We start from the raw sequence: 57,671 nt of genomic DNA on the forward strand, positions 1-57,671 counted from the left end.
CCGGTGGCCGCGCTGACCGCCCAGGTGCCGCCGGTGACCGCCAACCCACTGGACGACCAGACGTCGCCGGGCGTGACGGGTTTCGGCCCCGCCCCCGGCTCGGCCGACGACGAGCCGGTGGCCGGCGCCGGCAGCGACCCGCTCGGTCTTGCCGCACCCCGCCAGCAGACCAGGTGGACGGCCCGGGCGGCGGGCGGCCAGGACACCTCGGCACCGGAACAGCTGTGGACCGGAGTTGTGCTGATCGTCGCCCTGGTCGGGGGCGTCGCCCTGGTGGTGCGCCGGCTCCGGCAACGGGCCCGCTGATCGCTGCCCACCGTCAGGCCTGACCGACCGCCAGGTCGGGTAGAACCGACCCATGAGTACGCATCGGCCGCCCACCCTCGCCCCCGCCGGCCAGCCGTCCTGGCGGCGGCGCCGACTTGATCCGGACCATTCGCTGGGTCTGCGGCTGACGCTGGCCGCGACGGCGGCGTTCCTGGTGTTGGTGCCCTTCGCGCTGCTCACACTGCTGGTGCTCGGCGCCTGGGCGCCGCTGCACCGGTTGGACACGGCGGTCACCCGCGCGTTGCACGGCTACGCGCTCGACCACCCGGCCTGGGTCACGCTGATGCGGATCTGGACCGAGGTGTTCGCCCCGATGCCGCTGCGCGCCGTCGCACTGGTCCTGGTGATCTGGCTGCTGCGCCGGGGTGCCCGTCGGTTGGCCCTCTGGGCGACCACCACAATGGTGGTCGGTGGGCTGATCGGTCCGCTCCTCAAACTGCTCGTCGGCCGGGACCGGCCGGAGCTGCTGGACCCGGTGGCGCGGGCCGCCGGTTACTCGTTTCCCTCCGGGCACGCGTCGAACGCCACCCTGGCCGCCGGGGTGCTTCTGCTGGTGTTCCTGCCGTTCGCCGGGCGGGGGGCGGCGCGGGTCGCGCTCTGGGCCGCCGCGCTGCTGATCACCGTGCTGACCGGGCTGAGCAGGGTGGCGCTCGGCGTGCACTTCGCCAGCGACGTGCTGGGCGGTTGGCTGCTCGCTGTGGCGGTGCTGGCGGCGACCACCGCCGCGTTCACCAGTTGGCGGGCGCACACCGGCCTCCGGCCGGTCCGACCGACCCGTGACGGCGTCGCTCCCGAGGTGGAGCGTCACCCGGGATCGGCCTGAGGCGTGCCGACGAGGTCGGCAGGGTAATGGGCGGCACATGTCCGAGACCGCGCTCCAGATCGTCCGCCGGGTGCTGCTGCCGGTGTCCCTCCTGCTCGGCGTCATGGTCCTGCTCGGGGTGCTGGTCACCCGCGTGTTCGCCCGAACATGGCCGTTCACAGTGGAAGACGCGGTGAACCGGGAGTTGGCCGCCGACCGCACCGGCGGATGGAACGACGTCTCTCTGGTGTTCAGCACGCTGGCCAGCACCCAGATGATCGTCGTGGTCACGGTGTTGGTGGCGCTGGCGCTGCGGCTCTGGTTGAAGCGCTGGCGGGAGCCGCTGTTCCTGTGCGCGGCGGTGATCGCCCAGGCGCTGGTGTTCCTGCTGACCACGCTGGCGATCGACCGGCAGCGGCCGGCGGTGGAGCACATGGACGTCTCACCGCCCACGTCGAGCTTCCCGTCCGGGCACACCTCCGCGGCGGTGGCGCTCTACGTCGGCATTGCCGTGCTGATGGCGTTGCGGGCGCGCAGCACCGGGGCGAAGGTCGCCTGGTGGAGCCTGCTGCTGACGGTGCCGCTGGGGGTGGCGCTGACCCGGATGTACCGGGGGATGCACCACCCGAGCGACGTGGTGGCGTCCTTCCTCAACGGCGGCACCTGCGTCGTGATCATGGCTCGGGCCGTCCTCGACCGGGGGCTGCGGTGGGGGCGGGCGAAGCTGCCGACCGTGGGGCGGCCGGCGCTGTCGACCCGGAGCTGACTCCGCGCGGCTCTCAGGTGCACTCGCCGGTGGCGACCTGCCGGTTGCGTTCGGCGCCGGCCAACGCCACCGGGCGGGCCTCCGCGGCGGTCACCGCGAAGCCGGTGTTCGGGTCGTCGGCCGCCGCCGCGAAGATCACGCCGAGCACCAGGCCGTTGGCGGAGAGCAGCGGGCCGCCGGAGTTGCCGCTGCGGACCAGCGCTCGGATGGTGTAGATCTCCCGGGTCACGTCGCCGGACGAGTAGATGTCCGGGCCTTTGATCCGGTCGACGTCGCGGACCCGCGCCGACTGCGCGTTGTAGGGGCCGTCGAGCGGGAAGCCCAGCACGATGGCGTCGGAGCCGCTGCCCGCGTTGCCGGCGGCGAACCGCAGGGACGGGCCGGGCAGCCCGGGCACGAGCAGCACGGCCAGGTCCCGGTCCGGGTCGTAGACCACCACCTTGCCGTCGTACCGCTCGCCGCCCAGCTCCACAGCGACCGAGCGGGTGCCGGCGACGACGTGCGCGTTGGTCATCACCCGGTCGTCGGCGTACACGAAACCGGAGCCCTCGATGCGGCGCGAGCAACTGGGCGCCGAGCCGAGCACCTTGACGACCGACCGCTGACCGTTGACGACGACCTGCGAGCCGGCCAGGGCCGGGTCCGGTGGGTCGACCTGCCGGGCCCGGGTGGGCGTGAGGTCACCGAAGACGTCCGGGAACCCGTCGGTGTCGACCGTGTCCTCCAGCGCGGTCGACAACTGGTGGGCCTGCTCCGGCACGACCCGGTTGACCACCGAGATCAACGCGCTGTTGCGCACCGCGGCCGCGAGCCAGGGCACCGAGGACGAGCCGAGCGGCACCGCGACCAGCCAGGCGAGCAGCAGCACCGCGAGCAGTGAGACGAACGCCCCACCCACGTCGTCGACCCGTTTGCCCACGTCGCTGGTGATGGTCTTACGGAGGTGCGAGCCGAGCCAACCGGCCAGCGCCTGCCCGACCACGGCCAACCCGAAGATCGCGACGAGCGAGATCAGCACGCGGGTGCCGGCATCCACGAACTGTCTGGCGAACAGCGGCCCGAGCTGGAGGCCCAGCAGCAGACCCAGGAAGAAGCCGGACAGCGACGTGATGCCGATGACGAAACCCTGGCGGTATCCGCTGATCGCGAACACGAGCATGAGCAGCAGGAGGACGAGATCCACGACGGACACAGGTCAAGCGTACGGGCAGTGCGCCTCCCGGATGACCATCGCTTGCCGAAGGTGACCGTGCGATCAGCGCAGGGCTGTCTCGTCCGCGTTGTCGGTGCCCGCCGAGGGCGCCGGCGTCGCCCCGCTCGGCGGGAGCTCGACCACCCGGCCGTGCGGCCACGGACGCGCCCAGCCCCCCATCTCCAGGAGGGTGGCCAGCACCCCGGCGGTGAAGCCCCAGACGAGCATCCCGCGCGCCGAGAACGCCGGCCCGATCCAGCCGCTCGGGTGGCGGACCCGCATTCGGTTGGCCGGGTCGACCAGCTCGCTGACCGGCAACCGGGCGACGTGCGCCACCTCGGCCGGCTCCCGGGGGTGCACCGGGTGCGGGTCGTGCCACCAGGCCAGCACCGGGGTGACCACGAAGTCGCTGACCGGGATCCACAGTTTCGGCAGCTCGGCCAGCACGGTCACGCTGGTCGGGTCGAGACCGACCTCCTCGTTCGCCTCGCGCAGCGCGGTGGCGCGGACGTCGGCGTCCTCCGGGTCGGCAGCGCCGCCGGGAAAGGCGGGCTGGCCGGCGTGGTTGCGCAGGGTGGCGGCGCGTTGCAGCACCAGCACGTCGGGGCCGGCACCGGGTTGCTCACCGAGCAGCACCAGCACGGCGCTCTCCCGACCGCCCTCGGCCGGCGTGGTCAGCCGGGTGAAGTCCTCGGCGCGGGCGGTGCCGAGCCGGGTCAGCAGGGGCTCGATCCACTCGGGTGGTCGACGGGTCACGCCGGCACCGCCAAGCCGAGGTGCTGGCGGACCAGCTTGGCGAGCTGGGCATCGTCGAGCGCGCCGGTGGCGTCGATGTGCCGGATCTGGCCCTGCGCGTCGACGAAGAGGGTGAGCGGGAAGGCGTTGCGCTTCAACTCCCGTTGCAGCGCGTCGCCCTGGTCGACCAGGATCGGGAAGCGTACGCCGAAGTCCTCGCCGATGGACTGGGCGCCGCCCCGGCTGTCGCGGGTGTTCACCCCGACCACCTGGAGTTGACCGGCGGTCCGTTCGCTCAGCCGTTGGAAGGCGGGCAGTTCCTTGCGGCACGGCCCGCACCAGGACGCCCAGACGTTGATCACGGCCGGCCCGGCCACGTCCCGCAGGGCGACGGGGGCGCCGCCGGTGAAGCAGGACAGCGTCAGCTCCGGCAGCGCCTTTCCACCGGCGGCGGCCGTCGTGCCGGTCGTGGTGGGGGCCGTCGTCGCGGTCGACGTCGGCGCGGTGCCGAGCTTCGAACAGTCCCGGAACGGCGACGGCCGCTCAGCGGCGGCCGTCGGCCGGGGGGCCGGGTCGTCGTCGGCCTTTCCTGCGGTGCAGCCGGCGACGACCAGCAGCAGCGGCAGGGCGAGCAGGGCGAGCCGCCGGTTCACGGCACCTCCGCGGCGATCGCCTGTGCGGGCACCAGCTCCGGGTCGACCCCGGCCGCCACCGCCAGGTCACGCGCCCGAGGGCCCTTGAGAAGCTTCGCGGCGGCTGCCGGATCGGTGGGCCCGGTGCCGTACGAGGGGCAGAGCTTCGCGAGTGTGCACGCCCCGCAGGCGGGCTTGCGGGCGTGGCAGACCCGTCGCCCGTGGAAGATGATCCGGTGCGACAGCATCGTCCAGTCGCGCTTCGGGTAGAGGGCGCCGACCGCATGCTCGATCTTGACCGGGTCGGTCTCGGTGGTCAGCCGCCACCGGTGGACCAGCCGTTGGAAGTGTGTGTCGACGGTGATGCCCGGTACGTCGAACGCGTTGCCGAGGATCACGTTGGCGGTCTTGCGGCCGATGCCGGGCAGGGACACCAGGTCGACGAGCCGGCCCGGGACCTGGCCGTCGTACCGGTCGAGGAGCGCCTGGCCGAGCTTGAGCAGCGAGTCGGTCTTGTTGCGGTAGAACCCGGTGGGCCGGATCAGCTCCTCCATCTCGGCCCGGTCGGCCCCGGCGTACGCGGCGGCGCTCGGGTAGCGGGCGAAGAGCTTGGGGGTGACCTCGTTGACCTTCTTGTCCGTGCACTGCGCGGAGAGGATGGTGGCGACGGCCAACTCCAGAGCGTTGGAGTGGTCCAGCTCACAATGCGCGTCGGGGTGCGTTTCGGTCAGCACTCGACCGATCTTGCGGGCACGGCGGGTGCGCCCGAGGTCGGTCTCGCTGGCGCCGGGAGGACTGTCGGTCACGACGGTCAGCCTACGTCGCGCCCCGGACGTTCCTGGCGGGTCAACCGCCGGCCGGCGGCGAGATCTTGCCCTGCCCGTCGAGCCGGGCGCCGCCCTTGGGGAAGTCGGTGCGGCTCAGCTCGGTGACCAGGCCCAGACCCCGGTCGTTCGGGTCCATCGTCGGCTTGCCGGCGTCGTTCATGTACGTCGAGGTGAACGAGCCGCCGGCCCAGGTGCCGTCCGGCTTGAGCGACACCTTCAGCACCCCGCCCCAGCCGAGGCGGCCGTCGTTGTTCAGCGAGTTGCCGCCGCCGGCGAAGTTGCCCAGGCTGTACGCGATCAGCCGCCCCTGGTAGAACTCCATGCCGCGCAGCACGTGCGGCCCGTGCCCGACGATCAGGTCGGCGCCGGCGTCGATCATGGCGTGGGAAAACTTGACCGGGTCGCCCCGGTTCTCGCCCAGGAACATCTCGGTGCCCGGCTTCACCCGGGTCTTCTCCGCGCCCTCGCCACCCATGTGCACCTGCACCACGACCAGGTCGGCCATGGTGGCGGCCTTGGCGACCACCGTCTTCGCCTTGGCGATGTCGACCAGACTGTTGGACCAGACGTACGACGAGAAGCCGGCCACGGCGACCTTGACGCCCTTGACGTCCACCACGGTGATCTGGTCCGGGGCACCGGTGTGCTTGAGGTCGTACTTCTCCAGCGCCTTCTGGGTGTTCTCGTAGCCCTTCGGCCCGTAGTCGTAGCCGTGGTTGTTGGCCTGGTTGAGCACGTCGAAACCCGCGTCACGCAGGTGTGCGGCGTATTCCGGTGGGGCCCGGAACTGGAAGCAACGGGTGGAGTTGGCCCCGCACTTGCCGGTGCCGGTGTCCACCGTCAACGGCTCCTCCAGGTTGCCCATCACCAGGTCGGCCTTGAGCGCCTCGGTGACCGAGGTGAAGAAGCCCTTGCCGCCGGCTGAGGGCAGCCGGCTCGGCGCGTTGCCCATGATGATGTCGCCGGTGGCGGAGAGCGAGATCGCTCCACCCGCGCCGGAGGTCGCGCCCCCGCTGGCATCCGGGCCGGCCGTGGCCACCGGAGCGCCCGTGCCACCACCACCGGCGCCGGGCTGCCACACGGGGGCCTCGCCGCCCGCATCGGAGCAGCCGGCGACGAGCAGGGCGGCCAGCAGCGCGGCGAGGCCGAGGGCGACGCGGCGACGCGGGCGGGACGCAAGGGGGGCCGGAGCATACATCGCCCGCGACCCTACCTGTCGGCAAACGCGCCGACGACAGCCGATCGGTCGAATCTTCAGCTGGTCAGCTGGTCCGACCAGGGCACGACCGCCCGGGAACCCCCGGCGAGCACCGCCGCGTGCACCGCGCGAGCCAGCGGGGCGCCCCAACTGGAGCGCGGTCCCCCGTACGCGGCCTCGGGCCCGTCGACCGGGCAGAGGACGGTGACCGCGTCGGTCGGGGTGCCGGTCCCCGGCAGTCCCAGCTCGCTGATCGCCTGGGTCTTCGCCTCGGTCGCGGTGGCCACCGCGTTGACCAGTGCCGAGTCGGCGAGCCGCGCCGGCACGTACACCACGATGTTGACCGTGCCGACCCGCTGCACGAGCCCGGCCGGAGCTGGCGCGGCCGCGAGCACCGGCGTGCCGAGCCCGACCGTCGCCCAGGCGCGCACGCCGGTGTCGGTGCGCGCCACCACCTCGCCCACGTCCACCCCGGTCAGCAGACCCACCCCGGGCCCGTCGAGGGCCAGGTCGGCGGCGAGGGCCGTCAGGTGCGCGGCGGGGTCATCCCGGTCGTACGACATCGGTACGGTCGCGTTCAGCACCCAGTGCCGGACGCCGATGCCACCGCCCAGTGGGCCGCTGCTGACAGCTCGTAGGGGCACTTCCGCGCGCCAGACGAGCAGCGGAATGTGAAGCCCATCCTCGGCGCGGCTGGTCAGGGTCGGCTCGCTCAGCACGTCGGGCAGGTTACGCCCACCGATCAAGATTCCAGGGGCGACCTCTGATTCGTGCTCACGTGCGCCTAGACTTGGCGGCGCGCGAGGGGATCAGCGGACGGCGGACCCGGCCGACGGACGGCACGCGTAAGCGGAGGTGCGCGATGGACGAGGTACTGGCCCGCAGCGGGATCTTCCAGGGTGTTGACCCGGAAGCTGCCGAGGCGCTTGCCAAGGAGATGGAGACGATCGAGGTCCGCAAGGGCGAGATCGTCTTCAATGAGGGCGAGCCCGGTGACAGCCTCTATATCCTGCTGTCCGGGAAGATCAAGGTTGGTCGCCGCGCAGCGGACGGCCGACAGAACCTGATCGCGGTGATGGGGCCGTCGGACATGGTCGGTGAGCTGTCGCTCTTCGACCCTGGCCCGCGTACGGCGACCGCCACCGCGGTGACCGACACCAGGCTGGTGCGACTGCGCAAGCAGGCGCTGCGGCCGTGGCTGAACAACCGCCCGGAGATCGCCGAGCAGTTGCTGCGGGTGCTCGCCCGGCGGCTGCGTCGGACCAACGACTCGCTCGCCGACCTGATCTTCACGGACGTGCCGGGCCGGGTCGCCAAGAACCTGCTCCAGATGGCTGGACGGTTCGGCACCCGCGACGGCGGTGTCCTGCGGGTGACCCACGACCTCACCCAGGAGGAGATCGCCCAGCTCGTCGGCGCCTCGCGGGAGACGGTCAACAAGGCGCTCGCCGACTTCGCCTCGCGCGGCTGGCTGCGTCTGGACGGCAAGAGCATCATCATCCTGGACCCGGAGCGCCTGGCCCGTCGCGCCCGCGTCTGAGCGGTACGTCCCGTCCCCGCCTTCCGTCACCGACGGACGGCGGGGACGTTTCGTCTGCCCGGCGTCACCGCCGCCGACCTGATCGTGCTGACCGGCGACATCGCGGCCGGCCCGCAACCGGTCGAGGTGCTGGACGTGCTCGCCGGCCTCGGTGACCGGGTCTGCTGGGTGGGCGGCAACTGCGAACGGGAGCTGGTCGAGGCGCGGGCCGGCAAGCCGGCGTCGGTCGAGGTGTCGAACTGGGCCGCCGGGCACCTGCGCTCCCAGCACAGCGACGCCGACGCGCTGGCCGTCTTCGGCCCACGCGACGGCCGCTGACCCGGCCGGCCTCGACCAGGGGAGATGCCCTCAGTCCACGGTCCGGAATCAGCCACGGGTCGGGCGTAGGGAATGGTCCTCGCTGCCTGTAGAGCTGCCCCGGATCTGGGGCGACGCGACTCAGCCGAGACGGCCAATGCGCTCCGCGAACTCATGGAGAGTCGACACGGCAGTGGGCACGGCTCGATGCGGCGCCTGGCCGACAAGGTTCAGCAGGACACCAACGAATCAGATCCATACAAGACAATCAGTCGGCAGCTCGACGGCCGACCCGGATGGCGTGCACCACTCCGCCCCCTCCCGACCTTCGGCAGCCGACACCCCGAAACCACGGCAGGCCGGTCACGATGGCCGACGGGGCCCGGGGTACGGCTGGATGGGCGAGGGGACCTCTTCACCTGAGGGCAGGGTCGCCTCCCCCGGTGACGTCGGCACCTGCCCCATCCATGGGGCAGCTCTACAGGAGCTGTGCCACAAGGTCCCGTCCCACTCCACCCGCGCCGAGCGACACAGAAAAAGTCAGTCTTGACTGTTTGTTTCTCAGGCCGCAGGCTGTTCGCGTGTCCCCCGCATCAACCCGCGTCCCTCAGCAGGAACGCAGCCGCGCCACTCAGGCCCGGCTGCTGGAGGCGACCGTCGACTGCCTGATCGAGCACGGCTGGTCCGGCACCACGACCACCGTCGTCGCCGCGCGCGCCGGTGTCTCGCGCGGGGCCCAGCTGCACCACTACCCGACGAAGGCCGCGCTGGTAACGGCCGCCGTGGCCCATCTCGCCGAGCGACGGGCCGCCGAGTTGCGCAGCGAAGCCGAAGCCCTGCCGGCCGGGCCGCAGCGGCTGGACCGGGTCATCGACCTGCTTGGCGTGGCGTTCACCGGGCCGCTGTTCGTGGCCGCTCTCGAGCTCTGGGTCGCCGCCCGCACCGATCGGGAACTCCGGGACGCCCTGGTGCCGTTGGAGGCGATGGTCGGCCGGGAGATGCACCGGCTCACCGTTGCCCTGCTGGGCGTCGACGAGCGTCGACCCGGCGTCCGCGAGGCGGTGCAGGCCACCCTCGACCTGCTGCGCGGGCTCGGGGTGGCCAACCTGCTCAGCGATGACTCGGCCCGTCGTACCGCCCTGTTGACCACCTGGAAACGCCAGCTCGCCACCCTGCTCACGCCCTGACCGCCGGCCGCACCGGCCACCACCGACCGGAGGCACCATGGTCGACCTCACCGACCTGCTCGCGGATCTGGCCGCCGAGTCCACCCAGCTCGATGCCCTGGTGGCTCCGCTGCCGGCCACCGACTGGGCCCGGCCAACCCCTGCGCAGGGCTGGAGCATCGGGCACCAGATCGCCCACCTCGCCTGGACCGATCGTGTGGCGTTGCTCGCCGCCACCGATCCCGAGGCGTTCTACGCGACGGTGACCACCGCCCCGGACGCGACCCGGCTGGTCGACGCGGGCGCCGAGGAGTTCCTCGCGCCGCCGGTGGAGCTGCTCGAACGCTGGCGGGCCGGCCGGACGGCTCTGGCCGACGCGCTGGCCGCCGTTCCGGTCGGCGAGAAGCTGCCCTGGTACGGCACCCGGATGTCTGCCACCTCGATGGCGACGGCCCGGATCATGGAGACCTGGGCACACGGTGAGGACGTGGCCGACGCGCTCGGCGTCGTCCGTCCCGCCACTGACCGGCTCCGGCACGTCGCGCATCTCGGTGTGCGTACCCTCGGGCACGGCTTCGCCGCCCACGGCCGGGCGACACCGACGTCGCCGGTCCGGGTCGAGCTGCTCGGGCCCGGCGGCGACACGTGGAGCTGGGGTCCGGCGGACGCCGCCGACCGACTGAGCGGCCCGGCACGGGACTTCTGCCTGCTGGTCACCCAGCGCCGCCACCGCGCGGACCTCGCCCTGGTCGCCACCGGCCCGGTCGCCGACGAATGGCTCGACGTGGCGCAGGCGTTCGCCGGCCCGCCGGGTGTCGGCCGCGAGCCGGCCAGCGCGGACGGAGCACGCGCGTGATCCGGATCGGCAACGCCTCCGGCTTCTACGGTGACCGGTTCACCGCCTGGCGGGAGATGCTCGACGGCGGCGAGCTGGACGTGTTGACCGGCGACTACCTGGCCGAGTTGACCATGCTGATTCTCGCCCGGGACCGGTTGCGCGACCCCGACCTGGGCTACGCGAAGACGTTCCTCCGTCAACTGGAGACCTGTCTCGGCACCGCCCTCGACCGTGGGGTGCGGATCGTGACCAACGCCGGCGGGTTGAACCCGGCCGGCCTGGCCGCAGCCATCGACACCCTGGCCACCCGGTTGGGCCTGCCCGCCAAGGTGGGGTACGTCGAGGGCGACACGATCCAACGCCCGGACGCGCTGAGCGCGAACGCCTACCTCGGCGCGTTCGGCATCGCCGCCTGCCTGGACGGCGGCGCGGACGTGGTGGTCACCGGCCGGGTCACCGACGCGTCGCTGGTGGTCGGCCCGGCCATCGCCCGGTACGGATGGGGCCGCGACGACCTCGACCAGCTGGCCGGGGCGACAGTCGCTGGGCATCTCATCGAGTGCGGCGCGCAGGTCACCGGTGGCAACTTCAGCTTCTTCACCGAGCTGCCCGACGGCGGGCACCGGCCCGGCTTCCCGATCGCCGAGGTGTCCGCCGACGGCTCGACGGTGCTCACCAAGCATCCGGGCACCGGTGGCGCGGTCACCGTGGAGACGGTCACCGCACAACTGCTCTACGAGGTCGGTGGGCCGGCGTACCTGGGACCGGACGTGGTCGCCCGACTGGACACGGTGACGTTGCGCCCCGACGGGCCGGACCGGGTCCGGGTCTCCGGCGTCCGGGGCACCCCGCCGCCGCCCACCCTGAAGGTGGGCGTCAACAACCTCGGCGGCTTCCGCAACTCGATGACGTTCGTCCTCTGCGGACTGGACATCGAGGCGAAGGCGGCGCTGGTCCGCGGGCAGGTCGAGGAGTCGGTCGGCAAGGACGGCCTGGAGTTCGTGCTGGCCCGGACCGACCACCCGGACGCCGCCGACACCGAGGCGGCCAGTGCCCTGCTGCACGTCCACCTGCGCGACGGCGACAAGGCGCGGGCCGGCCGGGCCTTCTCAGCCGCCGCCGTGGAGTTGGCCCTGGCCTCGTACCCGGGCTGCACGTTGACCACCCTGCCGGGCGACGCGACACCGTACGGCGTCTTCACCGCCGACGTGGCGCCGCAGGACGCGGTGCCACACATGGCGGTGCTGCCCGGCGGCGCGCGGGTCCCGATCGCCCCGCCGATCCGCACCGCGCCCATCTCGGCGGCCGAGACGGCTCCGGAGGGCGACGCGACCCACGACGGTCCCACCCGGCGCGGCCCGCTCGGTGAGCTGGCCGGTGCGCGTTCCGGGGACAAGGGCGGGGACGCCAACCTCGGCGTCTGGGCGCGCAACGACGAGGCGTACGCGTGGCTGCGCGGCTGGTTGACAGTCGCGCGGCTGGCCCAGCTGCTGCCGGAGACCGCGCCGCTGTCGGTGCGGCGCTACGACCTGCCGAACCTGCGCGCGGTCAACTTCGTGATCGAGGGCCTGCTCGGTGCGGGGGTGGCCGCGTCCACCCGGTTCGACCCGCAGGCGAAGGCGCTCGGTGAGCTGCTGCGCGCCCGGATCGTCGACCTGCCCGCCGACGCGCCGACGGGGGCGGCGCGATGAGCATCGTGGACACTCCGGAACGGCGGCAGCTGCGGGAGCTGACCCGGGCCTTCGTGACCCGCGAGGTGCTGCCGCACCTTGACGACTGGGAACGGGCCGGCGAGGTGCCGAGAGCCCTGCACGCCACCGCCGCGAAGCTGGGCCTGCTCGGCGTCGGCTTCCCCGAATCGGTCGGCGGCAGCGGCGGTGACCTGCTCGACTCGATCATCGTGACCGAGGAGGTGATCCGCTCCGGCGGCTCGTCCGGCCTGATCGCGGCCCTGTTCACGCACGGCATCGCCCTGCCGCACATGGTGGCGGCCGCCGGTGTGAGCATCGGCGGCTCGCTGGGCGGCCGGCTCGGTGGCACCTCGGCGCCCGGCGACGACGACCTGGTCCAGCGGTACGTCCGGCCGACCCTGGCCGGCACGATGATCGGGGCGTTGGCGATCACCGAGCCGGACGGCGGTTCGGACGTGGCCGGCATTCGCACCACCGCCCGCCGCGACGGCGCCCACTACGTGGTGAACGGGTCGAAGACCTACATCACCAGCGGCCACCGGGCGGACTTCGTGACCACGGCGGTCTGCACCGACTTCCCCGGCAGCGGCGAGCTGACCCTGCTGGTCATCGACAAGGGGCTGCCCGGGTTCACGGTCGGGCGCCGGCTGGAGAAGCTGGGCTGGCACTGCTCGGACACCGCCGAGCTGTCGTTCGTCGACGTGCGGGTGCCGGTGGCCAACCGGATCGGCGCGGAGGACACCGGCTTCCTGGCGATCATGCAGAACTTCGCCGCGGAACGGCTCTCGCTGGCCACCCAGGCGTACGCCACCGCGCAGCGCTGCGTCGAGTTGGCGGTGCGCTGGTGCCGGGACCGGGAGACCTTCGGGCGTCCGCTGGCCAGCCGGCAGGTGGTCCGGCACCGGCTGGCCGAGATGCACACCCGCGCCGAGGCCGCCCGGGCGTACGTGCACGAGGTCGCCGTTCGGGTGGCGGCCGGTGAGCCGGTGGTGACCGAGGTGGCGATGGCCAAGAACGTGGCGGTGGCCGCCTGCGACGAGGTCGTCGACCAGGCGTTGCAGTTGCACGGCGGGTTCGGCTACATGCGCGACGCCGAGGTGGAGCGGCACTACCGCGACGCCCGGATCCTCGGCATCGGCGGCGGCGCCACCGAGATCATGAACGAGATCATCGTGAAGGGGATGGGCCTGTGACCACACTGGACACCACGGTCGATCCGTCCGCGCCCGGCTTCGTGGCGAACCGGGCGGCGCTGCTGGAACGGCTCGCCGAGCTGGACGCGGCGCTGGACCAGGCCCGCGCGGGCGGCGGCGAGAAGTACGTGGCCCGGCACCACAAGCGGGGCAAGCTGCTGGCCCGGGAGCGGATCGAGCTGCTGGTGGACGCCGACAGCCCGTTCCTGGAGCTGTCGCCGGTCGCCGCGTACGGCACGGACTTCCCGGTAGGTGCCAGCGTGGTCACCGGCATCGGCGTGGTCGAGGGCGTGGAGTGCCTGATCGTCGCGAACGACCCGACGGTACGCGGCGGCGCGGTCAACCCGTGGTCGCTGGCGAAGACCCGGCGGGCCGGTGAGATCGCGCTGGCCAACCGTCTGCCGATGGTCAACCTGGTCGAGTCGGCCGGGGCGGACCTGCCCACCCAGGCGGAGATCTTCATCCCGGGTGGTCGGGTGTTCCGTGACCTGACCCGGCTCTCGGCCGCGGGCATCCCCACGGTCAGCGTGGTCTTCGGCAACGCCACGGCCGGTGGCGCGTACGTGCCGGGGATGTCCGACCATGTGATCATGATCCGGGACCGGTCACAGGTCTACCTGGCCGGGCCGCCGCTGGTGAAGATGGCGACCGGCGAGGTCACCGACGACGAGTCGCTGGGCGGTGCGGCGATGCACGCCGGCACGTCCGGGCTCGCCGACCACCTGGCCGAGGACGAGCGGGACGGCATCCGGCTGGCCCGGCAGTGCGTACGACGGCTGAACTGGCGCAAGCACGGCCCGTCGCCGCGTACGGCGATGCCGCAGCCGCCGAAGTACGACCCGGACGAGCTGCTCGGCATCGCCAGCGCCGACCTGAAGGTGCCGTTCGATCCCCGTGAGGTGCTGGCCCGGATCCTCGACGGCAGCGACTTCGACGAGTTCAAGCCCGCGTACGGGGGCGCGTTGGTCACCGGTTGGGGCGAGCTGCACGGCTACCCGGTGGGCGTGCTGGCCAACGCCCGCGGTGTGCTGTTCAGCGAGGAGGCGCAGAAGGCGGCTCAGTTCATCCAGCTCGCGAACGCCTCGAACACCCCGCTGATCTTCCTCCAGAACACCACCGGCTACATGGTCGGCACCGAGTACGAGCAGCGCGGCATCATCAAGCACGGCGCGTTGATGATCAACGCGGTGTCCAACTCGACGGTGCCGCACCTGACGGTGAACCTGGGCGCCTCCTACGGGGCCGGCAACTATGGCATGTGCGGCCGGGCGTACGACCCGAGGTTCCTGTTCACCTGGCCGAACGCCAAGTCGGCGGTGATGGGCCCTGCGCAGCTCGCCGGGGTGCTGTCCATCGTGGCCCGGCAGGCGGCGGCCGCACGGGGGCGCGACTACGACGAGGACTCCGACGCGGCGATGCGGATGATGGTCGAGCAGCAGATCGAGTCCCAGTCGGGCGCGCTGTTCCTCTCCGGCCGGCTCTACGACGACGGCGTGATCGATCCCCGGGACACACGGACCGTCCTCGGGCTCTGCCTCTCGGCGATCCACAACGGCCCGGTCAAGGGTGCCGACGGCTACGGCATCTTCCGGATGTGAGAGGCGAAGTGATGATGATTCGGAAACTGCTCGTTGCCAATCGCGGTGAGATCGCGCGTCGGGTCTTCGCGACCTGTCGCGCCCTCGGCGTGGAGACGGTCGCCGTGCACTCGGACGCGGACGCCGCCGAGCCGTTCGTCGGCGAGGCCGACCAGGCGGTCCGGCTGCCCGGGGCCACGCCGACCGAGACGTACCTTCAGGTCGAGAAGATCCTGGACGCGGCCCGGCGCAGCGGCGCGGACGCCGTCCATCCGGGTTACGGCTTCCTCGCCGAGAACGCCGAGTTCGCGGCGGCGGTGACCGACGCGGGCCTGACCTGGGTGGGTCCGCCGGCCAAGGTGATCGCGGCGATGGGCGACAAGCTGGCGGCCAAGGCGATGCTCGCCGAGGCGGGCGTGCCGATGCTGCCGAGCTGGACCGACACCGATGGGATCTCGGACTTCCCGGTGCTGGTGAAGGCGTCCGCCGGCGGTGGTGGGCGGGGGATGCGGATCGTCCGGGACGCCGCGGGGTTGGCCGAGGCCGTCGCGTCCGCGCGCCGCGAGGCGGCTGCGGCGTTCGGCGACGGCACGGTCTTCATCGAGCGGTACGTCGAACGCGGCCGGCACGTCGAGGTGCAGATCTTCGGTGACGCCCACGGCCGGGTGGTGGCCCTCGGTGACCGGGAGTGCTCGATCCAGCGCCGGCATCAGAAGATCGTCGAGGAGGCGCCGGCGGTCGTTCCGGAGCAGGTGCGCACGGCGTTGCACGAGGCTGCGGTGGCCGCCGGTCGCGCTGTCGACTACCTGGGCGCGGGCACTGTGGAGTTCCTGCTCGCCCCGGGCGGCGAGTTCTTCTTCCTGGAGATGAACACCCGCCTCCAGGTGGAGCACCCGGTCACCGAGCTGTGCACCGGCCTCGATCTGGTGGGGTTGCAACTGCTCGTGGCCGAGGGTGAGCCGCTGCCGGCGACCCTGCCGGTCAGCACCGGGCACGCGATCGAGGTGCGCCTCTGCGCCGAGGACGCCGGGGCGGGTTGGCGGCCGGCAACCGGCACTCTGCACCGGTTCACGGTCCCCGCGGTGGCAGCCGAGTTCGGCGGGCTGACCCGGCCGGGGCTTCGGCTCGACTCGGGCGTGGTGGCCGGCTCGGTGGTCGGGGTGCACTACGACTCGATGCTGGCGAAGCTGATCGCCTGGGGGCGTAACCGTGCCGAGGCGACCAGGGTGTTGTCCACCGCGCTGGCCCGGGCCGAGTTGCACGGGGTGACCACCAACCGGGACCTGCTGGTGCGGGTGCTGCGCAGCCCCGCGTTCGCCGCCGTGGAGATCGACACCGGTTTCCTGGACCGGCACGCGGAGGTTTTCGCCGCGCTGCTGCCCACCGAGCGGCTCCCGCTGGCCGCGCTCGCCGCGGCCCTGGCTGCGGCTGCCCAGCGTCGGGCGACCGCACCGGTGCTCGCCGGGCTCCCGTCCGGCTGGCGAAACGTGCCCGCAGTTCCCCAGACCACCCGTTTCGCCGTATCGGGCGGCGACGAGATCGAGGTCCGCTACCGCCTGGACCGGGCCGGCCGGCTCGCCGAGTGGTCCAGCACCTCGGCGGCCTCCGACTCCGCAGATGGACCCGAAGCTCCCGAACCGGCCGCCGAGCCCGTCGTGGCACTGGTCGAGGCGGCCCCGGAGCGGGTGGTGCTCGACATCGACGGGGTGCGGTGCGCGTACCGCGTACACCGGGTGGGGTCGGCGGTCTTCGTGGACGGCCCGGACGGGGCGGCGAGCCTGGCCGAGCTGCCGCGTCTCCCCCTGCCCACGGCGGAGGTGGCCGCCGGGTCGCTGCTCGCGCCGCTGCCCGGCGCGGTGACCCGGGTGCATGTTCAGGTCGGTCAGCGGGTCACGGCCGGCGAACCACTGCTCACGCTGGAAGCGATGAAGCTGGAACATCCCGTGCTCGCCCCGACCGACGGTGTGGTCGCCGAGCTGCCGGTGCCGGCCGGCGGTCAGGTCCAGACGGGCGCCGTGCTGGCCGTCATCGACAGCTCCCCCGCCACCGGCGACCTGGAGCCGTCGAATCCCGAGGAGGACCCCCGATGACCTTCGACCTCACCCCCGAGCAGGACCAGTTGCGCGACGCCGTGCGGGCGTTGGGCCGTCGCTACGGCCACGGCTACTTCGTCGAGAAGGCGAAGTCCGGCGAACACACCACCGAGCTCTGGGCCGACGCCGGACGGCTCGGTTACCTGGGCGTCAACATCCCCACCGAGTACGGTGGTGGGGGCGGTGGCATCACCGAGCTGGCGATCGTCTGCGAGGAGTTGGCGGCAGTCGGTTGTCCGTTGCTGCTGCTGGTGGTCTCCCCCGCGATCGCGGCCACCGTGCTGAGCCGGCACGGCACCGAGGAACAGCGCAAACGGCACCTGCCCGGCCTCGCCGACGGCTCCCAGAAGATTGTCTTCGCGATCACCGAGCCGGAGGCCGGTTCCAACTTCCACCGCCTCGGCACTGTGGCCCGCCGCGACGGTGAAGGCTGGGTGCTCAATGGCCGCAAGTGCTACATCTCCGGCGTCGACGAGGCGGATCACGTCCTGGTGGTGGCCCGGACCGAGGACTCCTCCACCGGCAAGCTCAAGCCGGCGCTGTTCCTCGTGCCGACCGACGCGGCCGGGCTGACCCGGTCCAAGTTGGACATGGAGATCCTGTCTCCGGAGAACCAGTTCCTGCTCTACCTGGACGACGTCCGGGTCCCCGCCGACGCACTGCTCGGTGAGTCACTGGACGCCGGGCTGCCGGCGCTCTTCGCCGGGCTCAACCCAGAGCGGATCACAGTGGCCGCGATGGGGGCCGGCACCGGCCGGTACGCCATCGAACGGGCCAGCGAATACACCGCCACCCGCAAGGTCTGGGGTGGTCGGAGCATCGGCTCCCACCAGGGGGTGTCGCACCCGTTGGCGCACGCGGCGGTGCAGGTGGAGCTTGCCCGCCTGATGATCCAAAAGGCTGCCACCCTGTACGACGCCGGCCGTGACCTGGAGGCCGGGGTGGCTGGCAACATGGCCAAGTACGCGGCCGGGGAGGCCGCCGCGCTCGCCGTGGACACCGCCGTCCAGGTGCTCGGCGGGGCCGGCATGACCACCGAGTACGGGGTGGCGACCCTGCTCGGCGCGGTGCGGGCCGGCCGGATCGCACCGGTCAGTCGGGAGATGATCCTCAACTTCGTGGCGCAACACGTCCTGGGACAGGACAAGTCGTACTGACCCGGGCCTCCGCGTCCGCGCGGGCGTGCCGGGCCATGGCCGGGCCCGCCCGCGTTCCCGCACGTGCCCCCGCTGCATGATCGACTCGGTTTTCTTGATTCCGGGGTGTCCGAGAGCCAGTGACACCCCGATTTCCAGGAAGCCGAGTCGATCAGCGTGACGGTGGTCAGCCCGGGGTACGACAGGTGGCATCGATGCGGTGGACCGGGCGGACCCGCCGACCCATGCCCTCCAACAGTGAATCCTCGACGTGGAAGTCGTGAATGCGCAGTTGGTGGCGGGGCAGCTCCTCCTCGCTCGGGCAGAGCACCTGCGCGCGGACCAGATCGACCGGCACGTACCGGACGCCGCCCTGCTCCTGAAGGATCACCATGTTGACGTCGTCAGTGGTGACCACGTGCCCGCGTACGTCCTCGGTCGGCCCGTTCTCCTCGCCGACGGTGGTGACGGTCAGCGGCAACACCGGCGTGCTGATCACCGGCACCGCGGCCCAGACCAGCGTGGCCAGCACCGCCACCTCGGTCGCCGACGCCAGCGGCCGGATCACCACACCAGGCAGCGGTCCGGCGATGAACAGGGCCAGCAGCGGCGGCACCACGATGAGCGCCAGCACCAGCCCTTCGTCGCCCTGCCGCACCGCTTCCCGCAGGGTGGGCAGCATCAGCCAGCCGTACCCGGCCAGCAGCGCGACGATGATCAGCAGCCGTGGCAGCACCCGTTCGTGCAGGCGCTGGGGACGGAGTTGGAACGCGGCCACGAATGCCGGCAGCAGCAGCGGGAGATAGAGCAGCGGCCAGGTGATCAGGGCGAGCAGGAAGCTGGCCAGCACCACCCAGGCGGGGGTGATGTCGGCCCAGCGGGCGAAGAGCGGACGACGCCGGGCGCCCGGCGGCAGCCGGTCGGCGCTGACGGCCAGCACCGCGCCGAGCGCGAAGACGGCGACCAGGCCGGTCGAGAGCAGCCGAGCGGCCGTGGTCAGGAAGCCGGCGAGCAGGTTGACCGGCCCGACGTTCGCCACCAGCAGCAGTGTGGTCTGGAGTTCGCCGCCGGCCTCCACCCCGAGGCGGAGCACCGAGAAGATCGCCGGTACGCCCACCACGGCGGTCCAGAACGACTGGCTGGCGCGAGCGCGTCGCTCCGCCGGGTCCCAGCGGACCCGCCCGGGCTCGACCTCGGCGATGATCGGCTCGGCGGGTTCGGCGACGGGCACACCGGCTGGCCAGTCGACACCGTCCACCCCGGCGGGCGGCGCCGACTCCGTACCGTCGATTGTCGGTGCGGCTGCGAAGCCCGGCACGGAGCTGCGGGGCGGCGGGACCGGGCCGTCGCCGCCGGCGGCGGTGGTCGCCGCGCTCACTTCGTGGGCGCCTTGTCGTCGAAGTCGACCAGCTTCGGCACCTCCAGCGGCTGCGGCTGGCGCTTCTCGGCCTTGAGCCACGGACCCAGCGTCCGGTTGTACGAGGTCTGCCACGGGCTCGCCTGCTCGTCGCGCCCCTGCTGGTAGCTCTTCTGCAGGAAGAACGCGACCAGGTCGCGCAGTGCCGGGTCACCGATCGGCACGCCGACGCCCAGCAGCTCGCTGGTGCCGAACGGCATGTCGACGATCTCGAACTCCTTCGGGTGGCGCGCCAGGAAGCCGGCGAGGATCGTCTCGTCGGAGCTGACCGCGTCGTAGCGGCCCGCCCGGATGCCGGCGACGCAGTCACCGACGGTCTTCACGACCAGGGCCTTGACCTGGTGACCTCCCAGCTCGGCCTCGGAGGTGGAGCCGCCACTGGTGCAGATCTTGTAGTCCGGGTTACGGAGGTCCTCGATGGTGCTGATCTTGCCTCTCAGCCGCGTCGGCACCATCACCTCCTGGGTGGTGACGAAGTACGGCCCGGCGAAGCTCACCACCTTCTTACGCTCCTCGGTGATGGAGAAGCTGGACACCACGAGGTCGACAGTGCCGCCCTGCAACGCGGGGATCCGCTCCTCGGTGGCCACCGGAACGAACTCCAGCCGCTGATCCCCCTCGTAGCCGAGGGAGGCCGCGATGTACTTGGCGATCTCGACGTCGAACCCGACGTGCTGGCCGTTGCGCAGCTCACCCATCAGCGGCTCGTTCGTGGCGACGCCGATGCGCAACTTCGACTGACCGTAGATGTGCGTCTCGCGCATCTTCTCCTGCACCGAGGGCAGGTCCGGTTCCTTCCGGCTGTCGCACCCAGCGGCGGCGGCAAGGGTGAGCGTGAGGGCCACCGCCAGCGTCGACGCGACCGAGCGGAGCCGGGACTGCGAACTGCCTGCGTTCATGGGCGACCTCGCTGCCGGATGAGCTTGCGGGACACCGAGAGTAGCGGCTCTTGTCCATTGAGTGTGGACGTCGTCGGCCTTGTCGGCGGGTCCTGGCGGATCGACGGCGATCTGCGCGGCGGTCGGTTCTGCGGTTGACAGCCGGCCCCGTGGCGACATGCTGGACAGGTGAGTCGATTGCCCAGACCCGATGCGCGGACGGTGGCGGTGCTCGCGGCGCTGGGAGCCCTCGCGCCGCTGGTCATGCTGGTCATCTGGCGCCGACAAGATCTTGTCGGCGTGGTCCTCGCGCTACTCTGCGTCCTGTTGACCATGGTGGCCGGGGTCGCCGTCTCCGCCGCGCGTCAGGCCGACGACCCGGAGCCGGCGGACCGGTCGGCGACCGTCGGGCCGCCCGAGCTGATGCCGTACGGGATCGACGCGGACACCCTCGACGCCCTGGACAGCCGGGCCACCCTGCGTGCGGTACGTGACCGGCGGCGCGGGTCGAACGGACTCAGCGGCGGCCGGTGAGGGTGGGCGCGGCGAGCCCGTCCACGCCCCGCCCGGCCAGGCACCGGTACGCCCGGTCGATGCTGCCGTCGACCGGCGGTAGCACCTCCAGATGCCAGCCGCTCGGCTCGGCGATCCCGGTGGTCAAACGGAACGTCGTGGCGCTGCACACCTGCCGCACCGGGGCAGCGGCGACCACCTCGTCGTAGTCGGCACCGACCAGCGCCACCGGCAAAATCCCCTCGGCGTACGTCTCCCAGGTGTGCCGGCCGGCGCAGGGAAGCCGGACTGCCTCGGCGCGGCTGCCGCGGATCCGCACCGGGCCGAAGCACTCCAGCTCGGGCAGGCAGCGGGCGCCCTCGGGCAGGGCGGTCGGCGAGCCGGCGCCGGTCACGCAGCCGGGCAGCGGGCCGGTGGCCGGGGCGGCGACCTGGGTGACCGACGGGCTCGGGGTGGGTGATGGCGCCCGGTCGGCGACCCAGGCCCCGGCGGTGGCGGAGGCGGCGAGCGCCAGCACTCCCGCGCCGCCGAGGAACCAGCGCCGCCAGCGCCGGCCACCGGTCACCACCTGCTGAGTGTCCTCAATGGGCGGGCGGGGCACCGGCTGACTGGCCGCGTACGGGCCGGAGAGGGTCACGCCGCCGCTGACCGGGGCACCGCTGACCGGTGCCGACGGTGAGCCGAGGGGCAGGTTGGCGAGCAGGTCGTGCAGTTCGAGGGCGGAGGGACGAGCGGCCGGGTCGTTGGCCATGCCGAGGCGCAGGACGTCGATCAGCTCGTCCGGCACGCCGGGCAGGGCGGGAAGCGGCTGGTTGAACAACTCCAGCACGGTGACCAGGCTGGGGTTGCGCTCGGACTGCCAGCGGGGCGGCCGGCCGTGCATCACCGCGTAGAGGGTGGCGCAGAGCGCGTACACGTCGACGGCCGGCGACGGCGGGCTGTGGCTGAACATCTCCGGTGGCGCGTACGCCGGGGTGAGCACCTCCAGGGTGACCGAGGCGTCCCGGTGCTCGGCGAGCACGGCCAGCCCGAAGTCGGCGAGCACAGCCGAGTTGAAGTGCGAGTGGAGGATGTTGGCGGGCTTGACGTCGCGGTGCAGCACTCCGGCCCCGTGCGAGTGGGCCAGCGCGTCGGCGATCTTGATGCCGAGGTCACGGGCCTCCACCGGGCCCAGCGGCGACGTACGCATCCGTTCGGCGTACGAGCCGTCGCAGAGTTCCATGATCAGGTAGGGGTGCTGGTCGACGGTGACCCCGACGTCGAAGAGGTCCACCACGTGCGGGTGTGACGACATCCGGCCGGCAGCCCGCGCCTCGCGCAGGAAACGGGCCTGATCCCGCTCGCTGTCCAGCGTCCGGTTTTCCACCTTGACGGCGACCTCGCGACCCACCGAGATCTGGGTGGCCTGGTAGACGGTCGCGTAGCCGCCCCGGGCAAAGACCCGCAAATCCGTCAGACCGGGCACGATCGGAACTCGCAAGCCGCCGGTCGGGGTGTCGGTCACCGCTCGAAAATACCCAACCCGACCGATGGCTCAGCGCACCGCGTCCGCCGGAGCGGCACCGGCCGGACCGGTACCCTCCTCAGCGTCCGCAGTCGCCCCGGCACCGTCGGACGTCACCACGTCGCCAGCCGGCGCGCCCCGGCGGGCGTCCAGGCGCAGGCCGACGGCGGTGGCCACCGCCCCCAGGCCCTCCCAGGCCGCCACGCCGAAGAACCGGCCCGGAGCGATGTCGGCCAGCACCGCGATGGTGAACACGGTGAACGTGACCAGCCGGAAGACGACGGTGAACCGGTAGAACACCCGCCACTCGGTGACCGTGGCCAGCAGGTAGTAGACGCCCATGTTGAACGCCGCCATCGAGGACGCCAGCAGGAACGTGCCGGTGTGGTCACCGACGGCACGCGTCTCCGGCACCTCGAACCCGAGCATGCGCAACTGCGCCTCCGGCCAGAGCAGCCCGACCGTGCCCATCACCAGCGCCAACACGCCGAAGACCGCGATGGTCCAGCCCGCGATGGAACGCGGCAGCTTCATGAAGGGCCTCCCCAGGCACGGCGACGATCACACTGTGGACCGGCACACGGTGGTGACACGCTAGCCGCTCACCCCGACCGCCACATCCCCGGAACCGGCAGAAACCGTGCCGGGTGGGGTCAGGTGAGGGCGGGGGTCAGGCGGGCGCGGAGGGCGTCGGCGGCGGCGCGTTCGCTGCGCTGCTCGGTCGCGTACGCCAGGCGGACCGCCTCGTCCGCGCTGGCCAGGGCCTCCATCGGCTGGCCGCAGGCAGCCAGCGCCTCGGCCAGCACGCTGGCCGCGATCACCTGACTGCGCACGTCCTCGGCCGGCGCGGTGACCGCCCGGCGGGCCCAGTCCAACGCCTGCTCCCGCTGACCGTGAGCGAGCAGCGCCGCCGCGTACTGGGCCATCGTCTGGCGACGGGAGAAGAGCAGCGAGGGCGCGTTCGCGGCGGCCGTGGCCACCGGGGCGAGCAACCCGACCGCAGTCGCCGAGTCACCGGCGGCCAGACGTGCCGTCGCCAGCAGCACCCGGGGCGCCACCTGCGCCGGGGCCTGCGGGTTGTGCGGCTCCACAGCGGTCAGCACCGAGCGGGCCACCCGCTCGGCCGTCTCGCAGTCGCCCATGTCCAACGCGACGAAGCCGCGCAGCGTGCCGGCCATCCCGGTGAGCAACGGGTGCGAGGTGCGCTCCGCGTACGCCAGGGCGTCGGTGAGCAGGTCGGCCGCGTGCTCCGGCTCGCCCAGCCCACGCGCCACCACCGCGCGCACCACAAGCGCGAACCCGCGCCCCCAGTCGTCGGAGGCGGCGGCGAACTCCCGGTACGCCCGTCGGGCCTCCCGGTCCGCCTCGGCCAGGTCACCCAGCTCGGCGGTGGCGAAGGCAGCCACCGCACGAAGCGTGCCCACCGCCCACGCCTCGCCGACCCGCTCCCCGAAGGGCAGGAACACCTGCGCCATCCGACACGCCTCGCGCAGTCGGCCGGCGAGCAGTCGAGCGAACGCCGTGGTGCCGCGCAGCCAGGCCCGCCCGTACGGGTCCTTCAGCTCGGCGAAGAGCCGGGCAGCCCGGCCGAGCACCGCGTCGGTGCCGGCGAAGTCACCCCGGGTGGTGGTCACCCAGGCCAGGTTCTGCAACGACCAGGCCTGCCCGCGTCGGTCCTTCGCGCCGAGGCTGACCTGGTACGCGGCAGCCAACCGGCTGCTCGCCTGACTCAGCCGGCCAGCCACGAAGTCGGCCATGCCGAGCCGGCGCATCGCCGTGGCGCGTTGGATGGGCAACTGGCCCGCCGTGGCCACCTGCAACGCCTCCTGCCAGGCGGTCACCGCCCGACCCTGATCACCGAGGGTTTCCTGGGCCTGCCCCGCGAGCAGCAGCGCGCTGACCCGGGTGACCTCGTCCCCCGCGTTCGCGGCGATCTTCTCGGCGTACGCCAGCGCGTCGGCCACCCGGCCGACCTGGAGCAGCGCCCGTGCGTGCACCACCCGATCGGCCGCCGGCATGCCGTCGCGAGCCAACTCGGTGGCCCGCTCGGCGTACTCCACGGCCAGCACCGGCTCACCGGCGGACAGCGACCGGCGGGCGGCCCGGCCGAGCGCGGCGACGCCGAGCGGGACCACCGCCCGGGCCGGCGCGTCGGGGCGCAGCTTCACCGCGTCGGCGAGCGTGGCGGCCCGTTCGACGTGCATCGCCACGAAGTCGTCCCGGGCCTCGTCGGTGAACCCGCCCGGCGCCCCGGCGGCGGCCTCGTTCGCGGGCGCCGCCCAGCGGGCCAGCGCGGCGTGCCGCTCGGCCAGCTCCGCCTTGCTCACCCCTGCGTACGCGGCCTCCCGCATCAGCGGGGTCGCGAACGAGTAGCCGGTGCGGGAACGGTGCAGCATCCGACGTTGCAGCAGCTCCTCGACGGCCCTGTCGAGTTCCACGGCGACCACGGCCGACGGCCGGCCGTCGCGGCCGGCGCGCTGCTCACGCATCGCCTCCAGGGCCCCGGTCGGCACCGTGTCACCGATGACCGCGGCGTCACGCAGCACCGAACGGGCGTCCGGTGGCAGCGCGTCGATCCGGGCGGCGAGGACGGCGGCGAGGTCGCGGGAGAGCAGCCGGCTGCCCAGCGACCCGGGCACCAACCGCCAACCCGTCGACGGGCTCTGGTCGCGTTCGCCGGAGCCGGGACGATCAACCGAGGCACGCGAACCGGGCGCCGCCTCCGGGGCACCGACACCGCGCGCTGCCTCCGAGGCACGGGCACCGCGCGCTGCCTCCGAGGCGCGGATACCGCGCGCTGTTTCCGTGGTGAGCGCTCCGCGCTCGATGAGCAGGGTGACGAGCTCGGCCAGGTAGAAGGGGTTGCCCTGAGCGGTGGCGAGCAGCCGGTCCGTGTCGGCCTGCGGCAGCTTGCCGCCGCTGAGGTAACTGGTGAGCAGCCGCGCCGCGTCGGCACCGCGCAGTGGAGGCAGGGAGTGCACCTCGGCGTCCGCGACCCGGGTCAGCGCGCCGGCCGTACGCACCAGCTCCGGCCGACCGAGCAGCAGCACCAGCACCGGGCCGGTGAGCCGGGACAGGGTCAGCCCGAGGGCACTGATCGTCTCGGGGGTGGCGTCGTGCAGGTCGTCCACCACGATCACCAGTGGCGCTTCCGAGGCGAGCCCGCTGAGCAGGTTGGCGACCGCGTTCGGCACCGTCTCGGCATCCGCGGCCGGGACGCTCGACCCGCCCCACTCGCCCGAGTCGGTGCCGCCGTGGGCCGGGAGTTCGCCGTAGCCGAGCAGGGCGAGCAGTTGCTCGACGGCGATCGGGGTGGTCTCGCCGCCGGAGCGGGCGAGCCGCTGCCCGAGCCGTCGCAACCTCTCGTCCACCGCCGGTCGGGTCAGTGCGGTGGAGGCGTCACTGGGCAGGCCGACGGCGGCACGCACCAGGTCGGCCAGCGGCGCGAGCCGACGTCGCTCACCGAAGGCGGCACACCGCACCGACAGCACCCGGGCGCCCGTGTGCGCCGCGTACCGGCCAGCGCCCACGTCGTACCCGGCGGCGAGGCGCTCGACCTCCGCGGCGAACCGGGACTTGCCGATGCCCGCCTCGGCGGTCATCAGCAGCACCCGCGGGTCACCCTGGTCGATCACCTCGGCGAGCCGGCCGGCGACCCGGCCGATCTCCGTCTCCCGGCCGACGTACGGCGCTTCGTCGCCCAGCCCCGAGCGGGTGCCCGGTGCGTCCAGCAGGCCCAGCAGCTCGTACGCCTCGACCGGCTCACGCTTGCCCTTGAGCCGCAGCGGGCGCAGCGCCCGCCAGGACGACACGTGTCGGGTGGCGGCGGCGGTGCGGCCGCCGGCGTAGACCGCGCCGACCGCTGCGGCGTCGGCCAGCCGGGCGGCCGTGTTCACCGTGTCGCCGATGACCGTGTATTCGATGGCGGCCTGGATGCCGGCGATGACGTCGCCGGTGTTCAACCCGACGCGCAGCCCGAGCGGCGCGCCGCCGCCCCGCTCGTCGTCGAGCACCCGGCGGACGGCCCGCTGCATGGACAGGGCGGCCCGGACGGCGCGTTCGGCGTCGTCCTCGTGCGCCACCGGGGCGCCGAAGACGGCCATGATCCCGTCGCCGGTCAGCTTGTCGACGTGCCCGCCGAAGGTCTTCACCGCACCGGCGAGCGCGGCGAGCACCCGGTCGGTGACCGCACCGACCCGTTCCGGGTCGAGGTCCTCCGACCAGGAGGTGAACTCGGAGAGGTCGCCGAAGAGCACGGTGACCACCCGGCGCTCGGCTGCCGGCAACGTGGCGGCGGCCGGCAGCGCGGCACCGCAGTTGTGGCAGAACCGCGCGCCGGGAACGGCGACGGTTCCACACACGGGGCAGGTCACATGTGCTCCAACCCACTGACCCCCGGCGCAGATTCCCCGATGCCGACACCCAGATACTCAAGCTGCGCACGGACCGACCACTCGGCCGCCCACCAGAGCGAGCGGTCCACGTCCGCGTAGACCGCCGCCACCACGTCGGCGGGCGTGCGGGCGCCGGCCGCGACCGCCGCGCGGACCTGGTCGAGCCGGGCGCGACGGTGCGCGAGGTAGAAGTCGGCGGCGGCGGCGCAGTCGGCCAGCGCCGGGCCGTGCCCGGGCAACGCCGGGATCCCCCGGTACGCGGACAGCAGCTCCAGGCTGGTCAGGTAGTCACCGAGGTGCCCGTCCGGATGGGCGACCACGGTGGTGCCCCGGCCGAGAATGGTGTCGCCGGTGAACACCACCCGCTCGCCACCGTGCCCGACCAGGAAGCAGACCGAGTCGGCGGTGTGCCCTGGAGTGCCCAGCAGGCTGATCTCCAGGCCGAAACCGCCGAGGCGTTCGCCCGGTTCGGTCAGTGGCTCGCCGCCGATGGTGTGCGCCGGGTCGACGGCGAGGACGTGCACGCCGCCGAGCAGTTCGCTCAACCGGGCGGAGCCCTCGGTGTGGTCGGGGTGGCCGTGGGTGATCAGGACCAGCCCGATCGGGCCCTGCTCGGCGATCCGGGTCAGGTGTCCCTCGTCCGCCGGCCCCGGGTCGACCACGACGGCGTGCTCGGCCGACGGGGCGCGCAGAACCCAGGTGTTGGTGCCGTCGAGGGTCATCGGCCCCGGGTTCGGTGCACGCAGCAGTGTCACCCAGGTCGGCAGCTCGTCGGCCAGCGCCGCAGGTGGTGCCGTCACGTGCCCGCTCATGGCTGCGATGGTACGACCCCGCCCGCAACACCCCACGATCTTGCCCACCGAACCCGGAGGAAGGGCCCCGTCGACGCCTGGTGGCGAGGAAGGGGCCCCTCCTGAGCGCGGATCGCGGGGGTGCTGGTGACGCGTCAGGCGACCTCGACGATGAGCTCGATCTCCACCGGGGCGTCGAGGGGCAGTTCGGCCACTCCAACCGCGCTGCGGGCGTGGCGGCCAGCCTCGCCGAAGACGGTCCCGAAGAGGTCGGAGGCACCGTTGATCACCGCCGGCTGACCGGTGAAGCCGGGCGCGGAGGCCACGAAACCCGTCACCTTGACGACCTTGACGACGTTCTCCAGGCCGACGAGCGAGTCGACAGCGGCCAGCGCGTTGAGCGCGCACCGCTGGGCCAGATCCTTCGCCTGCTCGGCGGAGATCCCGGCGCCGACCTTGCCGGTCGCGAGCAGTTTGCCCTCGGCGATCGGCAGTTGGCCGGAGACGTACACGTGCTGCCCGGACTGCACGGCCGGCACGTAACTGGCCACCGGTGGCACGACCTCGGGCAGTTCGAACCCCAGCTCGGCGAGTTTCGCGTGCGGACCGTTGCTCACGCCTTGGGCCGCTTCAGGTAGGCGACCAGCTGGTCCGGATTGGGCCCGGGGATCACGGCGACGAGCTCCCACCCGTCCTCGCCCCAGTTGTCGAGGATCTGCTTGGTCGCGTGGACCAGCAGCGGGACCGTGGAGTATTCCCACTTCTGCATCGCTGAAGGGCTCCCTCTCGGTGCGGAATTGTTCGAGGGACAGCCTACGGTCCGCTGGCGGGGCGAGGTGCGGGACGCTGCTCCGGAGCGGCCGGCAGCTCCCCGCAGAGTCCTTCGTGCTCGTATCCCTGGGGGCAGCGGGAGCGGTCGGGCAGCAGCAGGTCACAGAACACCCGGTGCCGGTTGTTCTGGTCGTCGGCGTTGGACACGGTGGTCTCGCCGGCGTCCAGCTCGGGCAGGAAGCCCAGGGACACCGCGACCCGGCCGGCCAGTACGGTCGCCGCGGCCAGACTCGGCACCCGGATCGGCAGGTGGATGACGAAGCCCGGCTCGTCGTCGTCGCGGGCCCGCTCGGCGGGGCGGCCCGGCGCCCGAGCCGCCTCCGTCTGCTCCGGCATCCGGCGGTACGACCGTTCGTTGACCGGCTGGCTGCCGACGGGCCCGCCGGTCTCGACCACGGACCCGGGCCGGCGCGGCCGGTCGTTGGTCGGGAACTGGGTGCGAGGGATGTTGTCCGCGTCGCGCATGCACTGCCTCCGGTCGTACCTCTCGGATCATGCTTCCGGTCCGAACCCATTCGTCCGTTCCGGCCCCCGCACCGGGACGAAGGTAGGTCGGTGGCCGCAGTCCCGCCAATAGGACGCGCACAACGGCCACCAACAGTCACATATGCGACAGATCGACAGTCGGAGGATGGACTGCCAAACCGAGCGCGGCTCATCACCTACCGAACCGACGGCCCGCGCGGCATGGCAGGGGCGACGCCGATCCGCTCATCGACCGCTACCCTTCCGGTCGGACGGTCGCGCTGCGCCCGGACGCCCGCTCGATCACGCTCGGCGCCAGGGGTGGCGGCGGGCGCCGCACCCCCGGGGGAAAGACCATGACCCAACCGCCCAGCGGCGACCAGGCCGGCCCACCCGCTCACCCGCCGGCCCACCCGGATCCCGCCGGTCAGCCCGGCTCTCCGAGCATTCCTGCCCAGCCAGCCCCCGCCGCACCGGCCGGGCGGCTCGCCCTCCCCGCGTCCCCGGCCCAGCCGGCGCTCCCCGCTGGGCCGGCCGCTCCCTCCCAACCGGCCTTCCCCAGCCAGTCGAGTGGTGCTGAGGGTGCCGGGCAGCCGGAGGGGCCGGGTGGCTCCACGTCGACCGCGGCACCGACCCAGCCGGGCAGCCCGGAGATCCCGCCACCGCCGTCGGGGTACCCGCCCTACCAGGGCACGGCCGCGCCGAAGAAGAAGCGCGGCCTGCTGATCGCGGCGATCGCACTGGTCGTGATCATGGTGCTCTGCGTGGGCGGCGGCGTTGTGGCGTTCCTGACCCTGCGCAATGCCGAGACCGGCGAGGGCGCGAAGGAGCCTGCGATCGCCGTCGACGAGTTCCTCACCGCGGTCTACAAGGATCGCGACGCCTCCAAGGCTGCCGATCGGGTCTGTGCCGCCTCCCGTGACGACGAGAAGATCGCCGCGAAGGTCGCCGAGGTGCAGAAGTACGCCTCAGCGCACCAGAATCCGCGTTTCCGGTGGACCACCCCGAAGGTGGACAACCAGACCGGGGACCGGGCCACCGTCTCCACCCGGATCACCATGACCACCTCCGACGAGAAGGTGGCCGACCAGGACCTGCGCTTCACTGTGGTGCAGAAGACGGGTTGGTGGGTCTGCGAGGTCGCGTGACCGTCGGGCCTGGATAGGCTCGACGGGTGTGTGCAGCTGAGCGGCCGATCGAGCCGGCCGGTACCGGATGGTCCGCCCGCCTTCATGTGGTGACCGGCAAGGGGGGCACCGGCAAGACCAGCGTCGCGGCGGCCCTGGCCCTCGCGCTCGCCGCCGGCGGCCGGCGCACCCTGCTGGTCGAGGTCGAGGGGCGGCAGGGCATCGCCCAGCTGTTCGGCATCGACCCGCTGCCCTACGAGGAGCGGCACCTCGCCGACGCGCCGGACGGCGGCGAGGTACGCGCTCTCGCGGTGGACGCCGAGGAGGCGCTGCTCGAGTACCTCGACATGTTCTACAAGCTGGGCGCGGCGGGCCGGGCGCTGCGCAAGCTCGGTGCCATCGACTTCGCCACCACCATCGCGCCGGGGCTGCGGGACGTGCTGCTCACCGGCAAGGTGAAGGAGGCCACCACCCGCACCTCCGGGCAGCGGCGGGTGTACGACGCGGTGGTGCTGGACGCCCCGCCGACCGGGCGGATCGGTCGCTTCCTCAACGTCACGGCCGAGACCGCCCGGCTGGCCAAGGTGGGCCCGATCAAGACCCAGAGCGAGGGGGTCGCCGCGCTGCTGCGCTCCCCGATGACCGCTGTGCACGTGGTCACGTTGCTGGAGGAGATGCCGGTGCAGGAGACGGTGGACGCGATCGCCGACGTGACCTCGCTCGGCTTCGGCATCGGGAAGGTGATCGTCAACGGCGCCCGGCCCCCGCTGCCCGCCGGCCGGGCGATCACCGCTGCGGAGCTGCGGCGTGGGCTGGTCGCCGCCGGCCTGCCGGCCGATCGGGACACCGTGGCCGGTTTGCACGACGAGGCCCGGGACCAGGTCATCCGTCGCGAACTGGAAGATTCGCTCCGCGCCGAGCTGGTGGAGTTGGGGCTGCCGATGGTCGAGCTGCCGTTGCTGCCCGACGGGGTGGACCGTGCGGGCCTCACGACACTGGCCCGGGCCCTCGTCAGCGCCGATTGACTCACACCTGAGCTCAGCACCGGCGCATGGACCGACGCGGCCCGATACGCTCGATTGGTGCCTTCCGAAGACGCGGCGCCGCAGCTGGACGTCGACCAGATCCTCGCCGACCCCGGCGTGCGGATCGTCGTGTGTTGCGGTGCCGGCGGAGTGGGAAAGACGACCACCGCTGCGGCGCTGGCCCTGCGGGCCGCCGAGCACCACGGCCGACGCACTGTGGTGCTCACCATCGACCCGGCCCGCCGGCTGGCCCAGTCGCTGGGCCTGACCGAGCTGGACAACACCCCTCGCCAGGTCAAGGGCATCGACGTCGAGAGCAGCGGCGGCGAGTTGCACGCCATGATGCTGGACATGAAGCGCACCTTCGACGACGTGGTGCTGCAGCACACCGATCCGGCGAAGGCCGCGGAGATCTTCGCGAACCCGTTCTACCAGGCGATGAGCTCGACCTTCGCCGGCACGCAGGAATACATGGCGATGGAGAAGCTGGGCCAGCTGCACGCCCGGGGCGAATGGGACCTGATCGTGGTGGACACGCCGCCGTCCCGCTCGGCACTGGATTTCCTGGACGCGCCGGCCCGACTCTCCCGCTTCCTCGACGGCCGGATGCTGCGACTGCTGCTGGCTCCGGCCCGCAGCGGCGGACGGAGCATGTTCAGCCTGGTCACGGCCTCGTTCGGGATGTTCTCGAAGGTGGTGCAGAAGGTGCTCGGCGCACAGCTGCTCACCGACCTGTCCGGCTTCGTGGCCGCACTGGACTCGATGTTCGGTGGTTTCCGGCAGCGCGCCGAGCAGACGTACCGCATCCTCCAGGCCGGGGAGACGGCCTTCCTGCTGGTCGCGGCGCCTGAGCCGGACGCGGTCCGGGAGGCCGCCTACTTCGCGGGCCGTCTGCGGGACGAGCGGATGCCGCTCGCCGGCCTGGTGCTCAACCGGGTGCACCGACCGGCGGTGCCGGAGCTGGATGCCGAGCAGAGCCGGCTCGCCGCCGAGCGGCTGACCGAGCTGGGTGGGCACGAGGCCACCGCCGACGTGCTGCGGGCGCACGCGGCGCTGGCTCGTCAGGCGGTACGCGAGCAGCAGGTCGCCGCGCGGTTCACCGAGGCGTTTCCGGCGGTGCCGGCGGTGTCGGTGACGGCACAGCCCGCCGACGTGCACGACGTCGACGGGCTGCGAACGATCGGCGCGGCGATCAGCCGGCCGTGACCGGCGTCAGGTGGCCGCGCTGACGAGGATCTTGTCCTTGCCGGCCTTGTCCTTGCTGTTCTTCTTCATCGCTGCCTCGAACATCTTGCGCCAGCTCGTCACCTGCGGGTGACGACGCAACAGCGCCCGCCGTTCGCGTTCGGTCATGCCACCCCACACACCGAACTCGATCCGGTTGTCCAGCGCGTCGGCCAGGCACTCGTACCGAACTGGGCAGCTCCGGCAGATCCGCTTCGCCACGTTCTGTTCGGCGCCTTGTACGAACAACGCGTCCGGGTCCCCGTTCTGACATGCCGCCAGCGACGGCCAGTCAGTGATCATGCCCATGTGTACACGTCCCCCCTTGCAGTACCTACCGACCTCGTCGATGCACGTCAGCCGGCAATTCCCCCCGATCGCCCGGCCTGCCTTCCCCAAGGCGGCGCGGACGACATGTGGCGCTGTCGCCGCCCCCATCATGCTCTGTAGTCACCCGATTACGCAACGTTGTCGGCGAAATCCATCATTCCGGACACTCCCGGCTTCCCGGGCCTTCAACCGCCGGTTACCCCGCCGAGGTCAGCGATAACGCCGCGCCGCCTCCCTGAATTGGAGGAGACTCACGCCAGGTCACACGCAACCAAGCACGGGGGGTCGTGCGTTTAGCACAACGAGGGCAGCGCACGCAGGAAATGGGGAAAGAACGCCCCAGCGCACCTCGTTCCCTACTCGCGTACCCTGCTGAGGTGACCTGGATGCGGAAACGTGACCACAATGTGCTGACCAACGCCGCATCGCTACTCGTGTGTGGCCTGTTGGCCGGCGTGGTGGTCGCTGCGGCGGCCTTCCCCGCGGTGGCGATGTCCGGCTTGGCCGCGAAGGCGGGCGCCGAGACATTCGGCAACCTGCCCACGGAGCTGACGGTGGCCCGAGCGCCGCAGATCAGCTACCTGCTGGCCTCGGACGGCAAGACACCGCTCGCAACGATGTACGACGAGAACCGGCGCGACGTGAAGCTCGCCGACATCTCTCCCTACATGCAGAAGGCCATCATCGCGGCCGAGGACCACGACTTCTACAAGCACAACGGCGTCGACATCAACGGTGTCGCACGCGCGTTCGTCAACAACCAGGCCGAGGGCTCCGGCCGGCAGGGCGCCTCGACGCTGACCATGCAGTACGTCCGGCTGGCCATCGCCTACTCGGCCACCCACCCGGCCGACGTGGTCGCGGCGACCGAGGACACCAGCGCCCGCAAGCTCCGCGAGATGCGGCTGGCCCTCCAGGTCGACAAGGAATTCTCCAAGGACGAGATCCTCACCCGCTACCTCAACCTCGCCTCGTTCGGCAACGGCGCGTACGGCATCTTCGCCGCCAGCCAGGTCTACTTCGGTAAGCCGCCGAGCAAGCTCAAGATCGAGGAAGCGGCACTGCTGGCCGGCATGGTCAAGGCCCCGACGACGAACGACCCGACCACCAAGGCCGGCTACCCGCTCGCTCTGGACCGCCGTGACTACGTCATCGACAACATGGTCGAGATCCAGGCCATCACCCAGCAGGAGGCCGACGCGGCCAAGGCCGTCAAGCTGGTGGTGAAGGAAAAGCGCACGCCGAACGGCTGCGTCGCCGCCAACGTCAACGAGTGGGGCTTCTTCTGCGACTACTTCTACCGCTGGTGGATGCAGCAGGAGACGTTCGGTTCGACCTCGTACGACCGGGAGCGGCGGCTGAAGAGCGGCGGCTACACCGTCGTGACGTCGATCGACGTCCAGGCGCAGCGCGGCGCGGACAAGGCGGTCCGCAAGGCCAAGAGCGTGAACAGCAAGGAAGCCGCCATGGTCGCGGTGGTCGAGCCCGGCACCGGCCGGGTCCGGGCGCTCGCGGTGAACCGGCAGTTCAAGCTGGACGACCCGAAGAACCCGAAGAACAAGATCTCCAGCGATCCCGCGAAGAGCAAGAAGAAGATCCGGGGCAACTACCCGGCGACGGTCAACCCCCTGCTCACCGGTGGCGACGGCATCACCGGTTATCAGGCAGGCTCGACCTTCAAGATGTTCACGATCGTGGCGGCGTTGGAAAAGGGCATCCCGCTCAGCTACCCGATCAACGCGCAGAAGCAGTTCAAATCGGAATACATCATCCAGCCGGGCCCCGCAGCCTGCCCAGGCACCAACTTCTACTGCCCCACCAACTCGACCGAGAGCATGGCCGGCCCACACAACATGTGGACCGCGTTCGGCCGCTCGGTGAACACCTACTTCGTGCCACTGCAGCAGCAGGTCGGCGCGGAGAACGTGGTCAAGGCCGCCAAGCGGCTGGGCATCAACTTCCGGTCCCAGGAGGACCTGGATCTGGAGAAGGGTGCGCACCAGTGGGGCGCGTTCACCCTGGGCGTCTCGCAGACCACCCCGCTGGATCTGGCCAACGCCTACGCCACCCTGGCCGCGGACGGCACGTACTGCGAACCGATCCCGGTGCAGGAGATCCGCGACCCGGAGGGCAACAAGCTCGACATCGCCAACCCGCGCTGCGAGAAGCGGTTCAGCACCGACGTGGCCCGCGCCGCGGTGGACGCGGCCCGATGCCCGGTCGGTGACAAGTCGTCGTCCTCCCGGTGCGCGGGAGCCACTGCCGGCAACGTCCGCAACGACGTCGGTTACCCGGTGGCCGGCAAGTCCGGCACCACCGACTCGGAGAAGACCGCCGCACTGGTCGCGATGACCAAGCAGTACGCGGTGGCAGGCATCATGGCCGACCCGGACTGGCCGCAGACCAACGTGAAGATGAAGCACGGTGAGAAGGACGGCATCAACCCGCCGGTCTGGGAGACGCTGCGGGACGCCATGAAGGGCAAGAAGGCGATCCAGTTCGAGCCGCCGGGCCAGAAGATCTCCGAGGGTGACCAGCGCAGCATCCCGAGCGTGAGCTGCATCCCGCTGGATCAGGCGAAATCCCGGATCAAGGGTGCCGGCTTCGAGCCGGTGGTCTCCGATGCCAAGGTCAAGTCTTCCTGTCCTCCGGGCACCGCCCACGGCACCAGCCCGGACGGGCGCACCATCAAGGGTGGCATCGTCACCATCCAGGTCAGCAACGGTGGTGGCGGCACCACGCCGGGCAACACCGGTGGTCCCGGTGGCCCCGGGCAGCCTGGCAACCCGCCCGGTCGACCCGGTGGCGGCGGTCGTCCCGGCGGCTGAGCCGACGAGCAGGACACAACGGGCGGGCACCCTTCTCGGGTGCCCGCCCGTTCGTCTGTCCGGTCGACCAGCTAGCGGCGCCGATCCCGAGGGCCGCAGTCGCGGTGCCGCCGATGGGTCAGAGGCCCAGCTGTCGGCGTACCTCGGAAGCCACCCGGCCGCCCTCGGCCTGGCCCGCCACCGCGGCCTGGGCCGCCTTCATGGCCGGGCCCATCTGGGCCTTGCCGGTGAAGCCGCCCGCGGCGAGCGCCCCCGACACCAGCTCGGCCAGCTCGGCGTCCGAGAGCTGCTTGGGCAGGTAGCGGTCCAGCACCTCACCCTCGGCCGACTCCTTCGCGGCCTGCTCGGCGCGGCCGGCGTCGGCGAACGCGGTGGCTGCCTCCCGGCGCTTCTTGGCTTCTTTGGTCAACACGGCGAGCACCTCGTCATCGGTGAGCTCGCGCTTGGCCTTGCCGGCGACCTCCGCGGTGCCGACGGCGGCCAGGGCCATCCGCAGCGTGGAGGTGGTCAGCTCGTCGCGCGCCTTGAGCGCGGAACGCATGTCGGCAGTGAGGCGGTCCTTCAGCGTGCTCATGGACGGTCAAACTACCCTGAACGCCATGCGAAAGCGCACACTATTCCGGCTTGCCGCCGGAACCGCCACGGTCGGCGCGGCCACCCTCGCGTACGCGTCGCTCATCGAGCGCAACATGTTCACCCTGCGGCGGTACGACGTGCCGGTGCTGCCGGCCGACGCGGAGCCGCTGCGTGTGCTGCACCTGTCGGACCTGCACATGATGCCCGACCAGGCGCGCAAGCAGCGCTGGGTGGCGTCGCTGGCCGCCCTGGACCCCGACCTGGTGGTGGTGACCGGCGACAACATGGCGCACCCGGACGCGGTGCCCGGGGTGCTGCGCGCCCTACAGCCGCTGCTGGACTATCCGGGGGCGTTCGTGTTCGGCTCCAACGACTACACCGGGCCGGTCCTGAAGAACCCGTTCACCTACTTCCTGCCCGACCGTGAATACACCGAGGGCGTCGAGCTGCCCTACGAGGAGCTGCGTCAGGTGTTCACCGGCGCCGGCTGGGCGGACCTCAACAACGTCCGGACCACGTTGAAGGCCGGCGGTCGGCAGCTCGACCTGGTCGGCGTGGACGACCCCCACATCGACCGGGACGACTACCCCTCCGTGGCTGGCGCTGTCTCGTCGTCGGCCGATCTGTCCATCGCGCTGACGCACTCCCCGGAGCCACGGGTGCTCGACCAGATGGCGGCGGACGGCTTCGGGCTGATGCTGGCCGGGCACACCCACGGCGGTCAGGTCTGCGTACCGGGCTTCGGTGCGCTTGTCACCAACTGCGGCCTGCCCCGCTCGATGGCGCGAGGTCTGCACCGCTGGCCGGGCTCGGACTCCTGGCTGCACGTCTCCGCCGGCCTCGGCACCCACCCCACCGCCCCGATCCGCTTCGCCTGCCCCCCGGAGGCCAGCATCCTCACCCTCATCCCCCGCTGACCCGCCCACACCTGCGCCCCGCACAGGCGGCGCAGGCCTCAAGATCCGCGCACACCCCTGCGCCCCGCGCACACCCCTGCGCCCCGCGCGGGCCTCAAGATCCGCGCAACATCAGGGATGTTGCTGCCTCACGCCGCGCCGAGGCAGCAACATCGGGGAAGTTGCGCGGATCTTGGCTCTCTCCGGGGTCCGGGCAGCGGGGGTACCGAGTTTGACCATCGGGGCGGGTGGGCTACTATTTGTCGGCACGCCTCGGGGTGTGGCGCAGCTTGGTAGCGCGCTTCGTTCGGGACGAAGAGGTCGTCGGTTCGAATCCGGCCACCCCGACCAGGTCAGAGGGCACATCCGATCCATGGATGTGCCCTCTAGTGCTTCCTGGGGTCCAACTGCGGCCGGATCGAGGCCAGCCAGGGTTGCGACCCGGCGGAAGGCCCGGCGGACGGTGGCCGCATCGGGGGCAGTGCCGACAGTCGAGGGAAGATCAGCCCGAGCTTGACGTTTGGCCTAGGAGCCGTCGCCCGCGCTCTTCCAACCGTCCCGCTCGGGTAACTCGGCGAGAAGCCGCTCGTACTCGGCCTGGCTACCGATCGTTGCCCGGTGTTCGGGGTGAGCGACGTAGTGCCCGATCACAGCAGCGAGAAATTCCGCGTCGACGTTGTCGGTGCGCATGGCCTTCCGGCTCCACGGAATACCGCGTCGCCGCACCAGCTGGGGTTCCGCGATCGCCATCCGGAGCCGCGAGGGGCGGTCGACACCTGGGGGGATCTGAGCGGCCGGTAGGGCCTCCCACGGCACAGTGAGTGAGCCGAGAGCCCAACGCTGCCGCATCCCGTAAGGATGGAGCTGCACCCCGTAACCCCGCCACGCCTCAACCAGCAACAGCGCGACCAGCAAAAACCAGGGAATATTGACATCACGTCGAACGTCGACGCAATGCCTGCCCTGGTCGAACGCACCACCGCGCCGATGCTGGCCGATGCAGGCGCGAGGAAGCCCAGGGCAATGAGCACCTTCCACGCCGGAGCGGGTGTGGCGAAGGCCGGAACCTGCGGCTGCACCACAAGGTAGACCGGACGGATCCCCATGACGATGAGCGCCAGGACCAGGACCGCCAAGGTAAGGAAGAGCAGCGGGAAGAACAGACGCTGCCCCAGGGTAGGCACGAAGCCGACGGCCGCGACGTTCACACCCGCCACCAGTAGACCAAGCATCAAGACACCGTGCCTGTGACGCACCATGGCATCCGAAACCTTGCCGATCATGCCCGTGACCATACGAGCCGGCGGTTGCAGGACTGGCTAGCCGATCGGTCGACGCTGAACAACGAAGCGTCGATCATGTCAAGCATCCTGTCCCGCAAAGTTTCTGCGCGCCTTCAATGCGGCCCGGGACGGGCCCGCACCCGGTCGCGGTCCGTGAGGGGTTGCGCAGGGCCACCCCGCCAGCGTCGACGCGGGCAAGCCGAGCAGACCGCCACCCGGGCCGCCAGCGTCCGAACGTGCGTCAAGGCCGTCTTGACGTGGGGGACCGGGGTGGCGGCCCGCTCCCCAGGAGGGCGGGTCGGCGGCAGGCGGGATGGCAAGCAAGGCGACAGCGGTGACGATCTCAGTAGGATGCGCACATGTCTCGGCCAGTGATCTTCGATCTCTTCCATACCCTGGTTCACGGTGCCGATGACGAGCGTGACCGGGTAGTTGGCGAGATGGCGCTCGTGGTCGGGGTGGCACCGTCCGCGCTGATCGCTGCGTACCACGCCACCTGGCGTGACCGGCTGGTCCGGTGGGACGTGGAGGAGACTGTCCGCATTCTCGCCGGACGCCTTGGTGGCACGCCAACCGACGCACAGGTGACACGGGCCGGTGGACATCGGCGAGCCCTCGCGCGCCGGGTGCTGGGCACTGTCTCGACCGCCACCCTCGACGTGCTTGACGCGCTGCGCGACGACGGGCATCCGCTGGCCCTTATCAGCAACGCCACCTCGGAGACCGCCGAGGCGTGGCCGCAGGGCCCGCTTGCCCGCTGCTTCGACGTCGCGGTCTTCTCCTGCGAAGTCGGGCTGGCCAAGCCCGACCCGGCGATCTACCGCATCGCCGCTGAGCGGTTGGGCGTCGCGCCGGCAGAGTGCGTCTTCGTCGGTGACGGCGCAGACGGCGAACTGGCCGGCGCGGCAGCGGTCGGTATGACCGTGCTTCGTACCACTGAGCACAACGACACCGACCCGAGCTGGGGCGGACGTGCGTTCGCCACCCTTGGCGAACTGCCCGCCCTGCTGTGTGAGTCGGCCGGTCTAAGTTCCTCTTCAACGTCTGACGGTCGGGTTGGGTGACCAACTGGGTGACGACGGACGAAGAGGTCGAGGTGCGGCTGTAGATGTTGTGCCACGATCGGCCCGTGCGTACCTGGGGTGACCTAAGCCATGAGGAGCAGTGCCTCATGGTCAACGCTCAAGAGCATGACCTGCTCCCGAGCGTGCTCTGGGACTGGCGGACCGATCTCGACCAGGAAGACAAGTTGACACTGCTGCCGGTGCTTGCCGCTGCCCTGGTCTCACTGGTCAATGATGGGCTCATCGAGGTACGCCAGCTGGTCGTCGACGTAAACGGCAGCGGCAGCGGCAGCTACGAGGTAATTCCCTGCGGACAACTTCCTGACGTGCTCGCCGACCAGGCTGTGTGGGAGTACACAGATCACAGCTGGATCCATCGTGACGAGGGCCTGGCGATCGTCGAGACCCACGCGGGGCGAGAGTTGTCGCTCACCGATCGCGCAGGTGTGCCAGATCCCCAGAGCTCGAACCCCTACCTGAAGTAGCCGGCCTGTCGGGGCGGGCGGTGAGCCAGCGGTCCGGGAAGCTGAACGGCGCGGCGATGATCATCGGGCAGAGATCCGGCACAACTGACACCGGCGAAGGCTGTCAACTGCGGTAAGGCAGCGGAAGAATCGACCCTGGCCACGTGGCCGATCCGTCCAGTTCGGAATGATCGACGCAGCGCTGGAGGGGTTCAGGGTTCTAGTCCGCCCCGGCGGTCCGAACCACGGCGAGCGGCTGCAACCGCACAACCTGAGCTGTCCAGCAGTCCGGGCGGCCCGAACGGATCGACGTCGACGGCGATCTTCCCCACCGGCCGTTCGCGCTGCCGGCAGTGACGTTCTTGCGGGCGCTGTCGCTATGACTTACGCCTGTCTATGACGAATCCCCGGGATCTGGAGATGTGCATGGTGTCGCAACAGCGAAGGCTGGGCCGTGGCGTGATGATCCTGCTGATGGCCCTGGCCGTGATGGTGGCGTCCACCACGCCGGCGTTCGCGGCGGCATTGCCGCCACCGGCCTCGGTTGGCGCGGCGGCGGTCTCCGCGACCCGGGTCGAGGTGAGTTGGCAGGCTGTGGCAGGCGCCGGCAGCTACGAGGTACGGCGCGGAACCGTGTCAGGTGGCCCGTACCAAACGGTGGGGACGGCCAGCGGGACGTCTTACGTCGACGAGACCGTCGCGCCGGAGAAGGCGTACTACTACGTCGTACGGTCCCGGTCCGGCAAGCGGACGTCGGGCGACTCGACCGAGGCGTCGGTGCAGACCTCGCTCCCGAAGCCCGTCAACGTGCGGGCGACCGCGGCGGAGACGAGCATGACCCTGCGTTGGAAGGCCGCGGCCGGCACAGCCCGATACGAGATCGTCCGGCTGAGCGAGGCGGCACCGGTGGAGACGGTGGTCGGCACCACGACCTCGACCGAGTACGTGGACAGCGGCCTCACGGTCGCCACCCGCTACGTCTACTGGATCCGGGCGGTCGGCGCGGGCGGCGCCACGGCCACGTCCGACGCCGTACGGGTCTACACCGGCCCTGCCACGACAACGACGGTCACGGTGTCACCGGGCTCGGTGGAGCAGGGACAGCGGATCCTGCTCATCGCTAACGTGCGATACGCGGACGGCCGGATTCCCAGCGGTGAGGTGGCGTTCATGTCTGCGGCCGGCGCGGTCGCGTTCGTCAACGTCGACGGCACCGACGGCACGGCGATCGCCATGGTCAACGGCACTGGATGGACTCCGACCTCGGTCTACGCGCAGTTCCAGGGGTACGACTGGCAACCGTCCGGGGCGAGCGTGTCCGGCGATGCCGTGCCCGTGGTCACCCAGCCCTACGGCTCAGTGGTCTTCGCCGCTCCCTCCTGGCTGAAGCTCGGCTCCTGGGAGGAAGCGGTCGCCACCGGCGACCTGACCGGCGATGGGCTCTCTGACGTGGTGGTGACGACGACCGAGTACGCCGATGACGCCCACGACCATTCCGCCTTCCTGTTCGTGCAGCAGGCCGAGAACCAGCTCGTGCTGAAGCAGCAGTTGGCGACGTCGACACCCACCGGCGGCAGCATGTACCCGGTCATCGGTGACCTGGACGGCGACGGCGCCGACGAACTGGTCGTCGCTACGGGCGACGGGGTCGACGTGTTCCGCCGTACCGGATCCGGGCTCTCGACGGCCGAGCACCTGTCGTTCGCCGACGACCTCATCGACCTCAAGCTCTGCGACCTGGACGGTGACGGTCGGACGGACATCGTCGCGGTGAGCGACAACGGCGTCCTCGTGCGGTACGGCGACGACAACGGTGGCTTCGCACCCGTGGCTCTCGTCTCGCCGCACCGCGGTTTCGTCCTGGAGACGGTCGACATGACGGGGGACGGCCGGCCGGACCTGGTGGTGCAACTCGGACAGCTGATCCAGATCAGCACCCAGACGGCGCCTCGATCGTTCGCCGACCCGGTCGGGTACCAGGCTCCCGCCGGACACCTGCGCACGGTCAGTTCCATGGCCGTCGGCGACGTGACAGGGGACGGTAGGAAGGATGTCGTCGTCACCGTCTCCGGCAACGCACCGAACGCCCAGGTGCAGGTGCTCACCCACGACAGCGGGGGCGTGTTCGGACGGTGGATCCGCTACCCGGTCTACGAGATACCGGACGCCATCGCGATCGCCGACGTGAACAACGACGGTCGTGACGATGTCGCCATCACCCACGGCGGCTGGAGCTCAGCGGGCGTCCTGCTGCAACGGCCGGACGGCTGGCTGGGCGACGAGTTCCGCGTCTCCCAGCTGCCGCCCGCCAGTTCCTTCACCCCGCGCGGGCTCGCGGTCGCCGACATCAACAACGACGGCCTGAAGGATCTGCTGATGGCCAACTACAACTACGGGCTCGTGGTGGTGCCGCAACGCCCCGCGGCGACGTCCGCAGCGACGTCGCCGAAGGTCCAGGTGGGCCGGGCCTGAGCGACGTTGGAGGACTCGTCGGTGGAGGGCACATCCGATCAACGGATGTGCCCTCCACCGTTCCCGGGCGTGCCTGCGCGCTCAACCCACAAGGATGAGTTCCGGGACCAGCGGATGCTGCCGTCGCGGCTGACGACGGAGCGACGCCCCGCTGACTAGCATCGATCGCGATGGAGCTGCTGGAGCGCACGGACGAGCTCGCCACCCTGGACCGGCTGCTGGCCTCCCCCGGTGGCGCGATCGCGCTCGTCGCGGGCGAGGCAGGAGCCGGCAAGTCCACAGTGGTCGGTGCGTTCGCGGCGACGGCCGGGGCCAGGGTGCTCTGGGGCAGCTGCGACCCACTGCTGACCCCACGGGCGCTCGGCCCGGTGCACGACATCGCCCGGCAGGTCGGCGGCGTACTCGCGGAACGACTGAGCGCACTGCACACGGCGACGGAGGCCGAAGGGCGCGACGCCGTCTTCGACGCGCTTCTCGGCGAGCTGACCAACCCCCGGCCCGGTCACCGGACGGTGATGGTGGTGGAGGACGCGCACTGGGCGGACGGTGCCACCCTGGACCTCATCGCGTACCTGGGGCGGCGGCTGACCCGCCACCCGGCGCTGCTCGTGCTCACCCTGCGCGATGACGAGGTGAGGGCTGACCATCCCCTGCACGCCGTGCTCGCAGGGCTGCCCCGGCCACTGGTCCGCCGGTTGCCGCTGCCGGCCCTGTCCACCGATGCCGTCGCGCGGCTGGCCCGCCGCGCCGGCCGCGACCCTGACGGGTTGTACCAGGCCACCGGCGGCAACCCGCTGCTGGTCACCGAGGTGCTGGCCGCCACCGGCCCGGGTGTGCCGCCGACCGTACGCGATCTGGTGTTGGCCCGGCTGGCCGCGTTGTCGCCGCCGGCCCGGGAGGTCGCCGCCCTGGTCTCGGTGGTCCCGTCCCGGGCCGAGCCGTACCTGCTCGACGGTCATCCACCGGCTGCCGTGCAGGAGTGCCTGGATCGCGGGGTGCTGGTGCCGGCGGGCAATGCGGTGGCATTCCGGCACGAGTTGCTGGGTCGGGCGGTACGCGAGTCACTGTCCCCGGTGCACCGGGTCGCGCTGCACGCGGCCGTACTGGCCCGGCTCACGCCCCGGCCGGACGTGGACGCCGCCCGGTTGGTGCACCACGCCCACCACGCCGATGATCCGGCGGCCGTGCTGCACTGGGCACCCGTGGCGGCCCAACGGGCCAGCCGGGCGGGCGCGCACCGGCAGGCAGCGGACCACTACACCGTCGCACTCCCACACGCCGCGGGCCTGCCGGCAACGCGCCGGGCCGAGTTGCTCGAGGCGTACGCGACTGCCGCGTACCTTGCCGGGCTTGCCGCGCAGGCGCTGGACGCCCGGCAGGCCGCGCTCGCCCTGCGGGAGGCCGAGGGCGATCCGCTGCGGATCGGCGAGAACCTGCGCTGGGTGTCCCGGCTGTGCTGGTGGACCGGGGACAGCGCTGCGGCCCGGACGACGGGTACCCGGGCGGTTCAGGTGCTGGAGGCCGCGCCGCCCGGCAGGCAGTTGGCGATGGCCTACAGCAACATGTCGCAGCTGCTCATGCTCGCCGACGACAACGGCCGGGCCATCGACTGGGGGGACCGGGCCCGGGAGCTGGCCCGGCGGCTCGGCGACGTGGAGACCGAGGCGCACGCCCTGGTCAACGTCGGTTCGGCCCGCCTCCAGAGCGGTGATGTCGCCGGCATCATCGAGCTGGAACGTGGGCACACCCTGGCCGTCGCCCACCATCTCGACGACCACGCGGCCCGGGCGCTGGTCAACCTGGCCACCATGTCGGTGGAGTGGCACCGGATCGGGCGGGCCGCCGAGGCCCTGGACCGGGCGTTGCGCTTCACCGAGACCCGGGACCTCGACGGGTACGCCCGGCACCTGCTCGGACACCGGTCCCGACTGCGGCTGACGACCGGCGACTGGGCAGGTGCCCGCGCCGACGCCGAACGGGCGCTGACCGGCACCGTGCAGCCCGGCGGGAGCCTGGTCCCGGCCCTGGTCGCACTGGGCCGGCTCCATGCACGCCGGGGCGAGCCGAGCACCGAGGACCATCTGGACAGGGCGGCGCGCTGGGCGACGCAGAGCCGGGAACTCCAGTTCGTCGTGCCGGTCGCCGCGGCCCTGGCCGAACGACACTGGCTGGCCGGCGAGCCGGAACGGGCGGTCCCCGAGCTGCGCCGTGCCCACCGGCTGGCTCTCGACGCGGGCCAACCCTGGTACGCCGGCGAGCTGGCGTACTGGCTGTGGCGGGTCGGCGAGCCGCTCGGGGACACCGACGCGCTGGCGTCGCCGTACCGGCGGCTCATTGAGGGTGACTGGGCTGGCGCGGCCGAGGAGTGGCACCAGCTCGGCTGCCCGTACCCCCGGGCCGAGACGCTGGCCTGCGGCGACGGCCCGGCGGCCGCTGAGGCGCTGCGGATCCTGGACGGGCTGGGCGCGGTCGCCGTGGCCCGACGGATCCGGGCTGAGCTGCGCGGCCGCGGAATGGCCCGGGTGCCGAGAGGGCCGCGCCCGAGGACGGCCGGGGACCCGGCGGGCCTGACCGCCCGGCAGCGGGAGGTGCTGGCGCTGCTCGCCGAGGGGCTCAGCAACGCCGAGATCGCGGCCCGGCTGTCGCTCTCCGTTCGGACCGTCGGCCACCACGTGTCGGCGGTGCTGGACAAGCTCGCGGTGCCCAGCCGGGGCCAGGCTGCCGCGACGGCCCGCCGGCAGGGCCTGGCGCCCCCAACATAGGTGTTTCTACCGATCCCTCGCAGTGCCACTCCGCCTACGGTCGGTGACACACGAAACGTCCGAGGGGGACCATCGATGACCACCGCAATCGATCTCAACGCCGTCAAGGCGCGCCAGCAGGTGACCTGGGCCAGCGGCGACTACGGCGCTGTCGCCGCCCTCATCCACCCGATCTCCGAGTTGCTGGTGACGGAGGCCGACCTGTCGGCCGGCGCCCGGGTGCTGGACGTGGCGACCGGCACCGGCAACGCCGCCATCGCCGCCGCGCGCTGCGGCTGCGTCGTGACCGGCGTCGACTACGTACCCGAACTGCTGGAACGGGGCCACGCCCGCGCCGCTGCGGAACGACTCCCGGCCACGTTCGTGACCGGGGACGCGGAGCGCCTGGCGTACGCCGATGGGTCCTTCGACGCGGTGCTCTCCGTCGTCGGCGTGATGTTCGCGCCCAACCAGGAACAGGCGGCAGCCGAGCTGGTCCGGGTCTGCCGGCCCGGCGGCACGGTGGCGCTGGCGTCGTGGACGCCGCAGGGATTCATCGGCGACCTGTTCCGCACGGTGGGGCGGCATGTGCCGCCGCCGGCAGGGCTGCGCCCACCGGTGCAGTGGGGCGACGAGGGCCGGGTCCGCGAGCTGCTCGGCGGGGCCGTGGGTGAACTGCGGACGGTACGCCGGGAGTACGTCTTCCGCTTCGGCACCCCGGAGGAGTTCGCCGACTTCTTCCGAGCCAACTACGGGCCGACGCTGAAGGCGTTCGAGGCGCTGCCCGAGGAGCAACGATCGAATCTGCACGCCGATCTGGTGGAGCTGGCCCGTACGCACAACCGGTCCGCCGACGGCACGGTGCGGATCCCGGCGGAGTACCTGGAGGTCGTGGCACGGCGGACCGCCGACCCGGTCTGACAGGGCCCCACCCAAAGACGGGGGCGGCTGCCGGTGTGGCCGCCTCCGCCGGTCAGTCCTGTCGTTCGGTGCGCTCGATCTCGGCGAACGCGGCGGCCAGGTAGTCGTCCAACGGCACGCCGGTCGCCGCCAACAGATCGGCCACCAGCAGCGGGGCATGCCGGGCCAGGGCGGACGCGTCCGGGGGTGACTCGTCGCCCTCGGGGTCGTACACCCCCAGAGCGCCGGCCAGCAGGACGAGCACCACGTGCGGGTCGACGTCCGAACGCCACCGTGCCGCACCCTGCACGCAGCGGGTCAACACCTGGCGGATGTCGTCGCCGGTCAGCCCGTCCGGGTGGCTCTCCTCCAGCAGCAACCGGACCACCGCGCCGAGCACCAGCCCGGAACGCTCGTCGGCGGCGAGCTTGCCGACCACCTCGTCGTACGCCTGACCGTCGCGTGCCTGGGCTGCGGCGACGGCCGCGGTGGCGGTCACCGCGATGGCGCGGGCGGTAGCGGGCAGATGTCGCCAGGTGCCGGTCATCGGGTCAGCATCGCAGACCCGGCGGACACCGCCGGACGGCGAGAGGGTCAGGTGGATCATCGTGGGATCGGTCACTCGTCGACCTCGACGACGGCGCGGCACGGCCGAAAACGAGTCGCGTGGTGTCACACCCGACCAACAGAATGCCGGACATGCTGCGCCGCGCTCTGCCCCGCCGTTCGGAAGCTCGCCGGATCCTTCTCGGCACCCTGCTGTCGGCGATCGGGCGCGGCTTGACCCTGCCGTTCCTGTTCATCTACCTGACCGACGTACGCGGGCTCACCGACACCCGCGCCGGGCTCGTGATCGGCTGGTACGGCGCCGTCACCCTGGCCCTGTCACCGCTGGGCGGGACGCTGATCGACCGGTTCGGCGCACGCCGGGTGGTGGTGCCCTGTCTGCTGATCGAGGCGGTCGGCACCGGCTCGCTCGCGCTGGTCAACTCGACCGGGTCGGCGCTGCTGGTGATGACGGTGATCGCCGTCGGCAGCTCGGCGATCTGGTCCGGGCAGAACACGATCCTCGCGTCGCTGACCGACGACGATGAGCGGCAACGCGTCTTCGGGCTGAACTTCGCCCTGCTCAACCTGGGCATCGGCATCGGTGGCATGACCTCCGGCGCGATCGTCGACACCGGCCGGCTCGCCACGTTCCAGGTGATCTATCTGCTGGACGCGGTGACCTACCTGCTGCCGGCCCTGATCCTGCTCACCCTGCCCGGCGTGGGCCACCGACTCGGCAACCATCGGGGCGTCGACGAGCCGTCTGCCGGCGGCTACCTGACCGTGCTCCGGGACCGCCCGTTCCGGCGGCTGGTGATCTTCGGGTTGATCCTCACCACCTGCGGCTACGCACAGGTCGAGGTGGGCTTCGCCGCGTACGCGGTGCGGGTCGTCGAGGTGAACCCCCGGGTGGTGGCGTGGGCGCTCGCGGCGAACACCGTGATGATCGTGCTCGCGCAACTGCTGGTGATCCGCCGGATCGAGGGGCGCAGTCGCACCCGGGCACTGGCGGTGGTGGGTGCGGTGTTCGCCGCAGCCTGGTTGGTCCTCGGCGCGGGCGGCCTGGTCAGCGGTGAAAGCGCTCTGTTCGCCGCCCTGTGCGTGGTGGCCTGCTCGGCGATCTTCGGCTTCGGCGAGACGATGCTCTCGCCGGTGATGCCCGCGCTGACCAACGCACTGGCCACCGACGAGCTACGCGGCCGATACAACGCCATGAGTTCGATGATCTTCGGGGTCAGCGGTGTGATCGGTCCGGTGACCGCCGGCCCGCTCATTGGCGCCGCCAACGGCATGGTCTGGGTAGCGACTGTGGTCGGCGGCTGCCTGGTCGCCTCGCTGGTCGCGCTGTCCCTGCGCCGCCTGCTCAGCACCGAGCAGGACGGCCTCGCAACCACCGCCCCGGCATCCCCCGCCCCCACGCCCGCCACCGCCTGACGACCTCCGAGGCCCCTCCCCGGCGCCACCCCGCGACCTGGGCGCTGCGCCCCGCACCCCGCGCGCTGCGCGCGCCCCCGCACCCGCACCCCGCACCCGCGTGCTGCGCCCGCCCCCCGCGCCCGCGCCCCGCACCCCGCACCCCGCACCAAGATCCGAGCAACTTCCCGGATGTTGCTGCCTCCGGCGCGCAGGAAACAGCAACATCCCTGATGTTGCGCGGATCTTCCTCGTTGATCTCGCCGCGCGGGCGCGGCAGGCGCGGGCAGACGCGGCAGGCGCGGGCAGGCGCGGCAGGCGCGGGCAGGCGCGGGCAGGCGCGGGCAGGCGCGGGCAGGCGCGGCAGGCGCGGGCAGGCGCGGGCAGGCGCGGGCAGGCGCGGGCGGGCGCGGGCGGGCGCGGGCGGGCGCGGCAGACGGGGGGGACGGAACGGGCCGGGCCCCGGAGCGGATGCTCCGGGGCCCGACGTGGCGCGGGGTCGGCCGTCAGGCGGCGGGGACCTCGGCGGTGGTGCGGATCCGGTCCAGCGTCGGCGCGGAGACCGGCGACTGGGCGGTCAGGTACGCCACGAAGGCGTCCAGGTCGATCTGGCCGGTGACCAGGTTCGTCCCGCCGGTGAGGACGCTGAACCCGTCACCACCGCCGGCCAGGAAGTTGTTCACCGTCACCCGGTAGGTGGCGGCGGTGTCGACGGCGGTGCCGCCGATGGTCAGGCTGCCCCGGACCACGCGGGTGCCGGCGCACGGGTCGGCGGCGGTGGCGCTGGTGCCGTTCAGGTCGACCACGTAGCGCAGGGTGGAGGAGGGGTACAACGTCCGCCCGGTGACGAACTGCTGCTCCAGGACGCAGTAGAGCTGCGCTCCGGTCAGGTCCAGCGTCACCAGGTTGTTGGCGAACGGCTGCACCGTGAAGGCCTCCCCGTAGGTGACCGGTCCGGCGTCCAGGGGCGCCCGTACACCACCCGGGTTCATGAGTGCGGCAACCGCGCCCTGCTCGTCGTCGGTGGCGGCGAGTTGCGCGTCGGCGATCACGTTGCCGATCGGCGACTCCCCGCACGAGTTGGGCACCTGCGCTGAGCAGGTGCCCAGCAGGTTCTCCTGCGTCGTGGGAAGTGCGGTGGCGGTCACACCAACCTGGCGGTCGGCGACCGGGCCGAGCACCGTCTTGTACCGGTCGATCAGCGCGGTCTGCTTCGGGTCCTTGGCGACGTCCCGGGTGACCACAACGTTGTTCGCGGCGGCGGAGATGACATCGCCCGACCGGCGGTCGATCTTGAGGTCGATGTCGGTGATCAGGCGGCCGAACGAGCTGGCGCTGGTCACCAGCTTGCCGTTGATGTCGCAGTTGTACGCCTGGTGGGTGTGCCCACTGACCACCACGTCGATGGACGGGTCCATCCGGTTGGTGATGTCCACGATGGGGCCGGTCATGCCGACGCAGTCGTTGATGCCACCGGTCGCCGCCTGGGCACCGCCCTCATGCAGCAGCACGACGATCGTCTCCACGCCCTTGCGGCGCAGCTCGCGGGCGTACCGGTTGGCGGTGTCCGCCTCGTCGGCGAAGCTGAGGCCGGCGACGCCCTGCTGGCTGACGATCTGCGGGGTGCCCTCCAGGGTCATCCCGATGAAGCCGACCTTGACGCCCTGCACCTTGTGAATGGCGTACGGCGCCATCAGCGGCTTGCCGGTCGCGGTCTTGAAGGCGTTCGCGGAGAGGTACTTGAAGCCGGCGCCCCGGTACGGGGTGCCGTCGGCGCAGCCGTCGACCGGGTGGCAGCCGCCGTTCTGGATCCGCAGCAGCTCGGCGGCACCCTCGTCGAACTCGTGGTTGCCGACGCTGGCGTAGTCCAGGCCGGCCATGCTCAGCGCTTCGATGGTCGGCTCGTCGTGGAACGCGGCGGAGAGCAGCGGGGACGCACCGATCAGGTCACCGGCGGCAACGGTGACGGTGTTCTTTTTCTTGGCGGCGGCGCGCAGCTCGGCCAGGTGCGTCGCCAGGTATTCGACACCACCCGCGGTCTGTCCGGCGATGGTGCCGCTGGACGAGGTCGGCGGTTCGAGGTTGCCGTGGAAGTCGTTGAGGGCCAGCAGGGTGACGTCGACCGGCTTCGGCCGTGCGTCGGCTTGCTCAGGGCTGGTGGCGACCGCGCCGAACGCGGCCACCGCAAGCACGGTCAGGCCGACAGCGGCCCGACGCATCCTGGTTATGGACATGGATCTCCTTGTGAGAATCGGCGCGTGCGGTGCCCGGCCTCTGGGTCGACCGGGCCGCCGGCCAGCGCCGTCGAAAGGGTCGCGATTGGCGGCGGTTGGGGTTGGCCGCCCGCCCCGACAGCCTCTCATCCGGACGCCGCCCGGTCGACCCAGGCAGCACATCAGAGCTGCGGGTACGCCCCGACCTCGGATCGACGGGCGTTTGGTGGGTCTGCCAGACAGTGTCGGACCCAGGGTCTAGAAAGGACGGGACGGTCAGCGCGGACGGAGGCGGCATCGTGAGCGGAACGACACCGGTGGTCGAGCAGGTGAGATCGGCGGATGGCACGCCCATCGCGTTCGAACGGGCCGGGAGCGGGCCTGCGGTGGTCCTCGTCGGCGGCGCGTTCAACGACCGCAACACGACCCGCGCACTTGGTGCGGCGTTGGCACCGGATTTCACCGTTTTCGGCTACGACCGCCGGGGTCGGGGCCAGAGCGGCGACACCCTGCCCTACGAGATCGGCCGCGAGATCGATGATCTGGCTGCCGTGATCGCGGCGGCAGGTGGTTCCGCCGCTGTCTACGGGGTCTCTTCGGGGGCGATCCTGGCCGCCCTGGCCGCCGCGCAGGATCTGCCGGTGACCGGGTTGGTCCTGTTCGAGCCGCCGTTCCAGGTGGGCTCGCACGTCGGCGTCCGGAAGGACATCACCGCGCAGCTCATCGAGCTGATCGCCGCCGACGACCGGGATGGCGCGGTGGAGACCTTCCTCAGCGTCTCGGTCGGGCTGCCCGCCGAGGCGATCACCGGGATGCGGGCGCAACCGGTGTGGGGCGCACTGACCGCCATCGCGCACACGTTGCCGTACGACGCCATCGTGAGCGCGGGAGGGCGACTGCCGGCCGACCGGCTGGCCGCGATCACAGCTCCGACCCTCGCGGTGGACAGCACCGGCAGTCCACAGTGGTTGCGGGATGGGAGTCGGGCCGCGGCCGAGGCAGTCCCTGGCGGTCGGTCCATCAGCCTCGACGGTGGCTACCACGAGGTGCCGCCTGCGACGCTCGCTCCCGCGCTGCGCGAGTTCCTGCTCGGCTGACGACCACACCGGCGCACGGCCCGCCAGCCGGGCGCGCGCGACGCAGGGCCAACCGCCTGACCCGCACGAGACGCAGGCGTCAACCGCCGGACCGGCGCGCGACGCAGGCGTCAACCGCAGGGCCGGCGCGCGACGCAGGCGTCAACCGCAGGGCCGGCCTGACGTCGACGGTGAGCCGACCACCAGCGCCTCGTCGGCCAGGGCTTCGTCGACCAGCGCCGCGACGGCGTCCGGCGACCAGGCGTCCGCCACGCCGGGCCGGCCTGCCAGATAGCTCGCGATCCGCTCGGCCGACCAGCCGTGCGACTCGCGCAGGCCTCGGGCGATCATGCCGAGGTAGGTCGGCGCGGGTGGCCGACACCGCACGCCGGACGCGCCGTCGGGTGCGGTGAAGGTGAGCATCGGGACGCCGCTGCGGCTGCCGGGGCAGACCAGCGTCTCGTACCGTCCGGGGCCGAGCGTCGCCCGCCCGTTGGCGACGGCGGCGTCGATGGCCGCGCCGGTCGCCGGGATGAGGTCGGTGGCGTCATCCACTGGGCGGTACATCTCCTGTGCCGCGATGTCGGTGAACTGCTCCAGGGTGACCAGGTAGGCGCGTGCGGCGGCCTCGCCCGGCAGGTGCGGGTCGTAGAAGGCCATCCCGCCGGTCCAGGCGCCGGACTCGCCGGCGAAGTAGATGCCGCCGGGCAGCGACACCGGCACCGACCGGCTCGGTGGGCGTCGGTCCCGGCAGCCCGGGTACGTCCGCTTTCCGCCGGGCGGGCAGCCTCCCCCGATGTACCACGCCAGCCGGGCGGCGTGCATGTTCGAGCCGTACGCGACGTACCAGACCTCCATGAGGGGTGCCGTCAGAAGCCGCCGGTCTGGCCGGCGGCGTGGCTCACCTGCACGGTGTGTGTCACGCAGCCGCCCGCCTCGACCAGGTGCAGCAGGAAGGCGGTCGGCTCGTCGACCCAACCGAACTGCTCGTCGGCGCTCATGGTGAGCGCGCTCTGCCTCCAGGTGCTGGGCGCCACGGTGAGCACCGTGCCCGCGTACGCCGTGGTGACCGCGCGGTGCAGGTGGCCGGCGGCCACCCGGACGACGTGCGGGTGCCGGCCGATCACCTCGGCGAGCGCGTCACCGTCGGCGAGCCGGATGGAGTCGGCCGCGGGGAAACCGACAGCGACCGGAGGATGGTGCAGGCAGACCACGGCGGGCACCTCGGGTCGCCCGGCCAGCACCCCGTCGAGCCAACCGAGCTGCTCTTCGCCGAGTTGGCCGCCGTCGCTGCCGGCGACGAGCGAGTCGAGCACCACGACTGTCGCCGCCTCGTGGTCGACGTGGTAGTAGGCGGAGAAGCCGCCGCCGAGCCACGGCGTACCCCCGAAGGCGTCGAGCAGCGACTCCCGGTCGTCATGGTTGCCGGGAACGAGGTGCACCGGCAGCGGGAACCGGCCGATCAGCTCGCGTAGTGCCGCGTACTCGTCGGGTCGTCCGTGGTCGACCAGGTCACCGGTGATCACCACGCAGTCCGGTCGGGGCCGCAACGCGAGCACCCGGCCGAGCGCACGGTGCAGCCCCGCGGTCGGTGCGGCGGCGAGCAGGCCGGTGGTCAGGTGCGGGTCACTGAGCTGGGCGATGATCATGGGTCGCTCCTCCGCGCCGGGATCTCCACGCTATCGCCGGTCACCGTTTCGCGTTGCCCGCGACCGGGACCCACAGCGCGAAGCCGCAAGCCCGAAGCCCACAGGCTGCGTCCACAGCCTGTGGATAGAACATGTGTACGACGTCAGTCGACTCTCAGCAGCCGGAAGTACGCTTGATCGCGCGGCTCGGCGACGCCGGGCTCCTCCCCTACCTGGAACGACGTGCGAGTGGATCATCAGCGAGTCATCCGTGACGTCACCGTCCGCCTGCCGATGGCGTCGAGCACGCCGGAGGCCTGTCGGTGGACGGTCAGCGCGCTGTCCCGCCACACCCCGGCGACCATCTCCGTACTGCTCGCGGTCCACGACCGCCTGCGCTGCGTCGCGGCGACCGGGGCCTGGCAGGTCTTCGCGACCGTGCCGGCGCGAACCGGCATCGTCGGCCGGGTGTACGACAGCGGCGCCCCGGCTGTCGTCCCGGACGTCACCGTCGACCCGGACTACCTACCGGTACGCCCGGACGTGACCGCCGAGCTGTGCGTACCGGTGCTGGATCCGACGGGCCGGGCGATCGGTGTCCTCGACCTGCAGTGGAGTGAGCCGATCGACCTGGAGCCGTGGCGGGAGACCACGCAACAGCTTGCCGACCAGCTCGGCGCGCGGATCGCCGCTCTCGGTGGCCCACCGGCGGAGAGCCGCAGCGAGAAGCTGCTCCGGCACGCTGCCGCCCTCTCCACCGCACCGACCGAGGCGGACGTACTGGGCGTGGCGGCCTGCGCCGCGCGCGAGGTCTCCGGCCTCTCCACAGCGGTGCTGCTGATCGCGGGGCAGCTCGGCGCACCTCCGGCGGCCCCGAGCGACCTGGAGACCCGGATCCGCGCCGAGCTGACCGAGTCGGGTCCGGCCGCACTGGTCCGGATGGTCGACCGGGCACACCGGTACGGCGCGGGGTACACGCTGGGCGAGGCCGGGCACCCTCCGACCGAGGACTATCGACCGCTGACCGGGGCGGGGGTGCGCACGCTGGTCGCCGTTCCGGTTGGGCCGCCGGACGCCGGCGGGGTGCTCCTGGTCGCCGACGAACGGGCCCTGCGCCCGGACCCGACCACGGTCAGCCTGATGGAACTGCTCGCCGGGCAGGCCTGGACGAGCCTGGACCGGCTGCGCACCCTGGCCCGGCTGCGCGAGCAGGCCAGCTCCGACCCTCTGACCGGGTTGCGGCACACCGGCCCGTTCGGGCAGCGGATCGCGGCGGCCACCCCGGGGCGTACGGCCCTGTTGGCGATCGACGTGGACGGCTTCAAGACCGTCAACGACACGTACGGCCACCAGGCCGGCGACCGGGTGCTGGTCGGGTTGGCCCGGGCGCTGGAGGGGGCGCTGCGCCACGGTGACGAGCTGTACCGGATCGGCGGCGACGAGTTCGTCGCGGTGATCGAGGTGAGTCGCCCCGAGGAGGCGGTCCGGATCGCCGAGCGGCTGACCGAGGCGGCACGGCGAGTCGGTCGCACGATCAGCGTGGGCGTCGCGCTACCCCGCCCCGGCGAAACACCCGACCGCACCCTGAGAAGAGCCGACCAGGCCCTGTACGCGGTGAAACGCCAAGGCCGAGACGGAGTCCACCTGTCCGCCGCGTAACCCCAACCCCCACCCCGTCGATCATGCAGTTGTGGTGGGGATATTTGCCGCTGCCGGTGTTGAAGCGCCCACCACAACTCCATGATCGACCCCGCAAGAGCGCGGGGCCGAGGGAGCCGCTGGTTAGGGGGTGCGGAGTTCCTTGGCGAGGAGCTCGGCGATCTGGGCCGTGTTGAGGGCAGCGCCCTTGCGGAGGTTGTCGCCGGTCACGAAGAAGTCGAGGGCGCGGGGGTCGTCCAGGGCACGGCGGATCCGGCCGACCCAGGACGGGTCGGTGCCGACGGCGTCGATCGGCATCGGGAACTCCCCGGCGGCGGGGTCGTCGACAAGGATCACCCCGGGTGCGTTGCGCAGTGCCTCGCGGGCGCCCTCGGCGTCCACCTCGGTGGCGAAGACCGCGTGCACGGCCACCGAGTGGGCGGTGACGACCGGCACCCGGACGCAGGTGGCGGACACCTTGAGGTCGGGCAGGCCAAGGATCTTCCGCGACTCGTTGCGGATCTTCATTTCCTCCGACGACCAGCCACCGTCTGCGGGCGAGCCGGCCCACGGCACCACGTTGAGCGCCATGGGGGCCGGGAACGGGCCCAGGTCGTCGCCGACCGCCTGCCGCACGTCGCCGGTGCGCGAGCCCAGCGCCCGATCGCCGGCGACCTTGGCGAGCTGGTCGTGCAGGATGTCGACGCCGGACTTGCCCGCGCCGGAAACCGCCTGGTAGGAGGCGAGCACGAGCTCCCGTAGGCCGTACTCGCGGTGCAGCGGCGCGACCGCGACGATCATCGCGAGGGTGGTGCAGTTGGCGTTGGCGATGATGCCCCGGGGCCGGTTGCGGACCTGCTCGGGGTTGATCTCGGGCACGACCAGCGGGACGTCCCGGTCCATCCGGAACGCGCCGGAGTTGTCGACCGCGATCGCCCCTCGGGAGACGGCGATCGGTGCCCACTCGGCGGAGACCTCGTCGGGCACGTCGAACATGGCCACGTCGACCCCGTCGAACGCCTCGGGGGTCAGCGCCTGGACGACCATCTCCTCGCCCCGGCAGCGCACCCGGCGCCCGACCGAGCGTTCGGAGGCGAGCAGCCGGATCTCACCCCAGACGTTGCGACGCCCGGTGAGCAGCTCACACATCACGGTGCCGACGGCACCGGTCGCTCCGACCACTGCGAGGGTGGGCAGCGCCGTCATCGGCGCTACCTACCCGTCCCCGCGTAGACCACGGCTTCGGTGTCGCCGCCCAGCTCGAACGCGTCGTGGATGGCGCGGACGGCGGCGTCGAGGTCGGTGTCCCGGCAGACCACGGAGACCCGGATCTCGGACGTGGAGATCATCTCGATGTTGACCCCGGCCGCGCCGAGCGCGGCGAAGAACCCGGCGGCCACACCGGGGTGCGAGCGCATGCCGGCACCGATCAGCGAGACCTTGCCGACGTGGTCGTCGTAGAGCAGGCCCTTGAACTTGACCGGCTCCTGGATCTTGCTGAGCGCGGCCATCGCGGTCGGGCCGTCGGTCTTGGGCAGGGTGAACGAGATGTCCGTCCGGCCGGTGCCCTCGGTGGAGACGTTCTGCACGATCATGTCGATGTTGATCTCGGCGCCGGCGACCGTGTCGAAGATCCGCGCGGCGGCACCCGGCTCGTCGGGCACCCCGACGATCGTGATCTTGGCTTCGCTGCGGTCGTGCGCGACTCCGGTGATCAGTGCCTGCTCCACGGAAAGGTCCTCCATCGATCCGGTGACCATCGTGCCGGTGTTGGTCGAGTATGACGAACGGACGTGGATCGGCAACCCCGCCCGCCGGGCGTATTCCACGCTACGCAGGTGCAGAACCTTCGCGCCGCACGCGGCCAGCTCCAGCGTCTCCTCGTAGGTGATGTGCTTGATGTGCCGGGCGTTGGGCACGATCCGAGGGTCGGCGGTGAAGATGCCGTCGACGTCGGTGTAGATCTCGCAGACGTCGGCGTGCAGGGCTGCGGCGAGCGCCACGGCGGTGGTGTCCGAGCCGCCCCGGCCCAGGGTGGTGACGTCCTTGGTGTCCTGGGAGACGCCCTGGAAGCCGGCCACGATGACCACCGAGCCCTCGTCGAGCGCGCCCTTGAGGCGCCCGGGGGTGACGTCGATGATGCGCGCGCGGCCGTGCACCGAGGTGGTGATCACACCGGCCTGCGAGCCGGTGAACGAGCGGGCTTCGTACCCCAGGTTGTGGATGGCCATGGCGAGCAGCGCCATGGAGATCCGCTCCCCGGCGGTGAGCAGCATGTCCAGCTCGCGGCCCGGCGGCAGCGGGCTGACCTGGTTGGCCAGGTCGAGCAGCTCGTCGGTGGTGTCCCCCATCGCGGAGACCACCACCACCACGTCGTCGCCGGCCTTGCGGGCGGCGACGATGCGCTCGGCCACCCGCTTGATCCGCTCGGCGTTGGCGACGGAGGACCCGCCGTATTTCTGCACCACGAGTGCCACGACGGTGCACTCCCTCCCAGTAACCCTGAGCGTGCCGACGCCGCCGGAACCGGGGCCGGCGGCGCGTGTCAGACCCCTTGAGGGTATCCGGCGGGCAACGACGGCGGGTCAGGTGATCCCACCATCCGGCCCGCGCGGGCCAGCGAGGGTCGGTCCCACCAGGTCGGGCGGTACGCGGGGAAGACCCCGTCCGACACGCCGGAACAAGCCCGGTACGCGTCGGCACCCACCAACGGCCCGCACCCACCAGAATGGGCCGGTGCCCGCCCTCATCCGCCCGACCGGCCGTGTGCTCGGGCCGCTCGTGATCGCCCTGCCAGCACTCCTGACTGCCTGCACCAGTGCGCAGCCCCCGAGCCCGATGCCCACGGAAACCGGGGTGGTCGAGGTGGAGGCGGCCCGGGACGAGCTGGCCGCGCTGGCCGCGGCCGCCCAGGACCGCCACCTGGTGGCGCAGTACGTGTACAGCCGGGCGGGTCAACCGGACCGCACCATCGTCTTCACCAGCGCGAACGATGGCAGCTGGCGGGTCGACGTGCCGGGGGGTGCCCTGGGTGGCGCCGCCGACGTCTCGATGGCCGCCACGGCCGACGGGCTGTTCCAGTGCGCCCTGCCGTCGGTCGGCCGACCGGAGTCGGCGAGCTGCGTACGCCTCGGTGACCGCGACGACGCGATCCCGCGCCGGTCGGACCCCCGGATCCAGCATCCGCTCACCGACTGGCTGGACGTGCTCACCGACCGGCGCGCGCCGTTGGCGGTGGCCCCGGCCAGCGCGCCGGAGGGCGTCACCGGCACCTGTTACTCGGTGGAGTCCACCTCGGCGTCGCTCAACGCCCCGCTGGACGTGGGCATCTACTGCTACGACCGGGACGGCACGACGACCGGCGTGCGGACCGGAGCGGGGACGTTGCGGCTGGCCGCGCCACCCGGCCCGGCACCGGCCA

The 57,671-nt window shown here is 71.9% G+C and carries 50 protein-coding genes, 1 tRNA gene and 3 pseudogenes (2 of these 54 running past the window's edge); 29 read left to right on the forward strand and 25 right to left on the reverse strand.

All coding sequences use genetic code 11. From position 1 onward, the window contains the following. The 3 genes in view from mycP to KBX46_RS05655 are tightly spaced (at most 52 nt apart) and all read left to right on the forward strand, a layout consistent with a single transcriptional unit that may run on beyond the window. Positions 1-306, forward strand: partial view of a type VII secretion-associated serine protease mycosin gene (mycP, locus tag KBX46_RS05645; protein ID WP_210791329.1) — the final stretch only. 1,035 nt of this gene lie to the left of the window's left edge; 306 of the gene's 1,341 nt are visible here — the last part of the coding sequence; its start codon lies beyond the left edge, outside the window; the stop codon is at positions 304-306. Between the two features lie 52 nt (positions 307-358). Next, the gene (locus tag KBX46_RS05650) at positions 359-1,150 is read left to right on the forward strand and encodes a phosphatase PAP2 family protein (RefSeq protein WP_210791331.1); all 792 of its coding nucleotides are present in this window, start codon (positions 359-361) and stop codon (positions 1,148-1,150) included. Positions 1,151-1,187: 37 nt separating this feature from the next. Beyond that, positions 1,188-1,895 carry a phosphatase PAP2 family protein gene (locus KBX46_RS05655; protein ID WP_210791333.1) on the forward strand — a complete coding sequence of 236 codons (708 nt, stop codon included), beginning with the start codon at positions 1,188-1,190 and terminating at the stop codon, positions 1,893-1,895. 13 nt (positions 1,896-1,908) lie between these two features. Here the strand turns inward: KBX46_RS05655 and KBX46_RS05660 are convergent, their stop codons facing one another. The 6 genes from KBX46_RS05660 to KBX46_RS05685 form a co-directional block, all read right to left on the reverse strand. Continuing rightward, positions 1,909-3,087, reverse strand: coding sequence for a MarP family serine protease (locus KBX46_RS05660; RefSeq protein WP_210791335.1), 1,179 nt, complete (start codon positions 3,085-3,087; stop codon positions 1,909-1,911). 63 nt (positions 3,088-3,150) lie between these two features. Then, positions 3,151-3,843 carry a CoA pyrophosphatase gene (locus KBX46_RS05665; RefSeq protein WP_088950556.1) on the reverse strand — a complete coding sequence of 231 codons (693 nt, stop codon included), beginning with the start codon at positions 3,841-3,843 and terminating at the stop codon, positions 3,151-3,153. Beyond that, entirely contained in the window at positions 3,840-4,475 is a 636-nt protein-coding gene (locus KBX46_RS05670) for a TlpA disulfide reductase family protein (protein ID WP_210791337.1), read from the reverse strand. The genes KBX46_RS05665 and KBX46_RS05670 overlap by 4 nt, the downstream gene beginning before the upstream one ends. Further along, complete coding sequence (gene nth / locus KBX46_RS05675) at positions 4,472-5,260, reverse strand: endonuclease III (RefSeq protein ID WP_210791339.1); 789 nt, start codon at positions 5,258-5,260, stop codon at positions 4,472-4,474. Before nth ends, KBX46_RS05670 begins: the two co-directional genes overlap by 4 nt. 40 nt (positions 5,261-5,300) lie before the next feature. After that, positions 5,301-6,479, reverse strand: a complete 1,179-nt coding sequence (locus KBX46_RS05680) for a CapA family protein (protein ID WP_088950559.1) — start codon at positions 6,477-6,479, stop codon at positions 5,301-5,303. A gap of 56 nt (positions 6,480-6,535) precedes the next feature. Then, entirely contained in the window at positions 6,536-7,198 is a 663-nt protein-coding gene (locus tag KBX46_RS05685) for an adenosylcobinamide amidohydrolase (protein ID WP_088952072.1), read from the reverse strand. Between the two features lie 143 nt (positions 7,199-7,341). Here KBX46_RS05685 and KBX46_RS05690 point away from each other — a divergent pair, with 143 nt between their 5' ends. From KBX46_RS05690 to KBX46_RS05730, 9 genes are all read left to right on the forward strand, one after another. After that, positions 7,342-8,019, forward strand: a complete 678-nt coding sequence (locus KBX46_RS05690; protein WP_007466162.1) for a Crp/Fnr family transcriptional regulator — start codon at positions 7,342-7,344, stop codon at positions 8,017-8,019. An 81-nt stretch (positions 8,020-8,100) separates the two neighbouring features. Continuing rightward, a complete protein-coding gene (locus KBX46_RS05695) occupies positions 8,101-8,337 on the forward strand; it encodes a hypothetical protein (protein WP_374224943.1) in 237 nt (78 codons plus the stop codon). Between the two features lie 560 nt (positions 8,338-8,897). Beyond that, the gene (locus KBX46_RS05700; RefSeq protein ID WP_088950560.1) at positions 8,898-9,503 is read left to right on the forward strand and encodes a TetR/AcrR family transcriptional regulator; all 606 of its coding nucleotides are present in this window, start codon (positions 8,898-8,900) and stop codon (positions 9,501-9,503) included. Between the two features lie 37 nt (positions 9,504-9,540). Next, the gene (locus KBX46_RS05705; RefSeq protein WP_210791341.1) at positions 9,541-10,338 is read left to right on the forward strand and encodes a TIGR03084 family metal-binding protein; all 798 of its coding nucleotides are present in this window, start codon (positions 9,541-9,543) and stop codon (positions 10,336-10,338) included. Positions 10,339-10,394: 56 nt separating this feature from the next. Beyond that, positions 10,395-12,011, forward strand: coding sequence for an acyclic terpene utilization AtuA family protein (locus tag KBX46_RS05710; protein WP_247667069.1), 1,617 nt, complete (start codon positions 10,395-10,397; stop codon positions 12,009-12,011). Further along, positions 12,008-13,204, forward strand: coding sequence for an acyl-CoA dehydrogenase family protein (locus KBX46_RS05715; RefSeq protein WP_210791345.1), 1,197 nt, complete (start codon positions 12,008-12,010; stop codon positions 13,202-13,204). Before KBX46_RS05710 ends, KBX46_RS05715 begins: the two co-directional genes overlap by 4 nt. Then, positions 13,201-14,802 (forward strand): acyl-CoA carboxylase subunit beta, encoded by a 1,602-nt coding sequence (locus KBX46_RS05720; RefSeq protein WP_210791347.1) that lies wholly within the window; start codon positions 13,201-13,203, stop codon positions 14,800-14,802. Before KBX46_RS05715 ends, KBX46_RS05720 begins: the two co-directional genes overlap by 4 nt. A 14-nt stretch (positions 14,803-14,816) precedes the next feature. Continuing rightward, complete coding sequence (locus KBX46_RS05725; RefSeq protein WP_210791491.1) at positions 14,817-16,871, forward strand: biotin carboxylase N-terminal domain-containing protein; 2,055 nt, start codon at positions 14,817-14,819, stop codon at positions 16,869-16,871. Further along, positions 16,868-18,031: an acyl-CoA dehydrogenase family protein gene (locus KBX46_RS05730; RefSeq protein WP_141911630.1), complete on the forward strand. Its 1,164-nt coding sequence runs from the start codon at positions 16,868-16,870 to the stop codon at positions 18,029-18,031. The genes KBX46_RS05725 and KBX46_RS05730 overlap by 4 nt, the downstream gene beginning before the upstream one ends. Before the next feature lie 166 nt (positions 18,032-18,197). Here the strand turns inward: KBX46_RS05730 and KBX46_RS05735 are convergent, their stop codons facing one another. Next, positions 18,198-19,388 carry a hypothetical protein gene (locus KBX46_RS05735; RefSeq protein ID WP_210791349.1) on the reverse strand — a complete coding sequence of 397 codons (1,191 nt, stop codon included), beginning with the start codon at positions 19,386-19,388 and terminating at the stop codon, positions 18,198-18,200. Beyond that, positions 19,385-20,326, reverse strand: coding sequence for a transporter substrate-binding domain-containing protein (locus KBX46_RS05740; protein WP_210791351.1), 942 nt, complete (start codon positions 20,324-20,326; stop codon positions 19,385-19,387). The genes KBX46_RS05735 and KBX46_RS05740 overlap by 4 nt, the downstream gene beginning before the upstream one ends. Positions 20,327-20,503: 177 nt before the next feature. Between KBX46_RS05740 and KBX46_RS05745 the strand changes: the two genes are divergently transcribed. Then, positions 20,504-20,839 carry a hypothetical protein gene (locus KBX46_RS05745; RefSeq protein WP_141911636.1) on the forward strand — a complete coding sequence of 112 codons (336 nt, stop codon included), beginning with the start codon at positions 20,504-20,506 and terminating at the stop codon, positions 20,837-20,839. Here the strand turns inward: KBX46_RS05745 and KBX46_RS05750 are convergent. The 8 genes and pseudogenes from KBX46_RS05750 to KBX46_RS05780 form a co-directional block, all read right to left on the reverse strand. Beyond that, a complete protein-coding gene (locus tag KBX46_RS05750; protein WP_210791353.1) occupies positions 20,823-22,322 on the reverse strand; it encodes a serine/threonine-protein kinase in 1,500 nt (499 codons plus the stop codon). The two genes, KBX46_RS05745 and KBX46_RS05750, sit on opposite strands and share 17 nt — an antisense overlap. A gap of 30 nt (positions 22,323-22,352) precedes the next feature. After that, positions 22,353-22,856: a hypothetical protein gene (locus tag KBX46_RS05755; RefSeq protein WP_088950570.1), complete on the reverse strand. Its 504-nt coding sequence runs from the start codon at positions 22,854-22,856 to the stop codon at positions 22,353-22,355. A gap of 119 nt (positions 22,857-22,975) precedes the next feature. Then, a pseudogene (locus tag KBX46_RS33250) lies at positions 22,976-24,973 on the reverse strand (adenylate/guanylate cyclase domain-containing protein); the annotation flags it as partial. Between the two features lie 153 nt (positions 24,974-25,126). Further along, a pseudogene (locus tag KBX46_RS33255) lies at positions 25,127-26,695 on the reverse strand (adenylate/guanylate cyclase domain-containing protein); the annotation flags it as partial. Then, a complete protein-coding gene (locus KBX46_RS05765) occupies positions 26,692-27,528 on the reverse strand; it encodes an MBL fold metallo-hydrolase (protein WP_210791358.1) in 837 nt (278 codons plus the stop codon). The pseudogene KBX46_RS33255 and the gene KBX46_RS05765, both read right to left, overlap by 4 nt. Before the next feature lie 134 nt (positions 27,529-27,662). After that, the gene (locus KBX46_RS05770) at positions 27,663-28,124 is read right to left on the reverse strand and encodes a RidA family protein (RefSeq protein WP_088950573.1); all 462 of its coding nucleotides are present in this window, start codon (positions 28,122-28,124) and stop codon (positions 27,663-27,665) included. Then, positions 28,121-28,276 (reverse strand): DUF4177 domain-containing protein, encoded by a 156-nt coding sequence (locus KBX46_RS05775; RefSeq protein WP_088950574.1) that lies wholly within the window; start codon positions 28,274-28,276, stop codon positions 28,121-28,123. Before KBX46_RS05775 ends, KBX46_RS05770 begins: the two co-directional genes overlap by 4 nt. A 44-nt stretch (positions 28,277-28,320) precedes the next feature. Further along, a complete protein-coding gene (locus KBX46_RS05780) occupies positions 28,321-28,803 on the reverse strand; it encodes a hypothetical protein (RefSeq protein ID WP_141911644.1) in 483 nt (160 codons plus the stop codon). 560 nt (positions 28,804-29,363) lie between these two features. Between KBX46_RS05780 and KBX46_RS33090 the strand changes: the two are divergent. The 3 genes and pseudogenes from KBX46_RS33090 to KBX46_RS05795 form a co-directional block, all read left to right on the forward strand. Next, positions 29,364-29,951: pseudogene (locus KBX46_RS33090) on the forward strand (hypothetical protein); the annotation flags it as partial. 26 nt (positions 29,952-29,977) lie between these two features. Further along, positions 29,978-30,955, forward strand: a complete 978-nt coding sequence (locus KBX46_RS05790) for an ArsA-related P-loop ATPase (protein ID WP_141911645.1) — start codon at positions 29,978-29,980, stop codon at positions 30,953-30,955. 54 nt (positions 30,956-31,009) lie between these two features. After that, complete coding sequence (locus tag KBX46_RS05795) at positions 31,010-32,161, forward strand: ArsA-related P-loop ATPase (protein WP_172862126.1); 1,152 nt, start codon at positions 31,010-31,012, stop codon at positions 32,159-32,161. Positions 32,162-32,167: 6 nt separating this feature from the next. On the opposite strand, the gene KBX46_RS05800 is transcribed toward KBX46_RS05795, so the two are convergent. Further along, entirely contained in the window at positions 32,168-32,488 is a 321-nt protein-coding gene (locus KBX46_RS05800; RefSeq protein ID WP_007466209.1) for a WhiB family transcriptional regulator, read from the reverse strand. 407 nt (positions 32,489-32,895) lie between these two features. On the opposite strand from KBX46_RS05800, the gene KBX46_RS05805 reads away from it, so the two are divergent. Beyond that, complete coding sequence (locus tag KBX46_RS05805; RefSeq protein WP_210791362.1) at positions 32,896-35,337, forward strand: transglycosylase domain-containing protein; 2,442 nt, start codon at positions 32,896-32,898, stop codon at positions 35,335-35,337. 118 nt (positions 35,338-35,455) lie between these two features. Here KBX46_RS05805 and KBX46_RS05810 read toward each other — a convergent pair whose 3' ends face one another. After that, the gene (locus KBX46_RS05810; protein WP_088950579.1) at positions 35,456-35,911 is read right to left on the reverse strand and encodes a GatB/YqeY domain-containing protein; all 456 of its coding nucleotides are present in this window, start codon (positions 35,909-35,911) and stop codon (positions 35,456-35,458) included. A gap of 25 nt (positions 35,912-35,936) precedes the next feature. Between KBX46_RS05810 and KBX46_RS05815 the strand changes: the two genes are divergently transcribed. Both KBX46_RS05815 and KBX46_RS05820 read left to right on the forward strand, forming a co-directional pair. Further along, positions 35,937-36,830, forward strand: a complete 894-nt coding sequence (locus KBX46_RS05815; protein ID WP_141911651.1) for a metallophosphoesterase — start codon at positions 35,937-35,939, stop codon at positions 36,828-36,830. A gap of 253 nt (positions 36,831-37,083) precedes the next feature. Continuing rightward, positions 37,084-37,160: transfer RNA gene (locus KBX46_RS05820), tRNA-Pro, on the forward strand. Between the two features lie 174 nt (positions 37,161-37,334). On the opposite strand, the gene KBX46_RS05825 is transcribed toward KBX46_RS05820, so the two are convergent. Beyond that, positions 37,335-37,499, reverse strand: a complete 165-nt coding sequence (locus KBX46_RS05825; RefSeq protein ID WP_210791363.1) for a hypothetical protein — start codon at positions 37,497-37,499, stop codon at positions 37,335-37,337. A gap of 168 nt (positions 37,500-37,667) precedes the next feature. On the opposite strand from KBX46_RS05825, the gene KBX46_RS05830 reads away from it, so the two are divergent. The 6 genes from KBX46_RS05830 (at position 37,668) to KBX46_RS05855 (ending at position 45,754) form a co-directional block, all read left to right on the forward strand. Then, positions 37,668-37,898: a hypothetical protein gene (locus tag KBX46_RS05830; RefSeq protein ID WP_210791365.1), complete on the forward strand. Its 231-nt coding sequence runs from the start codon at positions 37,668-37,670 to the stop codon at positions 37,896-37,898. A 553-nt stretch (positions 37,899-38,451) separates the two neighbouring features. Beyond that, positions 38,452-39,156, forward strand: a complete 705-nt coding sequence (locus KBX46_RS05835; protein ID WP_210791367.1) for an HAD family hydrolase — start codon at positions 38,452-38,454, stop codon at positions 39,154-39,156. Positions 39,157-39,221: 65 nt separating this feature from the next. Beyond that, positions 39,222-39,641 carry a hypothetical protein gene (locus KBX46_RS05840; protein ID WP_210791369.1) on the forward strand — a complete coding sequence of 140 codons (420 nt, stop codon included), beginning with the start codon at positions 39,222-39,224 and terminating at the stop codon, positions 39,639-39,641. 405 nt (positions 39,642-40,046) lie between these two features. Next, complete coding sequence (locus KBX46_RS33260; RefSeq protein ID WP_210791371.1) at positions 40,047-42,092, forward strand: FG-GAP-like repeat-containing protein; 2,046 nt, start codon at positions 40,047-40,049, stop codon at positions 42,090-42,092. 170 nt (positions 42,093-42,262) lie between these two features. After that, entirely contained in the window at positions 42,263-44,854 is a 2,592-nt protein-coding gene (locus KBX46_RS32995; protein WP_210791373.1) for an AAA family ATPase, read from the forward strand. Positions 44,855-44,929: 75 nt separating this feature from the next. After that, positions 44,930-45,754 carry a class I SAM-dependent methyltransferase gene (locus KBX46_RS05855; protein WP_210791375.1) on the forward strand — a complete coding sequence of 275 codons (825 nt, stop codon included), beginning with the start codon at positions 44,930-44,932 and terminating at the stop codon, positions 45,752-45,754. Positions 45,755-45,806: 52 nt separating this feature from the next. Here KBX46_RS05855 and KBX46_RS05860 read toward each other — a convergent pair whose 3' ends face one another. Beyond that, entirely contained in the window at positions 45,807-46,280 is a 474-nt protein-coding gene (locus KBX46_RS05860; RefSeq protein ID WP_210791493.1) for a hypothetical protein, read from the reverse strand. Between the two features lie 152 nt (positions 46,281-46,432). Here KBX46_RS05860 and KBX46_RS05865 point away from each other — a divergent pair, with 152 nt between their 5' ends. Then, positions 46,433-47,716, forward strand: coding sequence for an MFS transporter (locus KBX46_RS05865; RefSeq protein WP_210791376.1), 1,284 nt, complete (start codon positions 46,433-46,435; stop codon positions 47,714-47,716). A gap of 485 nt (positions 47,717-48,201) precedes the next feature. Here the strand turns inward: KBX46_RS05865 and KBX46_RS05870 are convergent, their stop codons facing one another. Beyond that, positions 48,202-49,929, reverse strand: coding sequence for a bifunctional UDP-sugar hydrolase/5'-nucleotidase (locus tag KBX46_RS05870; RefSeq protein WP_210791378.1), 1,728 nt, complete (start codon positions 49,927-49,929; stop codon positions 48,202-48,204). A 278-nt stretch (positions 49,930-50,207) separates the two neighbouring features. Here KBX46_RS05870 and KBX46_RS05875 point away from each other — a divergent pair, with 278 nt between their 5' ends. Further along, positions 50,208-51,005, forward strand: coding sequence for an alpha/beta fold hydrolase (locus tag KBX46_RS05875; protein WP_210791381.1), 798 nt, complete (start codon positions 50,208-50,210; stop codon positions 51,003-51,005). 141 nt (positions 51,006-51,146) lie between these two features. Here KBX46_RS05875 and KBX46_RS05880 read toward each other — a convergent pair whose 3' ends face one another. After that, positions 51,147-51,842, reverse strand: coding sequence for a histone deacetylase (locus KBX46_RS05880; protein ID WP_210791383.1), 696 nt, complete (start codon positions 51,840-51,842; stop codon positions 51,147-51,149). An 11-nt stretch (positions 51,843-51,853) separates the two neighbouring features. After that, positions 51,854-52,633, reverse strand: a complete 780-nt coding sequence (locus KBX46_RS05885) for a phosphodiesterase (RefSeq protein ID WP_099849205.1) — start codon at positions 52,631-52,633, stop codon at positions 51,854-51,856. Positions 52,634-52,861: 228 nt separating this feature from the next. Between KBX46_RS05885 and KBX46_RS05890 the strand changes: the two genes are divergently transcribed. Beyond that, positions 52,862-54,271: a diguanylate cyclase gene (locus KBX46_RS05890; protein WP_210791384.1), complete on the forward strand. Its 1,410-nt coding sequence runs from the start codon at positions 52,862-52,864 to the stop codon at positions 54,269-54,271. Between the two features lie 123 nt (positions 54,272-54,394). Here KBX46_RS05890 and KBX46_RS05895 read toward each other — a convergent pair whose 3' ends face one another. Beyond that, on the reverse strand, positions 54,395-55,456 hold the full coding sequence (locus tag KBX46_RS05895) for an aspartate-semialdehyde dehydrogenase (RefSeq protein ID WP_088950591.1): 1,062 nt from the start codon (positions 55,454-55,456) through the stop codon (positions 54,395-54,397). 5 nt (positions 55,457-55,461) lie between these two features. Next, a complete protein-coding gene (locus KBX46_RS05900; RefSeq protein ID WP_088950592.1) occupies positions 55,462-56,727 on the reverse strand; it encodes an aspartate kinase in 1,266 nt (421 codons plus the stop codon). A gap of 259 nt (positions 56,728-56,986) precedes the next feature. Between KBX46_RS05900 and KBX46_RS05905 the strand changes: the two genes are divergently transcribed. After that, positions 56,987-57,671, forward strand: partial view of a hypothetical protein gene (locus KBX46_RS05905; protein WP_307871469.1) — the 5' portion only. Its footprint extends 104 nt past the window's final position; only the first 685 of its 789 coding nucleotides appear in the window; its start codon is at positions 56,987-56,989; the stop codon falls past the right edge of the window.

Source organism: Micromonospora sp. C81 (assembly GCF_018070425.1).
In the GTDB taxonomy this organism is placed as follows: Bacteria; Actinomycetota; Actinomycetes; order Mycobacteriales; family Micromonosporaceae; genus Micromonospora; species Micromonospora zamorensis.

Bases quoted from the DNA above. Each gene is read 5' to 3' on its own strand.
- KBX46_RS05650 (WP_210791331.1), top strand. From the start codon at position 359: ATGAGTACGCATCGGCCGCCCACCCTCGCCCCCGCCGGCCAGCCGTCC.
- KBX46_RS05655 (WP_210791333.1), top strand. From the start codon at position 1,188: ATGTCCGAGACCGCGCTCCAGATCGTCCGCCGGGTGCTGCTGCCGGTG.
- KBX46_RS05680 (WP_088950559.1), bottom strand. From the start codon at position 6,479: ATGTATGCTCCGGCCCCCCTTGCGTCCCGCCCGCGTCGCCGCGTCGCC.
- KBX46_RS05690 (WP_007466162.1), top strand. From the start codon at position 7,342: ATGGACGAGGTACTGGCCCGCAGCGGGATCTTCCAGGGTGTTGACCCG.
- KBX46_RS05705 (WP_210791341.1), top strand. From the start codon at position 9,541: ATGGTCGACCTCACCGACCTGCTCGCGGATCTGGCCGCCGAGTCCACC.
- KBX46_RS05710 (WP_247667069.1), top strand. From the start codon at position 10,395: ATGCTCGACGGCGGCGAGCTGGACGTGTTGACCGGCGACTACCTGGCC.
- KBX46_RS05715 (WP_210791345.1), top strand. From the start codon at position 12,008: ATGAGCATCGTGGACACTCCGGAACGGCGGCAGCTGCGGGAGCTGACC.
- KBX46_RS05725 (WP_210791491.1), top strand. From the start codon at position 14,817: ATGATTCGGAAACTGCTCGTTGCCAATCGCGGTGAGATCGCGCGTCGG.
- KBX46_RS05730 (WP_141911630.1), top strand. From the start codon at position 16,868: ATGACCTTCGACCTCACCCCCGAGCAGGACCAGTTGCGCGACGCCGTG.
- KBX46_RS05740 (WP_210791351.1), bottom strand. From the start codon at position 20,326: ATGAACGCAGGCAGTTCGCAGTCCCGGCTCCGCTCGGTCGCGTCGACG.
- KBX46_RS05755 (WP_088950570.1), bottom strand. From the start codon at position 22,856: ATGAAGCTGCCGCGTTCCATCGCGGGCTGGACCATCGCGGTCTTCGGC.
- KBX46_RS05765 (WP_210791358.1), bottom strand. From the start codon at position 27,528: ATGAGCGGGCACGTGACGGCACCACCTGCGGCGCTGGCCGACGAGCTG.
- KBX46_RS05775 (WP_088950574.1), bottom strand. From the start codon at position 28,276: ATGCAGAAGTGGGAATACTCCACGGTCCCGCTGCTGGTCCACGCGACC.
- KBX46_RS05780 (WP_141911644.1), bottom strand. From the start codon at position 28,803: ATGCGCGACGCGGACAACATCCCTCGCACCCAGTTCCCGACCAACGAC.
- KBX46_RS05800 (WP_007466209.1), bottom strand. From the start codon at position 32,488: ATGGGCATGATCACTGACTGGCCGTCGCTGGCGGCATGTCAGAACGGG.
- KBX46_RS05805 (WP_210791362.1), top strand. From the start codon at position 32,896: ATGCGGAAACGTGACCACAATGTGCTGACCAACGCCGCATCGCTACTC.
- KBX46_RS05810 (WP_088950579.1), bottom strand. From the start codon at position 35,911: ATGAGCACGCTGAAGGACCGCCTCACTGCCGACATGCGTTCCGCGCTC.
- KBX46_RS05815 (WP_141911651.1), top strand. From the start codon at position 35,937: ATGCGAAAGCGCACACTATTCCGGCTTGCCGCCGGAACCGCCACGGTC.
- KBX46_RS05825 (WP_210791363.1), bottom strand. From the start codon at position 37,499: ATGCGCACCGACAACGTCGACGCGGAATTTCTCGCTGCTGTGATCGGG.
- KBX46_RS05830 (WP_210791365.1), top strand. From the start codon at position 37,668: ATGGAGCTGCACCCCGTAACCCCGCCACGCCTCAACCAGCAACAGCGC.
- KBX46_RS05835 (WP_210791367.1), top strand. From the start codon at position 38,452: ATGTCTCGGCCAGTGATCTTCGATCTCTTCCATACCCTGGTTCACGGT.
- KBX46_RS33260 (WP_210791371.1), top strand. From the start codon at position 40,047: ATGGTGTCGCAACAGCGAAGGCTGGGCCGTGGCGTGATGATCCTGCTG.
- KBX46_RS32995 (WP_210791373.1), top strand. From the start codon at position 42,263: ATGGAGCTGCTGGAGCGCACGGACGAGCTCGCCACCCTGGACCGGCTG.
- KBX46_RS05855 (WP_210791375.1), top strand. From the start codon at position 44,930: ATGACCACCGCAATCGATCTCAACGCCGTCAAGGCGCGCCAGCAGGTG.
- KBX46_RS05860 (WP_210791493.1), bottom strand. From the start codon at position 46,280: ATGACCGGCACCTGGCGACATCTGCCCGCTACCGCCCGCGCCATCGCG.
- KBX46_RS05865 (WP_210791376.1), top strand. From the start codon at position 46,433: ATGCTGCGCCGCGCTCTGCCCCGCCGTTCGGAAGCTCGCCGGATCCTT.
- KBX46_RS05870 (WP_210791378.1), bottom strand. From the start codon at position 49,929: ATGTCCATAACCAGGATGCGTCGGGCCGCTGTCGGCCTGACCGTGCTT.
- KBX46_RS05880 (WP_210791383.1), bottom strand. From the start codon at position 51,842: ATGGAGGTCTGGTACGTCGCGTACGGCTCGAACATGCACGCCGCCCGG.
- KBX46_RS05885 (WP_099849205.1), bottom strand. From the start codon at position 52,633: ATGATCATCGCCCAGCTCAGTGACCCGCACCTGACCACCGGCCTGCTC.
- KBX46_RS05895 (WP_088950591.1), bottom strand. From the start codon at position 55,456: ATGACGGCGCTGCCCACCCTCGCAGTGGTCGGAGCGACCGGTGCCGTC.